Raw genomic sequence first — 42,419 nt, 5'->3', positions numbered from 1 at the left:
GGACGTTTCGGTGGTCGCCGAATCGACGCGCGGCTACGGTCCGGGCATGACCTACGCACATCGAGCCACCCGGTTCCGCGCTCTGCACCGCACCGGTGAGCCCCTGCTGCTGCCCAACGCGTGGGACCACGCCTCCGCGGCCGCGCTCGCCCACGGCGGCTTCCGCGCGATCGGCACCACCAGCCTCGGTGTGGCGGCCGCCGCCGGCAAGGCGGACGCCACGGGCGGCACACGGGAGGAGACCCTGCGCCTGGCCCGCGGCCTCGCCCGGCTGCCCGCACTGGTCACCGTGGACATCGAGGGCGGCTTCAGCGAGAGACCCGAAGAGGTCGCGGAGCTCGCGGTGGAACTGGTCCGGGCGGGCGTCGTGGGCGTGAACATCGAGGACGGGCGCCCGGACGGGACGCTGACCGGCACGGCACAGCAGTGCGAGCTGATCCGTGCCGTCAAGGAGAGCGTTCCCGACCTGTTCGTCAACGCGCGCACGGACACGTACTGGCTGCGCGCCGGGGGAGCGGAGGAGACCGCGCGCAGGGCGGCCGCCTACCAACTGGCGGGCGCCGACGGCCTGTTCGTGCCAGGTCTCCAGGACGAAGAAGCGATCGCCGGCCTTGTCGCAGGAGTGATCGACATCCCGCTGAACATCCTCTACGCGCCCGGCGCCCTGACCTACCGGCGTCTCGCGGAGCTCGGCGTGCGCCGCGTGAGCAGTGGCTCGCTGCTCTTCCGCGCCGCGCTGCACGCCGCCGTCGGGACGGCACGCTCGATCGCCCGGGGCGGCGCCGTACCGGAGGACCTGCCTTCGTACGCGGACGCCCAGGCGCTCGCCGCTCCCTACCTCTCCGCGACGCACGGCGAGGAGGTCTAGGCCTCCGGCCTCGCGCCTCCGTCGCCCTTCTCGTCCCCGTCGCCCTTCTCGTCCCCGTGCCCCGGCCACCACGCCGCGTGTCCGATCAGGGCCGTCAGTGCGGGTGTGAAGATCATCGCCATGACGAACGCGGCGATGAGGATGCCGAAGGAGAGGGAGAAGCCCATCTGGGAGAGCGTCGAGTTGCCCGCGAGCATCAGCGTCGCGAACGTACCCGCCAGGATCACGCCCGCCGAACCGATCGTCGGGCCCGAGTGGCGCACCGCCGTGCCCGCCGCGTCGTGCGGGGTGCGGCCCTCGCGGGCCTCCTCGCGCAGCCGCGACACCATCAGGATGTTGTAGTCCGTGCCGAGGGCGACCACGAACAGATACATGATCACGGGCAGCATGAACATCAACCCGGGCTGGCTGCCGATCTGCTGGAAGAGGAGCGAGGTCGCGCCCAGGGTCGCGCCGAAGCCGAGGGCGACGGACACCATCAGGTACCAGGGCGCCACCAGGCTCCGCAGGAGCAGGCCGAGGATGACCATGATGGCGAGCGCGGCCACCGGGAAGACCACCGAGTAGTCACGGTCCACGGCCTTGTTGATGTCGACGTACACCGCCGTCGTCCCGCCGACGAGTGCCTCGGTGCCGGTCGGCGCGTCCTCGTGGGCGATCGGGCGCAGCCCGTCCTTGACCGTCGACAGGGCCTTGTCGGAGGCGGGCGGGTCCGTGAGGATCACGTCGAACGACGCCGTCGTGCCGTCCTTGTTCATGTGGGGAGCGGAGACCTGGCCCACGCCCTGGACGTCGTCAAGCTGTTCTCGGAAGGCGGCTGTCCGCGCTTTGGGGAGCGGGACGTCGTCGGTCGAGGTGAGGTAGACGGAGGTCGGGTCGGTGGAGCCCGCAGGGAAGCCCTTCTGGAGGTTCTCCAGGGCGACCATCGACTCCTTGTCCTTGGGCAGCGAGGAGCCCGCCAGGTCGAAGTTGGCCCGGTAGCCGAGGGCGCCGAGCGTGAGCGCGCCCATGAACAGCGCGGAGACCAGGGCCCAGACGGCGGGCTTGCGGGCGATGGACGCGCCGAGCCGCGTGAACCCGGTGCCCTGCGGCTCCCGCTGCCACGACTTCGACGGCCAGAACACCTTCGTGCCGAGCAGTGAGACGACGGCGGGGACCAGCGTGAGCCCGGCGAGCAGCGTCACGAAGACCGCGATGGCCAGGGCGGGGCCCATGGACCGCAGCATGCCGAGCGAGGAGAGCGTAAGAGCGGCGAACGCGACGATGACGGCGCCCGCCGCCGAGGTGATCGCCTCGCCGACCCGCTCGACGGCATGCACCATGCCGCCCTTGGGATCCTCGCCCGCCCGCAGGGCCTCTCGGTAGCGGAAGAGCAGGAACAGGATGTAGTCCGTGCCGACGCCGAACAGGACGACGGTGAGCAGCTGCTGGATGGAGGAGTCGGCCTTCATGTCGAAGGCCTTGTTCGCGGAGGCGATCAGACCGGTCGCCATCGGCGAGATGAGGCCGATCAGGACGACGGGCAGCAGCGCGATGATCGGGCTCCGGAAGATCACCAGGAGCAGCACGATGATGATCACGATCGTGCCGACCCCGACGAGCAGTCCGGCCCGCTCCGATGCGTCGCTCTCGTCGAGCGCCTGCGCGGCGGAGCCGGTGATCCCGGCGGACAGGTCCGTGCCCTTCAGGTCCGGCTTGAGATCGGACCGCAGGTCCTTGACCGCGTCCTGCTGTGCGGTGTCCTCGGGGTTGGTGACCTTCGGCATCGCGACGACCGACGTCTGCACGAGTTTGTTGGGCGACACCGCGCCGGGCACGACCGCCTGTACCTCGGGGATCTTCTTGGCCTGCAGTTCCTTGGAGATGCGGGCGACGTCCGCGGAGTCGGCCGCCGTCAGCTTCCCGCCGTCGGAGCGCCGGAAGACGATGATCGCGCCGATGTTCTGCTGTTTGGGGAACTCCGCTTCCTGTACGTCCGCCGCGCGGATGGACTCGTAGTGGTCCGGAAGGAAGCTCGCCTCGTCGCTGCTCGACGTGAGTTTCGGCGCCAGAGAGATCACGGCACCGGCCGCCACCACCCACGCCAGGATGATCCACCACGGGCGACGGACCACGAATCGGCCCAGGCCAGAGAACATCGGCTGCTGCCTCTCCCTCGCCCCCGAGGCGTAACAGAGCGGTCTGACCAAGGATCTTCCGGAGCGGGCGGCCCCGCCACTTGAGCCGTTCGGCCGCAGCGGCGGGGCGTCCGGGGACGATCGAGGACGTCCCCGGGGTCGTCAGAAGTTGATCATGTGCCCGGCCAGGCCGTGCACCGCTTCCTTGACCGCCTCGCCGAGCGTGGGGTGCGCGTGGACGTTGCGCGCGACCTCGTGCACCGTCAGGTCCCACTGCTGGGCCAGGGTCAGCTCGGGAAGGAGCTCGGTGACGTCCGGGCCGATCAGGTGGGCGCCGATGATCTCGCCGTACTGGGCGTCACTGATGATCTTGACGAAGCCGACGGTGTCGCCGAGGCCGTGCGCCTTGCCGTTCGCCATGAAGGGGAACTTGGCGACCTTGACGTCGAAGCCCTTTTCCTTCGCCTGTGCCTCCGTCCAGCCGAAGCTGGCGATCTGCGGCTGGGAGTAGGTGGCGCGCGGGATCATCGGGTAGTCGAGTTCCATCGTCTCGGCGCCCGAGAGCGTCTCGGCGGCCACGATGCCCATGGACTCGGCGGTGTGCGCGAGCATCAGCTTCGCGGTGACGTCACCGATGGCGTAGATGTGCGGCACGTTCGTCCGCCCACGCCCGTCGATGTCGATGGCGCCGCGCTCGGTCAGCGCGACACCCGTCGCCTCCAGGCCGAAGCCCGTGACGTTCGGTGCGAAGCCGATGGCCTGAAGGACCTTGTCCGCCTCCAGGACCTCCTGCGTGCCGTCCTTGCCGGTCACGGTGACCTTGACCTTGGGGCCCGACTCGTCGATGGACTCGACGCGGGTCGAGGTCTTCACGTCGATGCCGAGCTTGCGGTACTGCTTGGCGAGCTCCGTCGAGACGTCCGCGTCCTCCAGGGGAGCGATGCGGTCGAGGAACTCGACGATCGTCACCTTCACGCCGTAGTTGTGCAGGACGTAGGCGAACTCGATGCCGATGGCGCCGGCGCCCGCGATCACGATCGACTCCGGCACGCTGTCGGCGAGGATCTGCTCCTCGTACGTCACGACCCGCTCGGAGCGCCGCGTGCCGGGCAGCAGCTTCGGCGTGGCGCCCGTGGCGATGACGCAGTTCTCGAACGTGATCGTGTCCGTGGAGCCGTCCGACTTGGCGACCTGGAGTGTGTTCGCGTCGACGAACGTGCCACGGCCGTCGAACTCCGTGATCTTGTTCTTCTTCATCAGGAAGTGGACGCCCTTGACGCGGCCGTCCGCGACCGTACGGCTACGGTTGAACGCCTCGCCGTAGTCGAAGGACACGTTCCCTTCGACCTTGATGCCGTACGTCTTCTGCTCGTGCGTGAACAGATGGGCCAGCTCGGCGTTGCGCAGCAGCGCCTTGGTCGGGATACAGCCGACGTTGAGGCAGACACCTCCCCAGTACTTCTCCTCGACGACCGCTACCCGCTTGCCCAACTGGGCGGCGCGGATGGCGGCCACATAGCCGCCGGGTCCTGCTCCGAGCACGACGACGTCGAAGCGGTCTTCCATGGGGAGGTCCTCTCTGGTGGTGCGTATCCGGTGTCCGGTGGTGCGTATCGGGTGGTACGTGACTCGCGCACGTCCGATCATGCGCCATCCGGCCGCCCCGCGGGCGGTCGGGTGTCCGATGTCATGCCGCCCACTCCGGGGTGTGTCCTCAACCACCGCTGTGGGCACGCCCGTTGGTGATCGATACCGGGTTCACCCGCCCGTGGGCCACGGGATAGTGTCGCCGTGACGGAGCAGAAAACCATGTCCCCCGAGAAGCCCATATCCCTTTGGGAGAGTGGGAGAGGTGGAGAACGCGCTGTGGCCGCAGACGACCTGTCCGAAAGATCGTCCATACCTTTCGACGTGCCGACGTCGGCACGTGCCTACGACTGGATGCTCGGCGGCAAGGACAACTACGCGGTCGACCGCGACTTCTTGCTGCAGACGCTGCCCGACTTCCCCGAGTGCGTCGACATCGCCCGGCAGAACCGCGAGTTCCTGTTCCGCGTCGTGCGCCATCTGACCGAGGCGGGGATCCGCCAGTTCATCGACATGGGCTGCGGCCTTCCGACCGACGAGAACGTCCACCAGGTCGCGAGGCGCTTCGCACCGGACACCCGCGTCGTCTACGTGGACATCGACCCGATCGTTCTCGCGCACGGCAGGGCGCTGCTCGCCGACGACTCCACCACCACCGTCATTCACGGCGACATGCGTGACCAGGACGCGATCCTCGGCCACCCCGACATGACGCGCCTGATCGACTTCGACGAGCCGGTCGCGGTGCTCTTCCTGTCGGTGGTGCACCACCTCACCGACGCCGACGGCCCCCGCGGTGTGCTGCGCACGATCATCGACCGGGCGGCCCCCGGCAGCTACCTCGGCCTCTCGCAGGTCGTCGCCGACGACCCGGTCCGCGGCGCCGCGATGAGCGCGCACATCTCCGGCGGCGGTGTCCCCTGGCAGACCCGCACCCCGGCCGAACTCGACACACTCCTGAACGGTCTGGATCCGGTCGAGCCGGGCCTGGTGAACCTGGTCGACTGGCGCCCCGACGCCGACCAGCCCCCGCTCGCCCCGGTCCACGAGGACCTGGCCCCCTATCTGGGAGCCACCGAGCAGAACAAGGGGATCTACGAGTACGGGGGTTTGCTCCGCAAGGCATAGCCATACACAATGGTGTGCATGATCCAGCACCTGACCGCCGCCGTGAGGACCTTCGGGGTTCCGTGGCGTCGTGGGTGCGAGCGATCGGGTCGCTAACTGCCCGGGAATCCGTTCCCGACCGTCCGGAGTTCCCTCTCCGTGACGCCACCCGTTCACTCATGACTGAAGGATCACCATGACTGTGGTTTCCCCCGCGCCCGCGGCTTCTCCCGCCGTCGCTCCCACCCTCCGCGACGCACGCGTCCCCGCCGACGGCATGTACGAAGGCCGCCGCACGCTGCGCCGCGTACCCGAAGGCTGGGAAGAGCGTCCCTACGAACTGATCGACGTCGTCCCCCAGGGACGTCTCATCGGCGCCGAGATCCGCGGCGTCGACCTCGCCGAGCCGCTGACGCCCGCGCTGCGCGAGGAACTGAACCGCGCCCTCCTGGAGTGGAAGGTGCTCTTCTTCCGGGGCGCCGACATCACCTCCGAGCAGCAGCGCGCCTTCGCCCTCAACTGGGGCGACCTGGAGACCAATCCGCTGCTCGCGCGCGGCTCGGCCGACGACGTCGTCCGGTTCGACAAGGGCGGCAGCGCCACTCCCACGTACGAGAACGTCTGGCACGCCGACGTCACCTTCCGCGAGAACCCCGCGCTCGGTGCCGTGCTGCAGCTGCGCGAGGTGCCGCCGGTCGGCGGCGACACGATGTGGGCGGACATGGCGGCCGCGTACGACAACCTCCCCGACGAGGTGAAGGCCCGCATCGACGGAGCCCAGGCGGTGCACGACTTCATCCCCGGCTTCATCCGCTTCTTCGGCCCCGAGAAGCTAATCCCGCTCCAGGACCAGTTCCCGCCGGTCACGCACCCCGTGGTGCGCAGGCACCCGGAGACCGGGCGCAAGATGCTCTTCGTGAACACCTCCTTCACCACGCACATCGTGGGCATGGAGCGGGCGGAGAGCGACCGCCTTCTGAGCTATCTGGTCCGGCAGGCACAGGTCCCGGAGTACCAGGTGCGGTTCCACTGGCAGGCCGGTGACGTCGCCTTCTGGGACAACCGCTCCACCCAGCACTACGCGGTCGACGACTACGCCCCGCACCGTCGCGTGGCCGAGCGCGTCGCGATCGCGGGAGACCGCCCGTACTGAGAAGAAATACTGAGAAAAAGTACTGAGCAAGAACTCAGACTCGCCCTCGGAAGGACCTTCATGGCAGCCGCAGTGCGCTTCCCGCTGACGCCCGAGCCGATCCACGTCCCCGACGCGGTGCTCGACGACCTCAGGGAGCGGCTGCGGCTCACGAGGTGGCCCGACGACGTGGGCAACGAAGACGGGTACTACGGCGTACGCCGTGGCTACCTCCAGGAGTTGGCCGACCACTGGCTGCACCACTACGACTGGCGCAAGGCCGAAGCGGCGATCAACTCCTACGAGCACTACCAAGTCACGGTCGACGGCGTGCCGGTGCACTTCATGCGCAGGCCCGGCGTCGGCCCCGCCCCCACCCCGCTCATCCTCACCCACGGCTGGCCCTGGACCTTCTGGCACTGGTCCAAGGTCGTCGACCGGCTCGCCGACCCCGCCGCGTTCGGCGGTGACCCGGCCGACGCGTTCGACGTCATCGTCCCCTCCCTGCCGGGCTTCGGCTTCTCCACGCCGCTGCCGGACCACCCCGACATGAACTTCTGGAAGGTCGCCGACCTCTGGCACACCTTGATGACCGACACGCTCGGCCACGAGAAGTACGCCGCCGCGGGATGTGACGTCGGCGCCCTCGTCACCGGTCAGCTCGGCCACAAGTACGCCGACGAACTGCACGGCATCCACATCGGCTCCGGCCTGAAGCTCACCCTCTTCAACGGCGACCGGGGCTGGGACCTCAGCGGCGGCCGGCCGATCCCCGAGGGTCTTTCCGAGTCCGAGCACCGCCAATTCCTCTCCCTGGAACGGCGGTTCGCCGCCCATCTGGCCGTGCACGTGCTCGGACCCAGCACCCTCTCCTACGGGCTCAGCGACTCGCCGGTCGGTCTGCTCGCCTGGATCCTGGAGCGCTGGGACAAGTGGAGCGACAACCACGGCGACGTGGAGAGCGTCTTCTCCAAGGACGATCTCCTCACCCACGCCATGATCTTCTGGGTGAACAACGCCATCGGAACGTCGGTGCGTTACTACGCCAACAACAACCGCTACCCCTGGACGCCCTCGCACGACCGTCAGCCGGTCATCGAGGCGCCGACCGGCATCACCTTCGTCGGCCATGAGAACCCGCCCGGTGTCACCACCACCGAGCAGCGCGTCCAGAGCTGGCTCGCAGGCGACCGTGCCGACTGGTACCACCACGTCAACCTCACCGCGCACGAGAGCGGCGGCCACTTCATCCCGTGGGAGATTCCCGAGGGCTGGGTGGACGACCTGCGCCGCACATTCCGCGGCCGACGCTGAGGCGCTGTCGCTCCACCTCGCTCAACGCTCAAGCACTCGCTGCCACTTGACCTCGCCGTTTTGCCACTCGTCCGTGGGGGAAAGCCCCGCGGCGGTGGCGACGGCGGCCGATGCCCGGTGGTCCGGGTGGACGTGCGCGATGATGCCGCGCACGTCCGGCTGCCCGGCCAGCCAGTCGACGAGGCCGCGGGCCGCCTCCACCGCGATGCCCCGTCCCTGCCAGGGAGTCCCCACGACCCAGGCGATCTCGGCGACAAGCCCGCCGCTGCCGTCGGCGGCGGGCACGACCGTCGCCTGCACCGTCCCGGCCAGGCAGCCCTCGTCGCGCAGCCGCAGCACCCAATTGCACCAGGAGACCGCCGAATCCGGGGACCCCGCGGTCATCCGCCGGTAGCGGGCACGCAGGGCCTGCGGATCGTCGGGCGTACCTCCGATGAAGGTGTGCAGATCCGGATCGGCGAGCACATCGGCCATCTCATCGGCGTGCTCGACCTCCAGAGGTACGAGGACGAGGCGGGCGGTGCCGATCTCCTGGGCGAGGACCGTGGGCACGGTGACTCCTTGTGCGGGGCGGATTGTCAGTGGTGGCTGCGAGTATCCCGGTCATGAAACCGTTGCTCCTCACCGACCTCGAAGAAGCCGTGCGCAGCAGCTGGGGTCCTGACACATACCCGTCGGACTCCTCCCGCCCCTGGCCCCCTGACAACCCGGCCCGCGGTCAGTGCGGCGTCACCGCGCTGCTCGTCCAGGACCTGCTCGGCGGCGAGTTGGTTCGGGGCGAGGTGCGCGTCGCCGGCGAGTGGACCGACCATCACTGGTGGAACCGCTTCGGCATGGGCCTGGAAGTCGACCTCACCCGCGAACAGTTCACCGCGCAGGAGATCGTCAGCGGGGGAGTCGTCATCCCGCGGCCCGCGCGGATCAACCGTCTCCGCGAGGAGTACGAGCTGCTGCGCTGCCGCGTCCTGGAGAAGCTGGGCGCCCCGGGGTGAGGCAGGAGCGGCGGCCGAGCAGGAAGGCCCGCTCGGCGGAGTTCTCGGTGTGGGCGAGTGCGGCGTCGTACGCGCGGGCCGCCTCTTCGGTGCGGCCCAGGCGGCGGAGCAGATCGGCGCGGATGGCGTGGAAGACGTGGTAGCCGTCCAGAGCGAGTTCGTCGACGAGGGGCAACGCCTGGGCGGGGCCCATGACTTCGGCGACCGCGACGGCGCGGTTGAGGGCCGCGACCGGGCTCGGGGCCACGGCAAGGAGCTGGTCGTACAGCTGGAGAATCTGGCCCCAGTCCGTGGCTGCCGCGGTCGGCGCGTCGCTGTGCACGGCGTTGATCGCCGCCTGGATCTGGTACGGCCCCGGCCGGTCGCGGCGCAGGCACCGGCGGACGAGCGCCTGGCCCTCGGTGATCAGGGCCCGGTCCCACAGGGCGCGGTCCTGGTCGGCGAGGAGCACGAGCTCATCTTCCGCGGTGGTCCTGGCCGCCCGCCGCGACTCGGAGAGCAGCATGAGCGCGAGCAGCCCCAGGGCCTCCGGCTCGTCGGGCATCAGTTCGGCCAGGAGCCGTCCCAGGCGGATGGCTTCGGCGCAGAGGTCGTCGCGGACGAGCGCGTCACCCGTGCTGGCCGTGTGCCCCTCGTTGAAGACGAGATAGATGACGGCGAGGACCGCGCGAAGCCGTTCCGGCAGATCGGCTTCGGCGGGGATCCGGTACGGGATGTGCGCGTCGCGGATCTTCCCCTTGGCCCGCACGATCCGCTGAGCCATGGTCGGCTCCGGCACCAGGAAGGCCCGCGCGATCTCCGTGGTGGTAAGGCCGCCGAGGAGCCGCAGCGTGAGGGCGACCCGCGCGGCGGGAGCGAGCGCCGGATGGCAGCAGGTGAAGATCAGACGCAGTCGGTCGTCACGCACGGGTCCCTCCCCGGCCGGTGTCTCGTGGGCGTGCAGCAGCGCGGCCTGCGCGTGCCGGTCCTCGCGGGACGCCTCCCTGCGGAGGCGGTCGATCGCGCGGTTGCGGGCGGTGGTGATGATCCAGCCCGCCGGGCTCGGCGGCAGACCGGTGGACGGCCACCGCTGCACCGCAGTGGTGAACGCTTCCTGGACCGCTTCCTCGGCGATGTCGATGTCGCCGAAGACGCGGACCAGGACGGCCACCGCGCGCCCGTACTCCGCACGGAAGATCCGCTCGGTCACCTCCGACGTGACCTGTGGGGCATCCGACGTCACTAGCGGGATCCGTGCTGCAGCGGCCTGACCTCGATGGGCAGGGTGATGGCACGGGCGACCTTGCGCCCCCAGGCGAGTGCCTCGTCCAGGTCGGCCGCCTGGATGACGGTGAACCCGCCGAGATGCTCCTTGCCTTCGACGTACGGGCCGTCGGTCGTGAGCACCTCGCTGTCCTTGAGCCGCAGCACGGTCGCGGTGCTCGGCGGGAAAAGCCCCCCGCCGAAGACCCAGGCGCCCGCCTCCCGCATCTCGGTCTTCACGGCATCGAGGTCGCGCACGATCGGTTCGAGGATCTCCGGCGCCGGCACGTCGCCGTCGGGCTGATAGATGCTGAGCAGGTACTGGTTCATGGCTGCTGCCTCTCCCTGGCGGATCGCCCCCGGGGTCGACCCGGTGCCGACCTCTCACTGTCTATACGAACGGCGACGGGTCGGATCGACATGGGACGAGAAAGATCCGCCGAGTATTTCCGTCGGGCGATTCTGGTTGGCGGTTGGCGGTTGGCGGCTGGCGGCTGGCGGCTGGCGGTTAGCGGTCGGAGATGATCGCGTCGAGATGCCGCAGCGCCGCCGTCACCCGCGCCGGATCGTCGAAGAACGGGTCGTCAGGTACGGGCAGCGACCCCGCGAGGGCGAGCCCCCGGCCCCGCGCCCACGTCGCGTCGTCGACGTCGACCGCCGCGCGGAAGGCACCCCGGGCCTCGTCCGGCAGGAACAGCCACGCGGGCAGCAGGTCGACCGCGGGGTCGCCCACGGCCAGCGTCCCGAAGTCGATGACGGCGCTCAGCCGGCCGTCGACGGCGAGGAGATTGCCGGTCGCGAGGTCGCCGTGCACCCACACCGGCGGACCGTCCCACGCCGGTGCCGCGACGGCGGCGTCCCACACGGCGGTCACCGCGTCACTGTCGACGAGCCCCGCCACCTTCAGCTTCGCGATCTTGGATCGTACGAGGGAGTCGGCGAACAAGGAGTCGCACTCGGTGCCCACTCGTTCCCCGCGGAAGGCGTTGCTGAGCCGTGGGCCCGGGCCGCCCGTGGGGTCGATCCGCCGCAGCGCGGTCACGAACCCGGCGAGGTCGGCCGCCGCCCCGAGCGGATCGGTGAGGGAGCCGGTGGTCGCGGTCTCGCCCTCCAGCCACCGGTAGACGGACCAGGGGAAGGGGTAGCCCTCACCGGGCGCTCCCTTGCCCAGCGGTTCGGAGACGGTCAGCGGCAGCTGCGGGGCGAGCCACGGCAGCCACCGCTGCTCCGCCTCCACCTGCCCCACCCATCGGCGGTGGCGCGGCAGCCGTACGGACATGTCGTCGCCGAGCCGGTACGTCGCGTTGTCCATGCCGGACAGCGGGACCGGCGCGATCGGCAGGTCCGCCCACCGGGGGAACTGTGCCGCGAGCAACCGCCGGACCAGGTCGATGTCGATGGACGGATCACGATCGAGCTCGCGCGTGGCGTCGAGGCCGCGACTGACGTCGCGTTCGTCGGGTCCGCCTGATGACATGTGTGCAACCCCCGGTCATGGACGGCGCCTTGGACGTCGCTCGGGGCGTCGTCCAAGGCGCTGTCGTGGATGTCGAGGCCTCATCCCACCGTCAGGGCCGAGTCCGCGTCCACTCATTTACCGTCGGTCGCACGGCGGATGGGCTCAGAACGCGAGGGCCGCGCTCTCCGTGAGGCTCGCCCGCATCTCGCAGCTGTTGCCGAAGGTCGTGGACCACGCCACTCGTCTGCCCTGCCACACGCCGTCGACGGTGACCACGACGGGCTTCCACTCCTTCGTGCAGGCCATGCTGGACGACTTGCCGACCAGCTGGGCGAACTCGCCGTTGGCGGCGAGCAGTTCGGCGCAGGCGGCGGACGCCGAGGGGTGGCTCCCGGAGGCCTTGGGCGTACAGGTCAGGGTCACGGCGCGTTGCATGGTCGCGGTGTCCGCCTCTTCGCCCTGGCCGACGGCGAGGACCAGCGACGTGGGCGCGTAGAGGCCGGCGGGGCCGGTGGTGGAGGCCTTGGACTGGGCCAGCGCCGTGCCAGAGGCTCCGGACATCACACAGGCGGCCACAACAGCGGTGGCGCCCACCGTCTTGAGGAAGAAACGCACGTCAATTCTCCTTTGATCCGAATGTTTTCCAGAATTTCTGGTTGCAGACGGGAGTTTTGCCGGTGCGGAGAGTGATCACCAAATGTGTGGTCGATTTCCGGATGCTTGTGTCCGCTCAGCGGTCACCGCATGACCGTTCGGGCAGCTCAGGGTGGGCGAGGAGATGCGGGGGGAGGCGGGTGGAGGGTGTCCATCATGTGGACCGGAGGGGATAGTGCAAGCAAGAACAACCGCCTGACCTGCAAGGACAGTTATCTCGATTTTCTACCGGAATCCAGGGTCGACCGGAAAGCATCGGTGCTAAGAGCTGCCCAGCTTGACGCTGATCCGCTGACCGGTGCCCTTCGTGCCGCTGAGATCCCCGAAGGTCAGCTTCAGGGAGGCACCCGTGACCGCCGACGTGACCGTGGCGGGCTTGGCCGTCACCGCGGACACGGCGCGGTTCCAGGTGAGCGTCAGGGAGGTCTGCGCGCGCATCGGGTCGCTGACGCAGATGACTGCGGTGCCGTCGCTCTTCTCGCTGATCTGCACCGAACAGGGCGCGCTCGCGGTGAGCTTGCCCGCAGTGCCGCCGAGCCAGAAGTTGACTCCGGGTCGCCGTCTGTGCCGCGCTCGCGCCGGGCATCAGGACGTAGGTGTACGTCCCGCTCGGGCCAGAAGGCGCCCCGTTCATCTACAACGGCCTCGTCATGGAGCATGGGCCCAGGCCACTGCTCAATGGGCCGGGCCATGCGCTGTAGCGTCAGGGGCATGAACGATCACGCAGTGGTGGATGTGGGCGACGTACGCCTGGCCTATCGGACCTGGGGCGACTCGTACGGAGCGCCCGTCGTGCTGCTGCACGGGCTCGGCGGCTCCTCGGCGACCTGGGAGCAGGTCGGGCAGGTGCTCGGCCAGGAGTGGCGGGTGTACGCGATTGACCTGCGCGGACACGGGGAGAGCGACTGGCCGGACGAGTACTCGGTCGAGCTGATGCGGGACGACGTGCTCGGCTTCCTCGACGAACTCGGCCTCGACCGCGTCGGCGTCGTCGGCCACTCCATGGGCGGGGTCGTGGCGTACCTGCTCGCCGAGGAGCACCCGGACCGCGTCGAGCGCCTCGTCCTCGAGGAGACGCCGCCGCCCTACCCACGCGACCTGGTCGAGACCCCGCGCCCCGACGAGGCCATCGACTTCGACTGGCCCGTGTCCCCCGCGATCCGCGCTCAGGTCTTCGACCCGGACCCGGAGTGGGCCGAGCGGCTCGGCGAGATCGTCGCACCGACGCTGATCGTGGCGGGCGGCCCGGACAGCAGCATGCCGCAGGAGCGTATCCCCGACATGGCCGCGGCGATCCCCGACTCCAGGACCATCCTGATTCCGGTCGGGCACTCGGTGCACGAGGGGAGCCCGCAGCAGTTCGCGGAGCAGGTCACCGAGTTCTTCACCAGCTAGTTCTCCAGCAGATGGCGGTGCGGGGCGTGGTTCGGCCACGCCCGCCGCTGACTAGGGTGGGGACGGTGTTCACCTCTCAGGGCCCCACACTCCGCGAACTGGCCGTGCAAGCTCTCTCCTCCATCGAGGACGGCTATGACCTGCTGGCCCCGAAGTTCGACCACACCCCGTTCCGTACACCCACGCGGATCCTGCACGCGGTCGCGGAGACACTGCGTGGCATCGGTCCTTTCGACGCGGGTCTCGACGTCTGCTGCGGCACCGGCGCGGGCGTGGAGACGCTGCTGCCGCTGTGCCGGGAGCGGGTCACCGGTGTCGACTTCAGCGCCGGAATGCTGGCCCGCGCGCAGGCCGCCGTGGAGCATCGGGACGGTGGGCCCGCGGTGGAATGGGTGCGGGCCGACGCCCGTGCCCTGCCCTTCGCCGAGGCATTCGATCTGGCGGTCAGCTTCGGGGCGTTCGGACACTTCCTGCCCGCCGAGCGGCCACGGCTGTTCGCGGAGGTCTACGGGGCGCTGCGGCCCGGCGGGGTCTTCGCCTTCCCGATCGGGGCGCCGCTGCCCATGACATCGCCGCTGTACTGGGCGCTGCTCGGCTTCGACGGGGCGATGCGGGTGCGGAATCTGCTGTGGCGCCCGCCGTTCGTCATGTACTACCGGACCTTCCCGCTGCGAGGTGTGCTCGAGGATCTGCGCCGGGCCGGGTTCACGACGCGGCTCCACCCGCTGGAGGAGTTCGGCCGCCGCGTCGACGGCAGCCCCCACTGGTGTCTCGTCGAGGCGCGGAAGACCTGATGGCGACCGGCTGTTCGGTCATTGGAACGCTCTGCGATAGGCCTGCGGGCTGACACCCGCGACGCGCTTGAAGCGGTCGCGGAAGGCGGTGGGCGAGCCGAAGCCGACCTGCACGGCGATGCGCTCGACGGAGTGCCCCGTCGTTTCGAGCAGGTGCTGGGCCTGCCGGATCCGCGTGCGGTGCAGCCACTGCAGCGGCGTACTGCCCGTCTGCTCGCGGAAGCGGCGCAACAGGGTGCGGGTGCTCATGCCCGCCCGGCCCGCGATGTCCTCCAGGGTGAGCTCGCGCTTGGCGTTCTCCTCCAACCAGCGCAGGAGCGGCTCGAGTTCCGAGCCCTGCGGGGTGGGCGGCGCCTCGGAGACGATGAACTGGGCCTGGCCGCCCTCGCGTTCCAGGGGCATCACCGAGAGACGGGCCGCGTCGGCGGCGACGGCGGAGCCGTAGTCCCGGCGGATCAGGTGCAGACACAGATCGAGGCCGGCGGCCGCACCGGCGGACGTCAGGATCTGCCCGTTGTCGACGTAGAGGACATCCGGGTCGACGTCGATGTCGGGATAGCACTCGGCGAGCCTGCCCGCCGCCAGCCAGTGCGTGGTGGCGCGGAGCCCGGACAGGAGGCCCGCCGCGGCGAGCGTGAAGGTGCCCGCGCAGATGGAGGCGATCCGTGTGCCGTCGGCCGCCGCGTCCCGCAGCGCGTCGAGCACCGCGTCGGGGACCGGTCTGGACACGTCGGCGATCCCGGGCACGATGATCGTGTCCGCGTCCGCGAGCCCTTCCAGACCCCATGGCGCCCGGAGCGTGAACAGACCGGCGTCGATCTGCGGCGCGGCGGCGCAGACACGCACCCGGTAGCCGGGCCGGCCGCCCGGCAGCCGGGTACGGCTGAAGACCTCGATGGGAGTGGACAGGTCGAACGGGATGACGGTGTCAAGGGCCAGGACGGCCACGGTGTGCATGGCGGCAACGTACGGCAGAGTCGTCGTCCCGCCAAGCGCGTGGCCAGGAGATAAGACCTTCTCGTACGGCATGAGCTGGCCGGAGAGCCGATGGCGGTATCTGTGCGAAGCCTGTCACTAATGCCACTGTCGGTGGACGCGGGCGCTGGCTAATCTCGGCTGCCGGGTCCCGATCGGGAGCCGCCCGATCACTCGTTCTCCGGAATCCCGAGGGCCTTCGCCGTGACCAAGTTCTTCCTGACGCTCCATGTGCTGGCCGCCATCATCGCCGTCGGCCCGGTCACTGTGGCCGCCAGCATGTTCCCCGCGACCCTGCGCCGGGCGCAGGCCGACCCGCAGGACGCGCGAGCCGTCGCCTCGCTGCGTCTGCTGCAGCGCATCTGCTCGGTGTACGCGTTCGTCGGCGTCGCCGTCCCCGTCACCGGGTTCGCGACCGCCAGCAGCCTGAATGTGCTCGGCAATGCCTGGCTGATCGCCTCGATCATCCTCACGCTGGCCGCGGCCGTGGTGCTCATCATCCTCGTGCTGCCGCGTCAGGAAGCGGCGCTCGACGCGGTGACCGGGGAAGGCGGAGGCAGCGCGGGCGGCCAACCGGCCGACGGGACGGGCGCGGTGGCCGTGGGGGAGCGCGCCAGTACCCAACTCGCCATGTACACAGGCATATTCAACCTGCTCTGGGCCACCGTCACCGTCCTCATGATCATCAGGCCGGGCTCCACGACGGGAGCCTGACCCCGGCAGGGCCGCTGTTGACCTCCGTGGAGCGAAAGCCCTAAGTTCGGTGAACGTGCGTTCACCAGCACTTTCCTTACCACGGGGGTATCAGGAATGGTCCGTGCACCACACGCTTCGCAGGCCTCTGACCGGGCTGCCCTGCCGTCGGATGCCGTCCTCTATGTCGACCTGGCGCTCGACGCCTCCGAACAGGAGCGGCTGCGCGCCGTCGCACCCGGGCAGGTCTGGTTCGCCGAACCGGACTCCGAATCTATCGGCGACGCACACGTCCTCGCCGACTCCCACATCGCACTCGGCAACCCGCGAGCGGACTGGGTGGCGAAGGCGCCGAACCTGCGATGGTTGCAACTCGCGTCCGTCGGCATCGACCGTTATGCCGGTCTCGACTGGCCTGTCCTGGGGCAGCGCCTCACCGTCACCAATCTCGGAGGGCTCTTCGCCGACCCGGTCGCGGAGACCTGTCTCGCCGGTATCCTCGCGCTCTATCGCGGTGTCGACGTGCTGGCCGGACTCCGTACCGGGGAGACCTGGTCGAAGCTCGACGTACGGCCCGGTCTGCGACTCCTTGGCGGTGCCAACGTCCTCATCCTGGGCCGAGGATCCATCGCCTCGCGCCTCGCCGAACTCCTCGCGCCCTTCGGCTGCTCCGTCACGCACTTCGCACGGAGCGACGGCGACATTCGCACCCGGCAGGAACTCGATGCCCGGCTGCCCGACTTCGACATCGTCGTGGGGCTGCTGCCGGGTACGGACGAGACCGCCGACCTCTTCGACCGGCGGCGCATCGACCGGCTGTGCCCCGGTGCTGTCTTCGTGAACGCGGGCCGCGGCACCCTGGCCGACGAGGACGCCCTGGTCGCCGCCCTCGCATCGGGCCGTCTCGGCGGTGCGGTCCTCGACGTCACGCGTGAGGAGCCGCTGCCCGCCGGGCACCCGCTGTGGAGCTGCCCGAACGTCATCCTCACCCAGCACACCGCGGGCGGCTCACGCGACGAGACGGAGCGGATACTCGACCTGTTCGAGGACAACTGGCAGCGGCTCGCGGGTGGAGAGCCGCTGCGCAACGTCGTGCGGTGGTCCAAGGGGTATTGAGGGGGCTAGGGCAGGAAGTGGAAGCCCGGCCTCGGATGCATGAGGAAGTCATGGTGCGAGATGTTCCACGCGTACGCACCCGCCATCGAGAAGACCACCCGGTCCCCGGCCCGCAGGCCCGCCACCGGAACCCGCCGGGACAGGACGTCCTTCGGCGTGCACAACTGCCCCGCGAACGTCACCCGGTCCTGCAGCGCCTCGGACCGGGGCCAGGGATGAGGCCACGGCTCGCGCGCGGGGAGCACGGTGCAGGGCTGGTCGTGGCCCTTGGCCGCGGGGGTGCGCAGATGGTGGGTGCCGCCGCGCACCACGGCGAACTCCTCGCCATGGCTCTGCTTCACGTCAAGGACCTCACTGGCGTACCAACCGCAGTACGCGGTCAGCGCCCGCCCCGGCTCGATGCGGAGCGTCAGGTCGGGGTGCGGCGCACAGAGCCGGGCGAGGCCGTCGCCGTACCGGGCCCAGTCGAAGCGCGCGCCGGGGTCGGCGTAGTCCACGCTCATCCCGCCGCCGACGTTCACCTCCGTCAGCCGGATGCCGTGGCGCCGGGCGAGCTCCTGCGACCAGGTCACGATGGATTCGGCGACCGCGAGCTGCCGCGGTGCGTCGAGTCCGCTGGCCAAATGGGCGTGCGTGCCGAGCAGATGAAGCCGGGGGAAGTCGCCGCCGGTGAACCCGTGGACCACGGAGTCCGCTTCGGCCGGGTCGATGCCGAACGGAGTGGGCCGCCCACCCATCGTGAGTGAACTCCCCGCCAGCGCCGCGTCGTTGAGGGCGAGGTTGAACCGCAGCAGGACACCGACGCGGGCGTGCGGTACGACGCGGGCGGCGATCGCGGCCAGCATCCGCAGCTCGTAGGCGCTCTCCACATGGAAGCGCTCCACGCCGAGCTCAAGGGCGGCCGTGATCTCGTCCGGCGTCTTGCCGGGCCCGCCGAAGGCCAGCGGGCGTCCCGCCACCGCCTTGGCGACATGGGCGAGTTCGCCGCCCGACGAGACCTCGTAGCCGTCGACGTGCGGGCCGAGCGCGGTCAGTATTTCCGGCTCCGGATTGGCCTTGGCGGCGTAGTAGAGCTCGACCTGCCGGGGGAGCGCGGCGCGCACGGCGGCGGCGTGAGCGCCGAGGGTCGACAGGTCGTACAGGTAGGCGGGCAGTTCCTCCGGGGCCAGGTCGAGGGCACGCTCACGTACGGCGGGAGTGGGGGCGGTCATCCGGCGGTGCTCCAAGGTGCGTCGGTGCGGGCGCCCAGGTCCCGCACGTGCTCGGTGAGCGGAAAGGGGGAAGTGAGGCGGACGTACCCCGCGTCCCGGTCGGCCTTGCGCTCCCAGCGGGTGAGCAGATTGGCCTTGGCGGGCAGCGGCACTCCGGCGAGCAGGGCGCTGAGCCGGGGCGGGCAGCCGTGCGTGTCGGCGAACTCCCGCAGGGTGGAACGGACGTGGGACCACAGGGCGGGCTCGGTGTGCGGATGGAGGTCGGCGAGGGCGGCGAGCAGTTCGGCGACGTGGTTGACCAGCAGGCAGTAGACGACGCGGTCCCAGCCGCGCTGCGCGTCGTACGTCATCGGGTCCGCGACCTCGGGCGGGAGCGCGGCCAGGGTCTTGGCGTGACGCTCGGGGAGGAGCTTGGTGCCCTCCAGGTCACGGAAGAGCACCTGGGCGGGCATGCCGTCGTCGTCGACGCAGACAAGGACGTTCTGCAGATGCGGTTCGAGCACCAGGCCGTGGTCGAAGTACGCGGCGAGCACCGGCGGCAGCAGGAGCCGCAGATACGTCCGCCACCATTCGAGAGCCCGCTGCGGCCCCGCCCCCTCAAGGAGGCGCGAGATGTGCCCGGGCCCCGTCGGATACTCGTCCGCGACGGCCGCGGCGAGCAGCGGCGTCGTGCAGGGAAGGAGCCGCCCTGTCAGGCCCTCACGGACGATGACACCGAATCCTTCCAGGAGGGCGAGGTCGGGGCGGCCGTCGGGGCCCGCGAGTGCCAGGCTGCGGTAGGCGGGCTCGCGGAGCACGGCGCTGCCCGGGAAGCGGGTTGCGAGGTCGTCCAGGGCGCCTTCGAGTACGCGGGTGAGCGCGACGGCACCCGAAAGCTCGTAACTGGCGTTCTTTCGCAGGCAGTTGGTGATGCGGACGTTCAGGCTGAACTTGAGGAAGGTGTCACCGTCGTACAGCGTGCGTACAGAGGCGGTGGCCGCGAAGGGGGACCCGCCGGGTCCCAGGTCGATGACGTCTTCACGGTCCAGGGCGGCGCGCAGCCCTTGGTGCTCACGCAGCAGGTCGTACTGCCAGGGGTGCACGGGAAGCAGCCGGTAGCCGTCCGGCACGGTCCCGAGACGGTCGAGCGGGTCCGTGGCGCCCGGCCGCGCCGACTCCTCGGCGATGAGGTGGTTCCGTACGGCGAGGTGGCGCAGCGGGAAGGCGGCCGCGGTCTCGGGGGCGTACGCGGACCAGTCGGCGAGGTCGCCGCCGCGGGCCTTGGGGGTGGGGTGGAAGCGGTGGCCGAACAGCAGGGACTGCTCGGATGCGAGGTAGTCCGCGAGCCACTTCGGGGCCGTGTCCGTGACGGGGGCCGCCCCCCTGGCGGGCGCCGGACGGGCGGCGGCGATCGCGGCGCTGACACCTTCATGGCTGGAAGCGATCTGCTCGAGGAACTCCTCATTGCTCACGCCCGTGCGCAGCGAGAGCTCGGCGTGCGTGTACTCGGCAAGGCGCGGCCAGTCCACCTCCACCCAGCCGCCGTCCCGCTGCTCGGTCACAGGACCGGTGAAGCGATGGGCGCCGAGGAGGGACGCACGGCGCAGCGCGACACGCAGGAGAACCCCGCGGCGCGGCAGTCTGAGCAGGAGATCGCCGTCGACGACGGCGGTCTGGTGCTCGGGCCCCGAGACCTCGCGCAGCAGGCAGTTGAGGAGGGTGTGCGTCACGGCTTGGTCGGCGCTGGGCAGGCCGGTGGGCGCGGCGCCGGCGACGGGGGCGCCCGCGAGGAGGGCGGCGGACTGGGCGGGCAGTGCGGACGGGGCGGAGAACGTGCCGGTCGGCAAGGACATCAACGGCTCCAGCGGATGCGGGGCGAGCGGCGGAACAGGGCGGGAAGAGTGGCGACGGCCAGGGCTATCAGGGCGACAGCGGTGCCGGTCGGTGGGGGCGCGGGCGGGCCGAGGAGGCTGTTGACGGCCGCTGCCGCGCGTCCGGCGGCGACCGCGCCCCCTTTGGAGACGAGCTCCAGGGTGCCGAACATCGCGCCGGGGGGTCTGCCGTGGGCGCACTCGGCGGCCGGCACGGACAGGCTGACGAGACCGAACCCGGCGGCGGCATACGCCGACGATGCGGTGACCATCATGAAGTCCCCGTCCTCCCCGTCCTCCGCAGGTAGTTGGGCCCTGTCGTGTAGTGCTTGTTGATGTCGGCGGCCCCGGAGCGCTCCTTCGAGAGCAGGGTGCCCGCGGTGACCATCGCTTTGACGGGCAGCTCCGCCGCGTCCAGTACGTGCGCCCGCAACAGCGCGCCGGGCTCGCCGGGACCCGTGCCGAGCCGCTCGACGGCCTCGGCGAGCCTTTCGCGCACCAGCCGGAGCAGCCGCTCCAGCGGGGCGTGGCCGTGCCGGGCGAGCCCGAAGGCGTAGGAGCCCGCGCAGAGGTGGACGGTGATGGTGGTGAACAGATCGAGCACGGGGCGGTCCCCGTCGACGAAGATCCTCGCGTCGTCGAACTCCGCCGGGTCCGGCGCCTGTTGTCCCATTGCGCCGCGCAGTCGGGCGAGGTTGACGCGCGGCCCGTCGTTGTCCTTGAACAGCAGCCGCAGCCGAGTGCGGTGGTACGGGCCGCTGTCCGAGCCGTCGCCCGTGCACTCGTCCATCACCAGCGAGATGTTCTGCTGGTGCGACTCCAGGGCGAATCCGTAGGCGAAGAGGGTGGTCTGCCAGTCGAAGAGGAGGGCGAGTGTGGCGTCCAGGAGGGCGAGAGGATCGCCGCCGTAGAAGCGTTCGGCGAGGTGGTCGATCACTAGCCGGTCGCCACCGGGTGCCGGGCACAGGAGCGCGGCCATCGGCACGACGACGGCGCCGTCGAGACCGGCGGGGTAGCGGCGCAGGAGCACGGCGAGGAGTTCATGCCCGGCATGGGCGAAGCAGGTCTCGTCCGCGTGCAGGACGACCCCCTGAAACCTGGGCTCGCGGGCGACGACGGTTTCGATGAGGCGCTGCCCCGCGGCGCCGTCGATGAGGGTGCCCGGCTTGATCGTACGCCGGTTGCGCAGGCCCAAAGTGGCGGTGGCGAGCGGCAGTTTGAGGTGCTGGGTGGGGTGGGAGGACAGGGCGACGGTACGCATCGACAGGGTCGGTACGACATCGGGTCCGGGCCCGTCGATGAGCCGGGCCCGCCCGTCGAGCCCCGTTTCGCGCAGCGCGTCCCGCAGGGGGCCGTCGGCGGTCAAGGGGTGCACGGGGAGCAGGAGATGGCTCCCTTCGAGCTCGGGCGCGCCGGCTGCGCCAGGTGAGAGCCATGAGCCGGTGCTGTCCCCGACCGTGCTGCCGCCGACGGTGACTGCCTCGCGGGGCAGAGCGAGCCGCCGCAGCGCGAAGGTGGGGTGGAACTCGGGTGCGTACGCACGCAGTTGGTTGACGGAGAGCCCGGCCCTGCCGCGTGAGGTCGGATACACGGGGTGATCCGCCCGCGCGGCGAGCGTGTCGTATCCGAGCCCGCCCGCGATTCCGGTCCAGGCGGCGGGATCCCCGCCGTACCGACCGACGAGGAGGGTGTCCGCCTCGTCCTTCGTCCCGGCGTGCAGCCGCATGGCGTCGAGCGCCTGCTCGCACTCCGCGGCGAGGGCTTCGAATCCGCCACGGTCGACGGGGTCGGCGAGGTCACGCAGGGCGGACAGAATGCTGCCCGCGTCGGTGAGCTCGGCACCGTCGGACTCCCGCCGGAGCAGGGGGAGCCGGGCGGCGTACGTCCCTTGATAGCCGTCCGTCTGGACGGGCATCAGCAGGGCGTCGTCGGGCCGCGTCGCGGCAACCCTGGTGGCGGCTTCAGCCGTCGCGGAGTCGTCCCGCACCGCCACCTCCACCGGCAGCTTCAGCCACAAGCCGTCCGTATGCCGCACCGCCCCGCTCCGGGTGCGCCACCCCACCACGTCCTCGCGCAGGAGAGCGCTCAGCACGCGTAACAGGAGCTCACCCTCGACGTCCGAGCCCGAGCCCACGCTGTCGGCGGCCGAAGGCGCCCCGCCCGTCCTGACCGACCCGACCCACCCGCCCGTCACGGTGTGATCTCCCAGCGATGCTCGGCGAGGAAGCCCGCCACGGCCCGGTCCACCGCTCCCTGCTCGGTGCCGGTGGCGCGGACCACGCCGAGGAAGTCCCGGTTGGTGCGGTGGAGTTCGTGCCGTTCGCCGATTTCCCGCAGCGGTCGGTACGTCAGCCGCACATCGCCCACCGTCACTTCGCACGCGCGCGGGGCGGCTGTCAGCGTTCCGGCGCTCTGCGCGCACGGGTAGTCGAGCCGCGCCCGGCCGTCCGTCCGCGCGCCCAGGTCCGAGGGGAGCGGCTCGCCCAGGTGCGTCCGCAGGATGTGCTCGAAGAGCGGTATGTCCAGGAGCTGCGCGAGGAGCAGGTCGCACTGGTCGCCGATGGCGCGGTAGTTGACCTCGATGAGCCGTGCCCGCCCCGCCGCCACCACGAACTCCGTGTGGCAGGCGCCGAACCCCACACCCAGCGCGTCCAGTTGGGCGAGGACCTGAGCCGTCACCGCCTCCGGATGTGCGGGGACGAACGTCATCCGCTCCTCGATGAAGTACGGCGGCGGCGACACCGCCGTGCGGAAGCCGCCCAGGACGTGCCGGACACGGCCGTCGCCCAGAGTCTCCAAGGTGCACAGCTCCCCGGCGAGATACTCCTCGACGACCAGCGCGGCTCCCGGCCGTCGTGTCTGAATCTCCGCGCACCGCCGCTCCAGCTGTCCGGGCCCGTCGACCAGCACCACGTCCTCGCTCGCCACGCCCTCCCTCGGCTTGACCACGCACGGGAACGGCACGTCGAGTGCGCGGAGCTCCGTCGGATTCTGCCCCGCGGAGAGTTCCGCCGACCAGACCGCGTCGACGCCCGCAGCCGTGAGATGGCGCCGCATCTGCGCCTTGTCCTTGGTCCGCAGTGCCGTCCGCCAGTCCTTGCCGGGCAGCCCGAAGTACTCGGCGGCCAGTGCGGCTTGAGTCTGCAGATGGTCGCTGTTGGTGAAGACCGCGTCGGGGGAGTGATGTGCGGAGATCCGGCTGATGACGGCGCGGAAATCGCGTACGTCGCACTCAAGGATCTCCAGGCCACTCAGGATCTCCTGGGCGGGGCCGTTCCGGTGGGCATCCGGTTGATCGGTGAGGAGGGTGACGTCGAGGCCGAGCCCGCGCGCGGCGGGCAGAAAGCCTTCGGTGACGGAGTCGGTGGGGTTGCGGGCAAGGACGTACAGCCGCATGGGCGGGTCCACTTCAGGGTGCGAGCGGATGAGCGGGTGAGGGAGGGGCGCCGATTTTGCCGGCGGTTCGATGTCCGTCGCCTCGGCTACGTCCTCAAGGACGTACTCCGCGGCTTGGACACCGATGCCCGACATCCACGTCACGTGCGCACAGCGCCAACGCGCCGAATTCGGCGGCGAGTAGACGGATCCGCCGCGCGGAAAGGCTGTCTGGCGGGACGGCCCTAGCGATCTTGGACACGGAGTGAGAGTTTAGGTTAGGTATGCCTAATGATGTCAATTCGCCGTGGCGGTTGGGCCACTCGTCACGGGGAGGTGGGCGGCGCGCCGTTCGGGATGAGGCAAACTCAAGGAAAATAAGGTAAGCCTTACCTAGTTCGCGGTGGATGGATCCACCGGCGAGCTATCGATGGACCTGCTTTCCGAGGAGTACCAGTGCCGCTGACCGTGGCCCCGGACCTGGCGCCGACCGCCACCGCCCTGAGCCCCACCGCCCTGAGCCCCGCCGACCTGCTCGCCGCGACCTATCAACGGCTCGCCGCGCACTGTGAGACGCTCGCCGTCACGGTGGTGCAACCCGGTTCGACCGCGGGGCAAGGGTGGTTCACCGGTGCCGAACTGACGTTGCATCAAGATGCCCGGGAAGCCTTCGTCGAGGCGGAGGCCACGCGCATCCGCGTCGGTCACGACCACACCCCGCGCCCGGATGTCGCCGCGTCGCGCGCCCTGCACGGCTACCTCTGGTCGGTGTCGCTGCTGATGAGCGGCGCCTGGTACCTGGAGCGGCGCGTGCCGCGCGTCCGCCCGCAGGACGTACGCGTCCACGTGGAGACCGGTGCCTTCGAGGTCGTCCCCGGTTCCTTCGCCTGTCTTCCGGACGACCCGGCGGCAGGGCTCCCCGGAACCCGGGTCTTTCCCGACGAGGAGTCGCTGCGCGTCGAACTCCGCGCCGCGGTCGTGGCGCACATGCGGCCGCTGCTCACGGCGATGGGCCCTCAGCTGCGGCGCAGGCGAAGGGTGTTGTGGGGCATGGCCGGGGACGATCTCATCTCCGGGATCTGGTACCTGGGGCGCATGCTCGGCCAGGAGGACGAGGCGCTGCGGGCGGTGGACGCCCTGCTCCCGGGCCCCGTCGACCCCTTCCCCGGCGGCGCCGCCTTCCGTCACCTGACGACCCGCGACGGTGAGCGGCATCCGACCCGCACCCGTCTCGGCTGCTGCCTCTACTACACGATCCGGGCCGCGGAGGCGTGCGGCACCTGCCCGCGCGTCTGCGACTCACAGCGACTGCGGAGGCTGGAGGGGGACATCGACACGGCTGATGTGCCGTCGGAAATCGTCAGCGAAACCGGGCAGTGAAATCGTGATAGGGAATCTGGCGTAGCCCCTCGCACACGACAGGATGACGCCCATGTCCCCGTCCACGACCGAGCCGCGTACGCCGTCCGAGCCGTCCGAGCCGTCTGAGCCGTCTGAGCTGTTCCGGGTTCCCGTCATCGACATCACGCCGTACGTCGACGGCGGCTCGGCGGCCGAACGCGACCGTGTGGCACGCGAGATGGACGACGCCTGCGCCCGCGTCGGCTTCGTCCAGATCCTCGGCCACGGCATTCCCGACGAGACGGTGGACGGTCTGACAGCTGCCGTGGACGGGTTTTTCGGACTGCCTCCGGAGGCGAAGAAGAGCTACCGCGTGACCGGGGCGAACCGCGGCTACAGCCCGCCCAAGAGCGAATCCCTCAGCCTGAGTCTCGGCGTGGAGTCCGCCGGACGCATGAACGACTTCTTCGAAGCGTTCAACATCGGCACCGAAGCCCGCTCGTTCCCCGGACTCGGCCTGTCCGAGGACGACTACGGGCTCAACGTCTGGCCCGCTCAGGTCGACGGCTTCCAACCGGCCGTGCTCGGCTACTTCGCCCGGGCCGGTCGCGTGGCACGCACCCTGACCCGGATCTTCGCGGACGCCCTGGGGGAGCCGTCCGGCTTCTTCGAGCCGCTGACCGATCACTCCATCGACGTACTGCGCATGAACAACTACGCCCTGCCCGAAGGAACCGTCAGTCTCGACGGCGACCTGACGGGGATGGGGGAGCACACCGACTACGGCCTGGTCACCGTGTTGTGGGCGGACCAGGTCGCCGGTCTTCAGGTGCTCGGCGCCGACGGGGCCTGGCACGACGTTTCCCCCGTCGACGGTGCGCTCCTGGTCAACCTCGGCGACCTCACCGCCCGGCTCACCAACGACCGCTGGATGTCCACCCTGCACCGCGTCAAGCCGCCGATCGTCGACGGGGGCATCGTCCGGCGCCGGTCCGTCGCCTACTTCCACGACGGCAACGTCGACGCGGTCGTCTCCACACTGCCGAGCCACCTGGACGCCGCCGACGAACTCGCCTACGAACCGATCCTCGTACGCGACCACATCAAGGCGAAGCTGGCGGGGTCCCGGCAGGGCAAGGCGAACGCGGCGGCCGTCCGGGAGGCGGCGCGGGTGCGCGCGGCCGCGGGGCGGGAGGCCGACAAGGGCGGCTCCGCGGCCGACTCGGGTTCCGTCACACCTGGTTGAGGGAGGTGCGGATCGCCTCCAGGGCCTCGGTGATGTTCGCTTCGGCGGCCGCCTTGTCGAGGCCGAGCCCGGCGAGCGTGCCCGTGCCGCCCTCCGCCTCCAGGAGCGAGAGGAGGATGTGCTCGGTGCCGATGTAGTTGTGACCGAGCCGGAGCGCCTCGCGGTAGGTGAGCTCCAGGACCTTCTTCGCCCCGGCGTCGTACGGGATGAGGTCGGGAACCTCGCCGACCGCGGGAGGCAGCGTTTCGGTGACGCTCTCGCGGATCGCGGCGAGCGAACCCCCCTGCGCGACGAGCGCCTTCGCGGCGAGTGCGTCCGGCTCGGTCAGGAGGGCGAGGGTCAGATGGCCGGGGCCGATCTCGTCGTTGCCCGCCGCTCGGGCCTCCTCCTGCGCTGCCATGACCACGTTCTTCGCCCTGAGGGTGAACCGGCTGAAGCCCTGTCGGGGGTCGAGGTCCGACATCTCGCCGGGGTCCTTGGCCACGAACCGCTTCTGGGCCGCCTGCCGGGTGACCCCCATGCTCTTGCCGATGTCCGTCCACGAGGCGCCCGAGCGGCGCGCCTGGTCCACGAAGTGTCCGATCAGATGGTCGGCGACATCACCGAGGTGATCGGCGGCGATCACGGCGTCGGAGAGCTGGTCGAGTGCTTCGGGGTGGGCCTTCTTGATGACCTGGATCAGATCGTCGAGACGGATGGGCTGCGTGGGCTGCACGGGCTGCGTCATGTGTCAACGGTAGGTTGACAGTGGAGAGGGTGTCAACCCCAAGTTGACAGTCGGGTTCACTCCGACGAGTGGAGTGAGGGAGTGGCTCCCGCGCCTACTCCGCCCAAGGGGAGTTCTGGATGACCTCGACGAAGTCGCCGCGGGTGTAGCCGGGGACGAAGTGCTCAAGGACGTCGGCCTTCACGTTTCCGAAGGTGGTCTCCGGCTTGGGGGCGATGCCTTCGGTGAACGCCTCCAGGATCCGCCGCTTGAAGTCGGGGCGGGGGTGCAGTGCGATGATCTCGGCGCGGTCGTCGGCGGTCAGGTCGTCATAGCCGATGCCCAGGACGTCGTACTCCACCCCGGCCGTGACCAGGGCGACCTCCGGCTCCATGAACTCCGGGATGCCCGGGGTCGTGTGGAGGGCGATCGCGGTCCACACCCGGCGCACGCTGTCCTCCGGTACGCCGTGACCGTGCAGGAAGCCGCGGGCCTCCTCGGCGCTGTCCACCTCGAAGCGGCGGCCACTGTCCCGAAACCGCTCGCCCAGGCCCAGGTCGTGGAACATCGCGCCGATGTAGAGCAGCTCGGGATCGAAGCTCAGCCCGCGCCGGCCGCCCTGCAGGCTGCCGAACCAGAAGACGCGGCGGGAGTGGTGGTAGATCAGCTCGCTCGTCGTGTCCCGCACCAGCTCGGTGGCCGCGGCGGCCAGCTTGGTGTCCGGCACGGACACTCCGGCGGCGGAAGAAGCGTGGACGGTCATGGCGTGACTCCGGTCTTCATGCGTGACTCCGGTCTTCATGGAGGAGGCGGGGGGCGGGTCTCTGTCGGCCGTTGGAACCAGCCTGCTCGACGTACGTGTCTGACGGCCATGTCCCTGTGGACAGGTACCCCACACATCTGGACACGCTCTGCCGCTACCGTGGTCCCGTGCCCGAGCCACCGGACGGACCCCGCCCCCACCACGTCTGCGTACTGGCCTTCGACGGCGTGCGCCTCCTCGACGTCGCGGCCCCCTTGGAAGTCTTCGCCACCGCGGCCCGCTACACCGGTGGCGGTTACACCGTGCGGGTCTGCACCCCCGACGGGCGCGACGTCAGGACCTCCACCGGGCTGCGGATCGCGGCCGATCTGCCGGCGGCCGATGTGGGCGCCGCGGACACGCTCGTCGTACCCGGCCACGCCGAGCTCGTCACGTTCGCCGAACGGCCCGACCTCGTCGAGCTCGTGGCCCAACTGGCAGGCGGGTCCGGGCGGGTGACCGCCGTGTGCACTGGGGCCTTCGCCCTGGCCGCGGCGGGACTCCTGCACGGGCGAAGGGCGACCACGCACTGGGAGCACGCGGCGAAGCTGGCCCGGCTCTACCCCGACACCACCGTCACCCCGGATGCCATCTACGTCCAGGACGGGCCCGTCTTCACCTCGGCCGGGGTCACCGCCGGCATCGACGTCTGCCTGGCTCTCGTGGAACAGGACCACGGTCCCGACACCGCGCGGCGGGTCGCCCGGGACCTCGTCGTCTTCCTGCAGCGGCCCGGCGGACAGTCCCAGTTCTCCGCCGCCTCACGCACCCCGGCGACCAGTCATCCGCTGTTGCGCCCGCTCCTCGACGCCATCGCCGCCGACCCGGCGGCCGACCACCGCCTGGCGACCCTGGCCGGGCGGGCCGCCGTGAGCCCCCGGCATCTGACCCGGCTCTTCTCGCGGCAGCTCGGCACCAGCCCGGCCGCGTATGTGGAGTCCCTCAGACTCGAGGCGGCCCGCATGCTCCTCGAAAGCGGCGCGAGCGTCACGGACGCGGCCGAGCGCAGCGGCCTCGGCAGCGACGAGACGCTGCGCAGGGCCTTCGCCCGGCATCTGGGGACGACGCCGTCCGCGTACGCCGCACGCTTCCGGACGACACGGGCGGGTACCTGAGACGTCGGCCGCCGCCAGGTGCCAGGTGTCAGCCGTCTGTCAGGAGACGATCGAGCGTTGCCCGGCCCGCGACTCCCCAGGTGCGCTTCCCGCCAGGGAGGCCCTGTTCCCCCGCCCGGCCGATGTGGATGAGGCCGACGGCCCGGTAGACGGCCCAGCCCCGGGCGCGCCGGACGGTCGCCTCGTCGGCGTGGGCGTACGTGTCGAAGAACCGTGCTGCCGCGCCCGCGGGGAGCAGCAGCCACGCGGCCGAGAGATCGGTCGCCGGGTCGCCCGCGCACATTTCACCGAAGTCGATCACACCGGACAGCGTCCCGCCGGAGACGACGACATTCGCGGGATGAAGGTCACCGTGCAGCCAGACCGGCGGGCCTTGCGGACCGGGAGCCGAGACGGCGTCCTCCCAGATGTCCCGGGCTCCGGTGAAATCGACGCCGGAGGCGATGTCCTTGAGGCCTTCGGTGAAGTCGTGCGCGAGGGTGCCGAGGGGAACGCCCCGCGACGGGTTGGCCGGTGCGTCGGCGGGCGCGTCCACGTGGAGCGCCCTGAGGAATTCCGCCAGCGCGTCGGCCGCGTGGTCGTCGCGGCTGATAGTGGCACGGTCGAGAGGTTCGCCGGGGACCCAGGTCGCGATGGTCCAGTGCTTGGGGAAGCGTGTGGACGGTTCACCGATCCGCAGGGGTGTCGGCACCGGGAGCGGAAGGCGCGGGGCCAGGGCGGGGAGCCAGTGGTGCTCTTTGCGCAGGAGATCCGGAGCGCGTTCCGTGCAGGGGAGCCGTACGGCCAACTCATCGCCCAGACGCCAGAGTTGGTTGTCCCAGCCGGTGACCGTCCCGTGGAGGTCAAGGTCCGCGAGGTCGGGATGCTGCTCATGGAGCAGGGAACGGACCAGTGCCTCATCGATCTCGAAGACGTCGCTCATGCGCGCGGAATCCACTCCTCATGGTGTCGGTAGTCGGCCGATGACCATACTCTCCGCCGCCCTGGCCTCAGCCTGCGCGCGCTCCGCCCACCGCACCGCGGGGCCCATGGCGAGGCCCGCCACGAGGAAGATCCCGCCCAGGAGCAGCCAGCCGGGTACGCCCCACACCACGAGGAGCGAGGTGAGCAGGAGCGGGCCGAGGGTACGGGCGACGGGGACTCCGGTGCCGAAGAACCCCTGATACTGGCCCACTTGGTGCGCGGGCGCCAGGCCGAAGCTGATCTGCCAGGAGCCCGCGGACTGCTGCATCTCCGCGATGACCTGGAGCACCGCACCCGCCACCAGGATCGCCACGGTCGTCCACACCGGAAGTCCCGCGGCGGAGAATGCGAAGACCCCGCACGAGGCGAGCATGACGAGACCGGAGTGCCGCACTGCACGCGTGGCCGTGCGCGGACCACTGACGCCACGAGCCATGCGGACCTGGAAGGCCATCACCGCAAGGGTGTTGAGGACGAAGAGCGCCGAGACCAGCCAGCTCGGCGCGTCCGTCCGGTCCACCACCCACAGCGGAATCGCGAGGCTCAGCAGCGGCATCCGCAGCAGCAGGACCGCGTTGAGCGCGGTGATGACGGCGTACGGCCGGTCGCGGAGCACGGCAAGGCGCGGCTCGCCCTGTTCGCGGGCCACGGACCGCGGCACCGCGGGCAGTCGGAGCAGTACGAGCGCGCAGAGCAGGAAGCCGGCCGCGTCCAGCGCGAAGACCGCCAGATACGCCCCCTGCGTGTCGTGCTGCAGGGCGAGGCCACCGAGCGCGGCACCGACGGCGAGACCGGCGTTGAGCGTGGACTGGAGGTGGGCCAGTACGCCGGTACGCGCCACGGGGGTCACCAGACCCGCGAGCAGCGCCTGCCGTGCCGCGGCGAGCCCGCACTGGGCGACGGCGTACAGGCAGGCCGCGACGAGGAACGGGACGAAGGAGCGGATGAACAGGAAGGAGGCGACCGACGCGCTGGTGGCCAGGGCAAGCAGTACCGCCGTGCCGCGCGGCCCCTTGCGGTCGGCCAGCGCGCCCAGCGGCACACCCGTCACGGAACCGATGGCCCAGGCGGCCGTGAGCGCGAGCCCGATCTGCGTGGGGGAGAGACCGGCGACCCGGGTGAAGTACAGGGCCGACGTCACGTAGTAGGCGCCGTCGCCGAGCGAGTTGCTCAGCTGGGCGGCGGCGAGCACGCGTGGCGCTCCGGCCGGCGGCAGGATCTGAATCGGCACAAGGCTCCCCGGGCAGGCGGCCGTTGGGCCGTCTCTTCGCTGATGAGGAGAGGCTAGCCAGCCGAATGATCGGGTCCGTGGACCATTTGTGCGTCGTGAGCCTGGGCCAATTCCCGCCCTGCCGCATCAGCCGGGCCGTCGCACCATGAAGACATCTACCGGGTCTTCGCTCTCGACGCTGAAACCGTGGCGCTCGTAGAGGCGGCGGGCCGCGCTGCCCTGCAGGACGTTCAGGCGGACGACGGAGCCCTCGGCGTCGGTCCGGCCGAGCAGCTCGCGCAACACGGCGGAGCCGAGGCCACGCCCCTGGAGCGCCGGGTCGAGGTAGAAGTGCTCGAGCCACTGCCCGCCCTCGGCCGGTCGCAGGGACACACACCCTGCGAAGGCGCCGTCGGCGACGACGATCGAGGTGTGCCGGGGAGAGAACGCGTCCCGCAGTCTCTGGCGCACCCGATGCTCGTCGAACCGGCCGAGCCGCTCAAGATCCGGGCGCATCACGATCGCACGCAGCTCGACCATGGCCTCGACATCGATGGGCTCGGCGGCCCGCAGCACCCATCCCGGGGCAGGTGCCGCAGGTGCCGCCGCCTCCGGCGACTGCTTCACATGCGTAGTCATGGCCGAAGTATCCCCTGGTCACCGCCGGGTGGCCGCGGTGGCCGTGGCGGCCTCTCAGCGTGTGACCTGCCAGCTGAGCGAACCGGTCAGGAGCTTCCGCAGTTCCGGGGCGCGGACCGCTTCGGTCGGGTCGGTGGCGCGTGCCGTGACGGTGTGCGGGCGGCCGTCGGCGGGCACCCCGAGCGTGCCGGCGGTCACGCTGCTCTCGCCCCGCGCCTGCCGTGCCTCGCGGCCGTCGACGTACCAGCGCACCCGTGCGTGGGAGGAGGCATCGACACGCATCCGCTCGGTACCGCGCACCTGCCGGCCGGTGGGTGTGACACCGGTGAGGGCGGGCGCGTGCTTGTGGAAGCCCGCGATCATCGCCTCACGCCCGGGCAGATTGAACTCGCGGCCCAGCGTGCGCATGATCGAGTCCTCGGTGGGCCGGTTGAGACCGTGCCCGTGGTAGCCACCGCCTTCGTACGCGCCGACCTTGCCGCCGTCCGGTGATTCCTGGCCCAGCCAGTTGTGCCACTTCGTCTTCTGCGCGGCCATCTCGGCGGCGCTGAGCTTGGTGAGGTTGGACTCGCCCGGCTCGGGGCCGGTGTAGGTGCTTTCGTCGTACCAGTACTCGTCGGCGAGCTTGCCGAGCGAGTGGCCTGTCTCGTGGACGGCGACCTGATCGGAGTCGGGGTGGTCGGAGGAGGCGGTGCCGATGCCGTCGTACCCGGAAGGCGAGGTGATGGCGTTGTAGCCCGCACCGCCGTACTTGGTCGAGTTGCTGAGCACGATGACGAGGTCGGGGTCGGCGGCCTTGCCGGCGTACGCCTCGACCTTGTTGGTGTCGACGCACAGCAGCCGCTCGATGCCGTCGCAGAAGAACGCCGAGTTCAGGGCGGTGTTCTTGCGGACGTCGCTGGTCGGGTCGCCCGAGACGCCGGACTGCTGCGAGTGCGCGTCGACGGCCCAGACGTTGAAGAGGTCCTCGTACTCGGCGTACGGCTCGACGGCGGCCATCTCCTTCCACTTGGTGCGCACGTCGGCGTGGAAGTCCTCCTGCTGGGCCGCGGTGTAGCCGTCGCCGATGAAGACGACATCGACCTTGGTGTCGCTCGCTCCGGCCTCCACGATCGGTAGGACATCGCCGTCGTCCTGGATCGTGGCCTGCTGCTTCTTGTTGAGCGGGGCGGAGGCGGGAACCTGGGTGTGGCGGGGGTGGCTGCCGGGTCCTGTGAAGTACTCGACCTCGACGTGGTCGGCATGATCGGCGCTGTCGCCGCGACTCTGGCCCGCCGCGACCGGCGCGGTGGCGGCGAGCGCCGACGCCAGGGTCACACCGATGGCCACGGTGAGACGCTTGCGGGATATGTGGGACGCGCGTCTACGCATGGAAGATCTCCCGGGAATCTGCGCAGACTCGGGGATCGGCAAGTCCGCGACATAAGTGGGGGGTTAAGGGAGCTTAAGGCGCGGTTCAATGTAGGGGTTGTCGGGAAGTCAGGCAATGCCCGAGGCGCAAGGTGACCGTGGGAATGGTGAGTTCGCGCCACAGGGTCCCAAGTTCACGTGTTCCAGACCTCGATGAACTCGGCTCGGATCCGGAGAGGACGACGAAGAGATGACGGAGAGCGGACTTGGGGGGCCAGGAGGATTTGGGGGGCCAGGAGGGCCTGGAGGCGTACGGCTCGACGAGCCCGCGGAGATCGGGCGTCGCGTCCTGCGTCTTCGCACAGAACTCGGTCTGACCCAACGGCAGTTGGCCGAGCCCGCGTACACGCCTGCGTACGTCTCCACGCTCGAGTCGGGCAAGGTGCGGCCGTCCGAGGCCGCCCTTCGGCACTTGGCCGAGCGTCTCGGAGTCACGCCCGGGGAGCTCGCGACGGGACGCCCCGCCCGTCTCGCCGTCGAGCTGCGCCTGCGCCTGACCGATGCGCGGCGCGCCCTCGCCACCGGAGCTCCCGAGGACGCCGCCGCCCTCTTCCGCGCCTTGTGCGCCGAGGCCGTCGAGCACGCGCTGCCCAAGGAGCAGGCCGCCGCGCTCCTCGGTCTCGGCGACTGCCTCCTCGAATCCGGCGATCTCGACGACGCACACGAGTGCTTCGCCTCGGTGGAGCGACTGCTCGCCGATGAGCCGCTGCCCCGCCGCGTCCCCGCGATCCGTGGCCGCGCCAACGCCCACCGCCTCACGGGTGAACTCCGGTACGCCTGCCACTTGTTGGAGAGCGCCCTCGATCAACTCAACGCCTCCGGCCTGCACGACCCCGACGCACTGCTCCTCCTCTACTCGGCGTCCATCGCCCCGTACATGGACATGGGCGCACACGAGCGCGCCGCTCACGCCGCCGAACTGGCGCTCGCACTCTCCCCGCGTGTGAACGATCCGGCGCTGCTCGCCGGGATGCACCGCGGGGTGGCCCGTACGCTCATCGCCCAGGGCCGTATCGCCGAGGCCGACGCATCCCTTGCCCGAGCCCAGGATCTCTACCAGCAGCTGCACATCCGCACCGAACTCGCCCACTGCCACTGGATGCGCGGCTATGTATGCGCCCAGGGCGGCGACCTGGAACGCGCGGAGAACGAGCTGCGCACCGCACACGACATGCTCACCGCCAAGCGGGCCGCGCTCTTCGCCGCCCAGGTCGAGGTGGAACTCGCGGACGTGCTGCGCCGGCGCGGCAAGGTCCGAGAGGCCCAAGCGCTGCTGAGGCCGCTGCTGGCAGTCGACACGGAGACCATGGAGGCCTCTGAGACCGCGGAGGCCACGCGGATCCCGGCTCTCAGGGCCGGACGCGGCGCGGTGCACGTGGGCGCCGCACACCGGCTGCTCGGCCTCATCGCGGAGGAGTGCGGTGACACGGGGGGAGCCGAGGAGCACTATCGCGCCGGACTGCCGCTGCTCGAACGCGCGGGCGCGGCCGGGGACGTGGCCGGACTGTGCTGCCTCCTCGGAGATCTGCTCCGGCGCACGGGCCGGACGGAGGCCGCCCTGGATGCCTACCGCACCGGTCTCGCCCACCGGACCACCCCGGGCACCACGACGCTGGGCCCCGCACCCGCGCCGCCACCGATGTGAGGGGCGGAAGTCCTAATTCCGTTCTACTGGGCGATTGTCCGGCTTTTGTCACGGTGCTGTGCGCTCAGGCAACTGATGTCCCCTCATGTCCCTCCGCCTGCTAAAAATACGGGCGGCACAGGGACGAAGACGGCCCTGTGTGAACGCATCGCAGCATTCTGAAAGTTGGGCCCGAGAGGGCCACAGGGGGAAAGGCATCAGCTTGATGAACCATGCACGCACGACCGTCGCAGTCCTGGCCACCGCAGGGGCTCTCACCGCCGCTCAGCTCGGCCTGGCCGGAGCCGCGTCCGCGGCGGACGCACCGAAGGCGCCCAAGGCGTCGGCTGCCTCGGCGCAGAGCTCCGGCTGCCCGATCGACATCGTCTACACGTCCCGGTTCTACGTCGGCCCGGGCGGCTGGGTGAAGGGCGACGGCCTGTACTTCGGCCTCAAGAACAAGAGCACCAAGAGCTTCAAGAAGGTCACGTTCACCGTCACCAACGTCAAGAACGTGCGCTTCGGAACGGCAAAGGCGAAGGGCGGCAAGGTCTCGCACAAGACCTCGAAGACCGTCTCCGTCTACGACAAGAGCCTGAAGGGCAAGGCCAGCCTCGGGGTCAGGGTCAAGACGCGCCTGCTGAGCACCAGGTCCTACAAGGTCAAGTTCAAGGTCCACGGCAACGGCTGGAACTGCGCCGTCAACCAGGGCACGTGGGGCGCCTGACCGTCGCACGGCCCACGCCTCCGGGGTCCGGATCCGTCCGGGCCCCGGAGGCGTGCTTGATCGTGAAGCGAACCTGATCGCTAGTAGCATCCGCTCCACAGGCTGATCGGGTCTGGGTCGACAAGAGGTCTGGAGCAGGCACGTGGACGAGGTAGCGCAGGCGCGGCTCGGCGCCGGGAAGTACCTGCTGGTCACCAGCTACCGCAAGAACGGCACCCCGGTGCCGACCCCCGTCTGGGTCGTCGAGGACGGCGCCGCGCTGGGTGTCTGGACGGTCGCGGACTCCTGGAAGGTCAAGCGGATCCGCAACCGCGCCGACGTCCTGATCGGCCCCTGCGACCTGCGGGGCAACCCGACCGGCGAGCAGATCCCCGCCACCGCCGAGATCTGCGACGCGGAGGTGACGGCGCGCTACCGCACCCTCCTCGCGCGCAAGTACGGCATCGTCGGCCGCCTCACCCTGCTCGGCAGCAAGCTCCGGCGCGGCGCGAGCGGGACGGTGGGCATCCGCATCACGCCGACCGGGTGACGCCCCGCGTCACCTCAGGCTCGGCTCCGCGGCCATCTCGTTCCTGAAGGCGATGGCCGCGTCCCGTGCCTGCCGCAGACCGATGCGCGCGAAGTCCCCTTCGAGTTCGGTGAGTTCGGCCACCGTCTCGCTCCGGTCGCGGCCGAGCCTGGCGCGCGACTTGACCAGGCCGAGTCGGGACAGGGCCACGCCACGCGGCTCCCGCATGGCGCTGAACTCTTCCAGGGCGATGGCGTACATCTCGCGTGCCGCGTCGTAACTCCCGTCCCGGTAAAGGACGTTGCCGCGCATCTTGTGGTTGTACGCGAGCGCGCCGGCCAGATCCATGGCCCGGCAGATGACCTCCGCCTCCGAGAGCAGAGCGAGCGCGCGCTCCGCCTCGCCCCGCAGTGAGAGGACGTCGGCGACCCCACGCAGCGACCAGGCACGCCCCCGCGCGTCCTGTGCGTCGGTCGCGATCCGGACGCACTCCTCGAACAGCTCGAGCGCCTCGGAGTAGTCGCCGGTGTTCCGCCGCATCTGGGCGATGCCGGACATCGCCCACACCATGTGCCGCGCCTCGCCGTGCTTCCGGCCCTGTTCGAGCAGCTGCTCGTGGAGCGCGGCCACCGCCGCGTAGTCCCCCTGGATGCGTCCGGTCTCGGCGAGCCCGGCGAGTGCGTAGCCGTGCGCGAGCCGTTCCCCGCTGTCGGCGGCCAGCTCGACTCCCCAGGTCAGAAGCCGCCGGGCGAGCCGCAGCTGCCCGCACTGGCGGGCGAGCGTACCGCCGCTCCACAGGGCCCAGGCCATGGCGCCCGCTTCCCCCGCGACGCGTGCGCTGCGGTAGCTCTGCCGCCAGGCGTCGCCCGCGTCGTCCACCTGGCCGAGCCGCCGGTTGGCCTCGGCCAGGGCCAGGGCGGCGCGCGACTTCTCCAGTGCGGTGTCCGCCTCGGAGAGGGCGCGGCCCGCCTGCGTCAGCACCTCCTCGTAGGAGGAGTTCACCCCGAGTGCCGAACCCACATCGCCTTGGTATTCAGGCGCGAATGCCTTGCCGTGCATAGATCCATGACCTCTCGATCAACTCCGTACGTCGGTCTTCGTACGTTGATCAAAAAGCTACGGGCGAGGCGGGGCCCGGCGAATCCCTCCGCGTATGGGTCATGCCGTACGACTTCAGGGCTATGGGTGGGGCCGTGGTCATCATCGGGACGTACGGGGAGGGCGGGGACCGGCGACGGTCAGCTGCTCTCCTCGACGGCAGCGGATCCGGCGGCGCCCGCTGTCGCCGCCTGCAGCGCCGTGATGCACGCGGCGATCGACTGCTGCAGCTCCTCGAGGCGGCGCAGCATGTCGTCCTCGTAGATGTCGTCGGCGGCGTCGGCGTCGTCGAAGGTCAGCTCCTCGAAGACCTTCGTCGCCTTCTGCAGGCTGCTGTAGAACTTCGCGCGGCGCTCCTGCACCCGCAGCTGCGGGTCGCTCTGGACGGTCTGGGCGACCAGATCCTTCACGGTGTCGTACGCCTCGCGGGCCCACTCGCCGGAGTCCTCGCCCTCCTCCAGCTCGTCGATGAGGGACAGGTGCCGCTCGGCCTCCTCCTTGAGCTCCGCGGGGGCGTCGATCAGCTGGCCCGCCGGCGTCTTGACCTGGCCCTTGTCGACGATCTGGCGTACGTAGTCGACGCGGTCGCCCGCCTTCGCCTCGGCGGCGACGGCCTTCTTGAGGTCATCGGCCCGGACGATGTCGCGGACGAGCTCGGTGCGCAGCGCCGGGTCCTCCTCGATCCTGTCCATCAGCGCGCGCCGCGCCGCCTCGGCGGTCCCGGGGTCGGCGAGGATCGCGGCCCGCAGCGCGGTGGGGTTCTCGGCGACCTCCAGGGCCTTGGTGGGGCGGATGCCCTCGGCCTCGGCGGCCTCCGTGATCGCGGTGCCGCGGGGGGAGTGGGCGCTGGAGCGGGAGGTGTAGTAGATCAACCAGGCGTCGGAGTCCGGAAGTTCGATGTCCTCGCCGGGCGTGAGCGCCTCGAAGTGGGGTACGAGGCCATCGTCAGCGGCCTTGTCCCAGGCTTTGTAGTAGCGCATGACGCGCTCGGCGGAGCAGTCGGCAAGCTCGCTGAACTCCTTCGCCGAGACCTTCGGCGTCTCGTCGGCGCCCTGCCCGCCGGGGCGCACACTGCGCGCCACCTTCAGGGCGAAGGTCCAGCCGCCGGTCCGCGCGTAGGCTCCGAAATCGCGGGCGTCCCGGGCCACTGCCTCGGGCACGTCGGCCGCAGGGACCGCAGTGGTGTCGTCCGACGGGACCGTCGCGGGGTCGTCCGACGGGGCGGCCGCGGGGACGTCCACCGAGGTGTCGTCGGACGAGTCGGCGGCTTCAGACGGCGCGATGGCAAGAGTCACGAAGGTTCTCCTGGATGGTGATGACAAGTATCTGAGAGCTGACTCGCCACCTTATCTCTCCTATTGCGGTGGTATGAGGGCGAGTTGTTGCGGGGTGAACAGGTGTCCCACGGTACGGAGGTGAAGCCTCCGGTGATCGGGGGCGCGATGTGGGGTCTACACAACATGGCCACATCTCCTACCCGAGGATGACCCTGCGTGCGCGGCACTACAGCGCCCGTGGGCGCAGAGTCCGACTCTGAGTCTGACTTCCGGGCCGTTCAGGCCCTGGACTATTAAGAGGAAACCTGCTGACCGCCCTGACGTGCGCTGATCGTGCCGCGGGGGATGTCACTCCGCCTGCCGAAACCGACGGGAGCCCCTTCGCCGTGGCTACGTTCCTCTACAAACTGGGCCGCCTCGCCTTCCGGCGACGCCGCTATGTGGCACTGATGTGGGTGGTGCTGCTGGCCGGGGTCGGATTCGCCTCGTCCGCGGCACCCGCACCGCCCGAGGACTCCTTCTCCATGCCGGGTACGGAGTCCCAGAAGGCCTTCGACCTCCTCGACGAGAAGTTCCCCGCGGCCAGCGCCGAGGGCGCCACCGCCCGTGTCGTCATCCGCGCCCCCGAGGGCGAGAAGCTGACCCAGGCCGGCCCCAAGGCCGACGTCGAGAAGCTGGTCAAGACCCTGGGCGCCGGTCCGCAGGTCTCGGAGGTCGCCGACCCCTTCAAGGCCAAGGCCGTCAGCAAGGACGGCACCACCGCCTACGCGTCCGTCACGTACAAGGTGGCCGCCACCGAGCTGACCGACAAGGCGCGTGACGCGCTGACGAAGGCCACCGACGACACCCGCAAGACGGGCTTCACCGTCGAGACCGGCGGCGACGCCGTCATGGCCGAGCAGGAGATGGGCGGCTCCGCCGAACTCATCGGCATCGCGGTCTCCGCGGTCGTCCTGATCATCACCTTCGGCTCGATGGTCGCCGCGGGCATGCCGCTCCTCACCGCCATCATCGGCGTGGGCATCGGCGTCTCGGGCATCGCGGCACTCGGCAGCGTCCTCGACCTGTCCGGTACGACCTCGACGCTCGCGATGATGATCGGCCTCGCCGTCGGCATCGACTACGCCCTCTTCATCGTCTCCCGCTATCGAGCGGAGATCGCCGACGGCCGGGAACCGGAGGACGCAGCCGGCCGCGCCACCGGCACCGCGGGTTCCGCCGTCGTGTTCGCCGGACTCACCGTCATCGTCGCGCTCTCCGGCCTCGCGATCGTCAACATCCCGATTCTCACCAAGATGGGCCTGGCCGCCGCGGGCACCGTCGCGATAGCCGTCCTCATCGCGCTCACCATGATCCCCGCGCTGCTCGGCTTCGCGGGCAAGAAGGTGCTGCGCCGCAAGGACCGCAAGAAGCCCGTGAGCGAGCTGCGGGACGTGAACGCCAAGCCGAAGCTCGGCACGCGCTGGGCACGCTTCGTGCTGCGCCGCCCGATCCCGGTCCTTCTGCTCGCCGTGGTGGGCCTCGGTGTGGTCGCCGTACCGGCCACCAGCCTGGAGCTCGGTCTGCCCGACGAGGGCACATCGGCGCCGGACACCACGCAGCGCAAGGCGTACGACATGCTGTCCGAGTCCTTCGGCGCCGGCTTCAACGGCCCGCTGATGGTCACGGTCGACACGGGTAAGGACAAGGGTGCGGCCGCCGCGGCGGGCACCGTCGGCAAGGAGGTCGCCAAGATCGACGGCGTCGCCGCCGTCACACCGGCGAACGGCAACAAGTCCGACGACACCGCGATCTTCAACGTCGTACCGAAGACCGGTCCGAGCGACCACAAGACCGAGGGAGTGGTCAAGGAGATCCGCTCCACGGTCGACGGTCTCGGGGACAAGACGGGCTCCGAGGTCCTGGTCACCGGCGCGACCGCCATGACCATCGACTTCTCGCAGACCCTGGACGACGCGCTCCTGCCCTACCTCGGACTCGTCGTCGGCCTGGCCTTCCTGCTCCTGATGCTGGTCTTCCGCTCGGTCCTCGTGCCGCTCAAGGCGGCGCTCGGCTTCCTCCTGTCGGTGGCTGCCGCGCTCGGCGCCGTCGTCGCGGTCTTCCAGTGGGGCTGGCTCGCCGACATCGTCGGCGTGGACCAGCCCGGCCCGATCATGAGCATGATGCCGATCTTCATGATCGGCGTGGTCTTCGGCCTCGCGATGGACTACGAGGTGTTCCTCGTGACCCGCATGCGTGAGGCGTACGTCCACGGAGAGCGCCCCGGCGAGGCCGTCGTCACCGGCTTCACGCACGGCGGACGGGTCGTGGCCGCCGCGGCGGTCATCATGATCAGCGTCTTCTCCGGCTTCATCATGGAGAACGACGACATGATCAAGATGATGGGCTTCGGCCTGGCCGTCGCCGTCCTCTTCGACGCCTTCGTCGTCCGTATGGCGATCGTCCCCGCCGTGCTCGCACTGCTCGGCAAGAAGGCGTGGTGGCTGCCGAAGTGGCTGGACCGCGCGCTGCCGAACGTCGACGTCGAGGGCGAGAAGCTGCACAAGCAGCTCGGCGACTACCCGACGGCACGCCAGGACGACCAGGACCAGGACCGGGAGCTCGAGTCCGTACGCGGCTGAGTCCCTGATGCTCTGAAGCTCCATGAGCGGTAGCTCTGTCAGCCCGGTGACCGATCACGGTCACCGGGCTGATGCCTGTTCGGGGCGGCCTGCCGGCGGCGGGCTCAGCGGTCCGCGTAGACCATCCAGACCTGGCCGGGCGCGAAAGGCATCCGGCGGCCGTCGGAGAGCGTGAACGAAGTACCGCCCTCGGCGCTCGACCGCTTCCAGTGGGTCTTGTACGCCTTGCCGCCCCTCAGGACGGTCGCCCAGCCGCTGCCGACCGTCTTGATGTACGGGGTCGCCGCGCCGTTGACGTCCTTGTAGCGCGACGGGGGCATGTTCACGTGCTGGATCACGATGGTCTTCGCGCCGAGCTGTGCCCCCGAGGTGCTGCGGGCAGGCGCCCCGTCGAAGGACGCGAGCCAGCGGCGCTGCTGAGGCGACCAGCGGAAGGTGTGGCTTGCCGAGGCGTAGCGGACGGTCCGTGTCGTGGCGGGGGTACCGCCTGCCGGGGCGCGGCCGAAGCGGAAGCCGATGTCGGTGGCGTGGTCGGCTCTCGGGGCCGAGCGCAGCACGGCCTTGGGGTGGACGAAGAGGTTGTGCGGGGCGGGGCGGCTGTTGCTGCGGAAGTAGGCACCCGGGAGGCGGCCGTGTGAGCGGGCGTACAGCGGCGAATGCGTGAGCATCTTGTTCAGCGAGCTGCGCACACCCGAATAGGCAAGGGCGGGGCGGCCGAACTGCCTCAGGAGCTCGACGTCGGACTCACGGGCGCTGCGCACCGGACCCACGTAACGCGGCAGTTTGCTGGAGTACACCCCCATGAGCCTGCTCATGCCGCCCTCGACCTTCTCGACGTACACGATGTCGGCCTCAGCGAGACCGGTGTGCGGGCGGGCCCCGCGCGCGTTGTCGAACTTGACCGCGAGTACCGGGCCCTGATGGGCACTCAGGCCGGTGAAGGGGGAGCCGCCGCGCTGCGGAGCGCTGTCGTCCGCCGGTGCGCTGCCCTGTGCGGCTCCCATGGTGAGCGCGCCCACGGCAACCGTGGCAAGGAGTCTCGTGCCGATGCGGGTGCGGTGCCGGACCCGGCTCCCCGATCCTGCGTGATCCAGACGCGAGGCCCTAGCTGTCATCGCGGTTCTCCGTTCGTCCCCGAACGCGCGGTTCCGGGACCAGTCGTTCCTGGCAGTGGCAGCCGCAGTCCTTCCTCCCGGGCGCCCGCGGTGAACCCGGTTAGGGCCATCCAGCCGCCAGGACTCACCACAGCGG

At 70.3% G+C, this 42,419-nt stretch carries 38 protein-coding genes and 1 pseudogene; 16 read left to right on the top strand and 23 right to left on the bottom strand.

Annotated elements, in window-relative coordinates; translation table 11 throughout:
• The first annotated feature begins 46 nt into the window (after positions 1-46).
• Positions 47-868 (top strand): isocitrate lyase/phosphoenolpyruvate mutase family protein, encoded by an 822-nt coding sequence (locus ACFQ7F_RS27025; protein WP_383275209.1) that lies wholly within the window; start codon positions 47-49, stop codon positions 866-868.
• On the opposite strand, the gene ACFQ7F_RS27020 is transcribed toward ACFQ7F_RS27025, so the two are convergent.
• Together ACFQ7F_RS27020 and lpdA are read right to left on the bottom strand one after the other, a co-directional pair.
• Positions 865-3,006 (bottom strand): MMPL family transporter, encoded by a 2,142-nt coding sequence (locus tag ACFQ7F_RS27020; RefSeq protein WP_383275201.1) that lies wholly within the window; start codon positions 3,004-3,006, stop codon positions 865-867. The genes ACFQ7F_RS27025 and ACFQ7F_RS27020 overlap by 4 nt on opposite strands.
• A 141-nt stretch (positions 3,007-3,147) precedes the next feature.
• A complete protein-coding gene (gene lpdA, locus ACFQ7F_RS27015) occupies positions 3,148-4,551 on the bottom strand; it encodes a dihydrolipoyl dehydrogenase (RefSeq protein ID WP_383275198.1) in 1,404 nt (467 codons plus the stop codon).
• Between the two features lie 300 nt (positions 4,552-4,851).
• Between lpdA and ACFQ7F_RS27010 the strand changes: the two genes are divergently transcribed.
• From ACFQ7F_RS27010 to ACFQ7F_RS27000, 3 genes are all read left to right on the top strand, one after another.
• Entirely contained in the window at positions 4,852-5,700 is an 849-nt protein-coding gene (locus ACFQ7F_RS27010) for an SAM-dependent methyltransferase (protein WP_383275195.1), read from the top strand.
• Between the two features lie 256 nt (positions 5,701-5,956).
• Positions 5,957-6,832, top strand: coding sequence for a TauD/TfdA dioxygenase family protein (locus ACFQ7F_RS27005; protein WP_383275207.1), 876 nt, complete (start codon positions 5,957-5,959; stop codon positions 6,830-6,832).
• Between the two features lie 60 nt (positions 6,833-6,892).
• Positions 6,893-8,125, top strand: a complete 1,233-nt coding sequence (locus tag ACFQ7F_RS27000; RefSeq protein ID WP_383275192.1) for an epoxide hydrolase family protein — start codon at positions 6,893-6,895, stop codon at positions 8,123-8,125.
• Between the two features lie 21 nt (positions 8,126-8,146).
• On the opposite strand, the gene ACFQ7F_RS26995 is transcribed toward ACFQ7F_RS27000, so the two are convergent.
• Positions 8,147-8,677 (bottom strand): GNAT family N-acetyltransferase, encoded by a 531-nt coding sequence (locus ACFQ7F_RS26995; RefSeq protein ID WP_383275189.1) that lies wholly within the window; start codon positions 8,675-8,677, stop codon positions 8,147-8,149.
• A 53-nt stretch (positions 8,678-8,730) separates the two neighbouring features.
• Between ACFQ7F_RS26995 and ACFQ7F_RS26990 the strand changes: the two genes are divergently transcribed.
• Positions 8,731-9,117: a hypothetical protein gene (locus ACFQ7F_RS26990; protein WP_383275186.1), complete on the top strand. Its 387-nt coding sequence runs from the start codon at positions 8,731-8,733 to the stop codon at positions 9,115-9,117.
• On the opposite strand, the gene ACFQ7F_RS26985 is transcribed toward ACFQ7F_RS26990, so the two are convergent.
• The 5 genes and pseudogenes from ACFQ7F_RS26985 to ACFQ7F_RS26965 form a co-directional block, all read right to left on the bottom strand.
• A complete protein-coding gene (locus ACFQ7F_RS26985; protein ID WP_383275183.1) occupies positions 9,047-10,339 on the bottom strand; it encodes an RNA polymerase sigma factor in 1,293 nt (430 codons plus the stop codon). The two genes, ACFQ7F_RS26990 and ACFQ7F_RS26985, sit on opposite strands and share 71 nt — an antisense overlap.
• The gene (locus ACFQ7F_RS26980; RefSeq protein ID WP_383275180.1) at positions 10,339-10,689 is read right to left on the bottom strand and encodes a YciI family protein; all 351 of its coding nucleotides are present in this window, start codon (positions 10,687-10,689) and stop codon (positions 10,339-10,341) included. Before ACFQ7F_RS26980 ends, ACFQ7F_RS26985 begins: the two co-directional genes overlap by 1 nt.
• Positions 10,690-10,867: 178 nt before the next feature.
• Complete coding sequence (locus tag ACFQ7F_RS26975; protein WP_383275177.1) at positions 10,868-11,836, bottom strand: aminoglycoside phosphotransferase family protein; 969 nt, start codon at positions 11,834-11,836, stop codon at positions 10,868-10,870.
• Between the two features lie 144 nt (positions 11,837-11,980).
• The gene (locus ACFQ7F_RS26970) at positions 11,981-12,433 is read right to left on the bottom strand and encodes a subtilase-type protease inhibitor (RefSeq protein WP_383275174.1); all 453 of its coding nucleotides are present in this window, start codon (positions 12,431-12,433) and stop codon (positions 11,981-11,983) included.
• Positions 12,434-12,733: 300 nt separating this feature from the next.
• A pseudogene (locus ACFQ7F_RS26965) lies at positions 12,734-13,021 on the bottom strand (polysaccharide lyase beta-sandwich domain-containing protein); the annotation flags it as partial.
• A 162-nt stretch (positions 13,022-13,183) separates the two neighbouring features.
• Here ACFQ7F_RS26965 and ACFQ7F_RS26960 point away from each other — a divergent pair.
• Together ACFQ7F_RS26960 and ACFQ7F_RS26955 are read left to right on the top strand one after the other, a co-directional pair.
• Positions 13,184-13,867: an alpha/beta fold hydrolase gene (locus tag ACFQ7F_RS26960; RefSeq protein ID WP_383275171.1), complete on the top strand. Its 684-nt coding sequence runs from the start codon at positions 13,184-13,186 to the stop codon at positions 13,865-13,867.
• Positions 13,868-13,932: 65 nt separating this feature from the next.
• A complete protein-coding gene (locus ACFQ7F_RS26955) occupies positions 13,933-14,661 on the top strand; it encodes a class I SAM-dependent methyltransferase (RefSeq protein ID WP_383275168.1) in 729 nt (242 codons plus the stop codon).
• Between the two features lie 18 nt (positions 14,662-14,679).
• Here the strand turns inward: ACFQ7F_RS26955 and ACFQ7F_RS26950 are convergent, their stop codons facing one another.
• Complete coding sequence (locus tag ACFQ7F_RS26950) at positions 14,680-15,618, bottom strand: GlxA family transcriptional regulator (protein WP_383275164.1); 939 nt, start codon at positions 15,616-15,618, stop codon at positions 14,680-14,682.
• 222 nt (positions 15,619-15,840) lie between these two features.
• Between ACFQ7F_RS26950 and ACFQ7F_RS26945 the strand changes: the two genes are divergently transcribed.
• On the top strand, positions 15,841-16,350 hold the full coding sequence (locus ACFQ7F_RS26945; RefSeq protein WP_383275161.1) for a hypothetical protein: 510 nt from the start codon (positions 15,841-15,843) through the stop codon (positions 16,348-16,350).
• A 96-nt stretch (positions 16,351-16,446) separates the two neighbouring features.
• Entirely contained in the window at positions 16,447-17,445 is a 999-nt protein-coding gene (locus ACFQ7F_RS26940) for a D-2-hydroxyacid dehydrogenase (protein ID WP_383275157.1), read from the top strand.
• A 5-nt stretch (positions 17,446-17,450) separates the two neighbouring features.
• On the opposite strand, the gene ACFQ7F_RS26935 is transcribed toward ACFQ7F_RS26940, so the two are convergent.
• From ACFQ7F_RS26935 to ACFQ7F_RS26915, 5 genes are read right to left on the bottom strand one after another with little or no spacing between them, the layout of a single operon-like run.
• Complete coding sequence (locus ACFQ7F_RS26935; protein ID WP_383275154.1) at positions 17,451-18,656, bottom strand: type III PLP-dependent enzyme; 1,206 nt, start codon at positions 18,654-18,656, stop codon at positions 17,451-17,453.
• On the bottom strand, positions 18,653-20,488 hold the full coding sequence (locus ACFQ7F_RS26930) for an IucA/IucC family protein (RefSeq protein WP_383275152.1): 1,836 nt from the start codon (positions 20,486-20,488) through the stop codon (positions 18,653-18,655). Before ACFQ7F_RS26930 ends, ACFQ7F_RS26935 begins: the two co-directional genes overlap by 4 nt.
• Positions 20,488-20,781, bottom strand: coding sequence for a hypothetical protein (locus tag ACFQ7F_RS26925; RefSeq protein ID WP_383275149.1), 294 nt, complete (start codon positions 20,779-20,781; stop codon positions 20,488-20,490). Before ACFQ7F_RS26925 ends, ACFQ7F_RS26930 begins: the two co-directional genes overlap by 1 nt.
• Positions 20,778-22,700, bottom strand: a complete 1,923-nt coding sequence (locus ACFQ7F_RS26920) for an IucA/IucC family protein (protein WP_383275146.1) — start codon at positions 22,698-22,700, stop codon at positions 20,778-20,780. The genes ACFQ7F_RS26925 and ACFQ7F_RS26920 overlap by 4 nt, the downstream gene beginning before the upstream one ends.
• Positions 22,697-23,902 carry an acetyl-CoA carboxylase biotin carboxylase subunit family protein gene (locus tag ACFQ7F_RS26915; RefSeq protein WP_383275205.1) on the bottom strand — a complete coding sequence of 402 codons (1,206 nt, stop codon included), beginning with the start codon at positions 23,900-23,902 and terminating at the stop codon, positions 22,697-22,699. Before ACFQ7F_RS26915 ends, ACFQ7F_RS26920 begins: the two co-directional genes overlap by 4 nt.
• Positions 23,903-24,343: 441 nt before the next feature.
• Between ACFQ7F_RS26915 and ACFQ7F_RS26910 the strand changes: the two genes are divergently transcribed.
• Together ACFQ7F_RS26910 and ACFQ7F_RS26905 are read left to right on the top strand one after the other, a co-directional pair.
• A complete protein-coding gene (locus tag ACFQ7F_RS26910; protein ID WP_383275203.1) occupies positions 24,344-25,261 on the top strand; it encodes a (2Fe-2S)-binding protein in 918 nt (305 codons plus the stop codon).
• A 52-nt stretch (positions 25,262-25,313) separates the two neighbouring features.
• Positions 25,314-26,468, top strand: coding sequence for an isopenicillin N synthase family dioxygenase (locus tag ACFQ7F_RS26905; RefSeq protein WP_383275143.1), 1,155 nt, complete (start codon positions 25,314-25,316; stop codon positions 26,466-26,468).
• Here ACFQ7F_RS26905 and ACFQ7F_RS26900 read toward each other — a convergent pair.
• On the bottom strand, positions 26,455-27,195 hold the full coding sequence (locus tag ACFQ7F_RS26900; RefSeq protein ID WP_383275140.1) for a Clp protease N-terminal domain-containing protein: 741 nt from the start codon (positions 27,193-27,195) through the stop codon (positions 26,455-26,457). The genes ACFQ7F_RS26905 and ACFQ7F_RS26900 overlap by 14 nt on opposite strands.
• 94 nt (positions 27,196-27,289) lie before the next feature.
• The gene (locus tag ACFQ7F_RS26895; protein WP_383275137.1) at positions 27,290-27,937 is read right to left on the bottom strand and encodes an HD domain-containing protein; all 648 of its coding nucleotides are present in this window, start codon (positions 27,935-27,937) and stop codon (positions 27,290-27,292) included.
• 167 nt (positions 27,938-28,104) lie between these two features.
• On the opposite strand from ACFQ7F_RS26895, the gene ACFQ7F_RS26890 reads away from it, so the two are divergent.
• Positions 28,105-29,091, top strand: a complete 987-nt coding sequence (locus ACFQ7F_RS26890) for a GlxA family transcriptional regulator (RefSeq protein WP_383275134.1) — start codon at positions 28,105-28,107, stop codon at positions 29,089-29,091.
• 28 nt (positions 29,092-29,119) lie between these two features.
• Here the strand turns inward: ACFQ7F_RS26890 and ACFQ7F_RS26885 are convergent, their stop codons facing one another.
• The 4 genes from ACFQ7F_RS26885 to ACFQ7F_RS26870 form a co-directional block, all read right to left on the bottom strand.
• Positions 29,120-30,013, bottom strand: coding sequence for an aminoglycoside phosphotransferase family protein (locus ACFQ7F_RS26885; RefSeq protein ID WP_383275131.1), 894 nt, complete (start codon positions 30,011-30,013; stop codon positions 29,120-29,122).
• Positions 30,014-30,031: 18 nt separating this feature from the next.
• Positions 30,032-31,285: an MFS transporter gene (locus tag ACFQ7F_RS26880; protein ID WP_383275128.1), complete on the bottom strand. Its 1,254-nt coding sequence runs from the start codon at positions 31,283-31,285 to the stop codon at positions 30,032-30,034.
• A 126-nt stretch (positions 31,286-31,411) separates the two neighbouring features.
• Entirely contained in the window at positions 31,412-31,903 is a 492-nt protein-coding gene (locus tag ACFQ7F_RS26875; protein WP_383275125.1) for a GNAT family N-acetyltransferase, read from the bottom strand.
• Between the two features lie 54 nt (positions 31,904-31,957).
• Positions 31,958-33,274, bottom strand: coding sequence for a M64 family metallopeptidase (locus tag ACFQ7F_RS26870; protein ID WP_383275122.1), 1,317 nt, complete (start codon positions 33,272-33,274; stop codon positions 31,958-31,960).
• Positions 33,275-33,503: 229 nt separating this feature from the next.
• On the opposite strand from ACFQ7F_RS26870, the gene ACFQ7F_RS26865 reads away from it, so the two are divergent.
• The 3 genes from ACFQ7F_RS26865 to ACFQ7F_RS26855 all read left to right on the top strand — a co-directional run bounded on the left by ACFQ7F_RS26865 (position 33,504) and on the right by ACFQ7F_RS26855 (position 36,193).
• Positions 33,504-34,958 carry a tetratricopeptide repeat protein gene (locus ACFQ7F_RS26865; protein WP_383275119.1) on the top strand — a complete coding sequence of 485 codons (1,455 nt, stop codon included), beginning with the start codon at positions 33,504-33,506 and terminating at the stop codon, positions 34,956-34,958.
• Between the two features lie 205 nt (positions 34,959-35,163).
• Positions 35,164-35,664 carry a hypothetical protein gene (locus ACFQ7F_RS26860; protein ID WP_383275116.1) on the top strand — a complete coding sequence of 167 codons (501 nt, stop codon included), beginning with the start codon at positions 35,164-35,166 and terminating at the stop codon, positions 35,662-35,664.
• A 142-nt stretch (positions 35,665-35,806) separates the two neighbouring features.
• Entirely contained in the window at positions 35,807-36,193 is a 387-nt protein-coding gene (locus tag ACFQ7F_RS26855) for a PPOX class F420-dependent oxidoreductase (RefSeq protein ID WP_383275113.1), read from the top strand.
• A 9-nt stretch (positions 36,194-36,202) separates the two neighbouring features.
• Here ACFQ7F_RS26855 and ACFQ7F_RS26850 read toward each other — a convergent pair whose 3' ends face one another.
• Complete coding sequence (locus ACFQ7F_RS26850; RefSeq protein ID WP_383275109.1) at positions 36,203-37,231, bottom strand: tetratricopeptide repeat protein; 1,029 nt, start codon at positions 37,229-37,231, stop codon at positions 36,203-36,205.
• A gap of 179 nt (positions 37,232-37,410) precedes the next feature.
• The gene (locus ACFQ7F_RS26845; RefSeq protein WP_383275106.1) at positions 37,411-38,565 is read right to left on the bottom strand and encodes a hypothetical protein; all 1,155 of its coding nucleotides are present in this window, start codon (positions 38,563-38,565) and stop codon (positions 37,411-37,413) included.
• A 368-nt stretch (positions 38,566-38,933) separates the two neighbouring features.
• Between ACFQ7F_RS26845 and ACFQ7F_RS26840 the strand changes: the two genes are divergently transcribed.
• Positions 38,934-41,168 (top strand): MMPL family transporter, encoded by a 2,235-nt coding sequence (locus ACFQ7F_RS26840; RefSeq protein WP_383275103.1) that lies wholly within the window; start codon positions 38,934-38,936, stop codon positions 41,166-41,168.
• A 104-nt stretch (positions 41,169-41,272) separates the two neighbouring features.
• On the opposite strand, the gene ACFQ7F_RS26835 is transcribed toward ACFQ7F_RS26840, so the two are convergent.
• Positions 41,273-42,283, bottom strand: a complete 1,011-nt coding sequence (locus tag ACFQ7F_RS26835) for a DUF3048 domain-containing protein (RefSeq protein ID WP_383275100.1) — start codon at positions 42,281-42,283, stop codon at positions 41,273-41,275.
• Positions 42,284-42,419 lie beyond the last annotated feature (136 nt).

It is taken from the genome of Streptomyces sp. NPDC056486 (assembly GCF_042795295.1).
Lineage (GTDB): Bacteria > Actinomycetota > Actinomycetes > Streptomycetales > Streptomycetaceae > Streptomyces.
Note: the sequence above shows the minus strand (reverse complement) of the source record. Positions and strands in the feature narration are given on the sequence as shown.

Bases quoted from the DNA above. Each gene is read 5' to 3' on its own strand.
- ACFQ7F_RS26865 (WP_383275119.1), top strand. From the start codon at position 33,504: ATGACGGAGAGCGGACTTGGGGGGCCAGGAGGATTTGGGGGGCCAGGA.
- ACFQ7F_RS26935 (WP_383275154.1), bottom strand. From the start codon at position 18,656: ATGACCGCCCCCACTCCCGCCGTACGTGAGCGTGCCCTCGACCTGGCC.
- ACFQ7F_RS26885 (WP_383275131.1), bottom strand. From the start codon at position 30,013: ATGAGCGACGTCTTCGAGATCGATGAGGCACTGGTCCGTTCCCTGCTC.
- ACFQ7F_RS26925 (WP_383275149.1), bottom strand. From the start codon at position 20,781: ATGATGGTCACCGCATCGTCGGCGTATGCCGCCGCCGGGTTCGGTCTC.
- ACFQ7F_RS26835 (WP_383275100.1), bottom strand. From the start codon at position 42,283: ATGACAGCTAGGGCCTCGCGTCTGGATCACGCAGGATCGGGGAGCCGG.
- ACFQ7F_RS26900 (WP_383275140.1), bottom strand. From the start codon at position 27,195: ATGACGCAGCCCGTGCAGCCCACGCAGCCCATCCGTCTCGACGATCTG.
- ACFQ7F_RS26875 (WP_383275125.1), bottom strand. From the start codon at position 31,903: ATGACTACGCATGTGAAGCAGTCGCCGGAGGCGGCGGCACCTGCGGCA.
- ACFQ7F_RS26950 (WP_383275164.1), bottom strand. From the start codon at position 15,618: ATGCACACCGTGGCCGTCCTGGCCCTTGACACCGTCATCCCGTTCGAC.
- ACFQ7F_RS27000 (WP_383275192.1), top strand. From the start codon at position 6,893: ATGGCAGCCGCAGTGCGCTTCCCGCTGACGCCCGAGCCGATCCACGTC.
- ACFQ7F_RS26975 (WP_383275177.1), bottom strand. From the start codon at position 11,836: ATGTCATCAGGCGGACCCGACGAACGCGACGTCAGTCGCGGCCTCGAC.
- ACFQ7F_RS26960 (WP_383275171.1), top strand. From the start codon at position 13,184: ATGAACGATCACGCAGTGGTGGATGTGGGCGACGTACGCCTGGCCTAT.
- ACFQ7F_RS26990 (WP_383275186.1), top strand. From the start codon at position 8,731: ATGAAACCGTTGCTCCTCACCGACCTCGAAGAAGCCGTGCGCAGCAGC.
- ACFQ7F_RS27020 (WP_383275201.1), bottom strand. From the start codon at position 3,006: ATGTTCTCTGGCCTGGGCCGATTCGTGGTCCGTCGCCCGTGGTGGATC.
- ACFQ7F_RS27005 (WP_383275207.1), top strand. From the start codon at position 5,957: ATGTACGAAGGCCGCCGCACGCTGCGCCGCGTACCCGAAGGCTGGGAA.
- ACFQ7F_RS26940 (WP_383275157.1), top strand. From the start codon at position 16,447: ATGGTCCGTGCACCACACGCTTCGCAGGCCTCTGACCGGGCTGCCCTG.
- ACFQ7F_RS27025 (WP_383275209.1), top strand. From the start codon at position 47: ATGACCTACGCACATCGAGCCACCCGGTTCCGCGCTCTGCACCGCACC.
- ACFQ7F_RS26915 (WP_383275205.1), bottom strand. From the start codon at position 23,902: ATGCGGCTGTACGTCCTTGCCCGCAACCCCACCGACTCCGTCACCGAA.
- ACFQ7F_RS26905 (WP_383275143.1), top strand. From the start codon at position 25,314: ATGTCCCCGTCCACGACCGAGCCGCGTACGCCGTCCGAGCCGTCCGAG.
- ACFQ7F_RS26895 (WP_383275137.1), bottom strand. From the start codon at position 27,937: ATGACCGTCCACGCTTCTTCCGCCGCCGGAGTGTCCGTGCCGGACACC.
- ACFQ7F_RS26850 (WP_383275109.1), bottom strand. From the start codon at position 37,231: ATGCACGGCAAGGCATTCGCGCCTGAATACCAAGGCGATGTGGGTTCG.
- ACFQ7F_RS26930 (WP_383275152.1), bottom strand. From the start codon at position 20,488: ATGTCCTTGCCGACCGGCACGTTCTCCGCCCCGTCCGCACTGCCCGCC.
- ACFQ7F_RS26860 (WP_383275116.1), top strand. From the start codon at position 35,164: ATGAACCATGCACGCACGACCGTCGCAGTCCTGGCCACCGCAGGGGCT.
- ACFQ7F_RS26870 (WP_383275122.1), bottom strand. From the start codon at position 33,274: ATGCGTAGACGCGCGTCCCACATATCCCGCAAGCGTCTCACCGTGGCC.
- lpdA (WP_383275198.1), bottom strand. From the start codon at position 4,551: ATGGAAGACCGCTTCGACGTCGTCGTGCTCGGAGCAGGACCCGGCGGC.
- ACFQ7F_RS26980 (WP_383275180.1), bottom strand. From the start codon at position 10,689: ATGAACCAGTACCTGCTCAGCATCTATCAGCCCGACGGCGACGTGCCG.